Genomic DNA, 57,671 nt, shown 5'->3' on the forward strand with positions numbered 1-57,671 from the left:
ATGAACGCACAACTTATAACTGAACGTCTTAAGAAAGTTGGCTTGGTTTACATAGCCAATCAATTAGATGGCATCCTAGAAGATGCCTCTAAACATAATGTAACATATTCTGAATTTCTAAACACCCTTCTTCAACATGAAATTGAACACAAAGAAGGTGCAGCACTAGAAACTAGAATAAAGAAATCAAAGCTACCGTTTCACAAGACTATCGAAGACTTTGACTTCTCATTTCAACCAAGTGTTAGCGAACGGCGTGTAAAAGAAGTAATAACTGGTCGTTATATTGAGAATGGAGAAAATATCTTATTATTAGGACCGCCAGGTGTTGGTAAAACCCACTTGGCGATAGGTTTCGCTATCGAAGCACTTCGTCAAGGATACACAGCTTACTACACCCGGGCCGATGATTTCATTACTTCCTGCCGCAAGGCAGAACAAAGGGGAACCACTTCTCGCCTGGTCCGATCGTTAAGTAGGTGCGATGTACTCATAATTGATGAAATGGGATACTTTCCGTTTGATGAGTTAAGTGCAGATTTATTCTTTCGTATCATTTCAAAACGTTATGAAAAAGGGTCAATTATTTTAACCTCTAACAAATCGTATATTGAGTGGGGGAAAATATTTGGCGATGACGTCCTAGCAACAGCGGTTTTGGATAGATTGTTGCATTACTCCACAACTTTCAATATCAAAGGACAATCATTTAGACTTCGTGAAAAGCAAAAAGCCGGCATACAACCGGCCGTTAATTAGTAATAGGGAATTTTGGACCGCTGAAATTAGGGAAAATAGAACCGCTGTTGACATCTCAATACTAATTTATCTATTGAAAGTTTTTCTTCAATAGTTAAACCAAAATAATCCTCACAGTGTCTCTTCGGTACTATTAACATATGACCTTTATTTACTGGGAATTTATCATAAAAACATTTAGCTTTATCATTTTCAAATACAACACTTTCAATATGGCCTAGTCACAGGGTTGCTGCTCTAGTCCGTCAGATGATTTACATAAAATGTAATTTCTGCAACCGACTTACTGAGGCAACCCTATAGCGCCTTGTCTAAATACCTATACAGCGTGGTCTTACTGATACCAGTCGCCACTGTAATTTGCTTAATTGTATAGTCTTTACTCTTATACATCTTAACAGCCATTTCCACTTTATCTTCTTTCTTAGTAGGTCTCCCACCTTTCTTTCCTCTTGATCTTGCTGCTTGAAGACCAGACTTTGTTCGTTCAGGGGTCCCGCCAACCAAATGACATAAAACCCACGTTAAGACATTTTTTGGAATTCAAATCCTTGATTTAGGTACGCTAAGGGTTGTAACTAAAATGAATATTTTTGCTATAGACGGCAATATTAGGGTGAGTACCAGCGAAGCTGTCACCATTTGCAATAAGGATACGTTAAGATTACAATAAGTTGTTTAAGTTTAACACTTACAATACGCATATCCACCGTACTGTTTTAGATTGATAATATATATTTTCATACTTAGATTCCATTATTATGTATAATAAAGTTAAAAAAATAATGACGCCACTTATGGAGAGTGTATTATGTCAAAAAATGATTCTACCAATTTCGTTTTACATGCAAAAAGTGACCAATTACCATTATGCCAAACAAAATAAAATTAGAAAAATGGCAGATCCTCATCGGCTACATCGAGAAGCTCGATACTATAAAGAGGAAGTGGATCGATTAGCCAGTGAGAGGGAGCAATATCCAACAGGTATGCGACCTTCAGAAGTGGCCAAACAGTTGGGTTTATCTGTTCAAAGTGTCTATAAATATATCAAGGATGGAACTATTAAAGCTGTGGAGGTACCTTTCGGTGATGAAAGAACGAATTATGTCATCTCAGAAGAAGCGTTCCTGGAGGTAAAAGATTTGTTTCAGTCCTTGGAATCTGAACGTATCCGGAAAAATGAATATTATGATTCTAACTATGACATTGCACTTTTTCAGTATTTCCAATCTCAAGATAGTAGAGTTGCGAGAGTAATGAAAGATGAGGAGTTAAATTGGGGATTTTATCTTCCGTACTATCAAAAATGGGTGGAATTTAATGAAGGAATTGAAAAATATGGGTTGGAACCTTGTTATGAAATCCATAAAGATGCACTAGATTATAAAGGTTACGTTTATATCGAGATTCCAAAAGGGGAGGATATTTTATATCCGTTTATTGATTTTTTATATGAATCTTGGGGAATTGAAAATGTAGGGATTCGGGAACAGGAGCAGGGTGTATATATTTCGATGAAGGCTGGGGAAATATCTCTTCAACATTCTATTTCTTTTAACTTGGACCAGCTTATTCCTTTTATAAAAGAGGGAACGGTTGAGATTGCAGAGGGGTTATTTATTGTTCGAAGTGCTTATCGCAAAACGAATTTAGAGTTGCCAATCAATATGTTGGATGAGGCAAAGCAATTAGCAGAAAAAAAGAATCTTACCATGAGCCAGTGGGTAGAGCAGGTTATTCAACAAGCTCTACAGATGGGAGAATCCTAGAGAGAAAGGATTTGTTACAACTTCTGAAGAATAATATAGGAATACACGATTATGAATTTAAAACAGTTAACATAGAGACATGTTTATAAAAAGTATATAATAGGAAGAAACTCAAATTCCCTATGAGGAGTGAGGCTGTATGTTTGAACAAATTGATCAAAAAAAAGCGCTCTTAGATAGCAAACGCCCATTACCGAGATATACTATAAAAAGTTTACGTGAAAAATTATTACTAGAGTGGACCTATCACTCCAATGCCATTGAAGGGAATACGCTCACCATCAATGAAACGAAAGTGGTTTTGGAAGGAATTACGGTCGGAGGCAAAACACTTCGTGAGCATTTAGAGGTTATTAACCACCGAGAGGCGGTTGCTTATGTAGAAGAAATTGTCCATAAAGGAGAACCTTTATCTGAATGGCAGATTAAGAATTTACATCGATTAGTACTTAAAGGGATTGATGATGCGTATGCAGGCGTCTATCGAGATCAGCAGGTTTTTATCTCAGGTGCTTCACATGTACCACCAGCTCCTTATTTAATTCAGGAACAGATGGAACAAGTGATGACATGGTATCAATCAGAAGCTAAATCCCTTCATCCAGTGGAACATGGAGCAATGTTACATGCTATTTTTGTCGGTATTCATCCATTTATTGATGGAAATGGGCGAACCGCACGTTTATTACTTAATTTAGAACTCATGAAAGATGGATTTCCACCTGTCATTATTAAAGTAGCGAATCGACTAGAATATTATGATGCGCTGGATAAAGCTCATACATCAAAAGATTACCATGACTTTATTCAATTAGTAGCAGCTGAGGTGGAAGATTCACTCAATTTATATTTAAGTGTAATTAGTTAAATTTACTGCTGCAGTAGAGGTTCAATATAGGTAATATAGATTTTAAAAAATAAAGCTGATAAAAATCCTGTATTAGTTTAAGCAGGATTTTTTTGCTCTTGTTGAAATGGTATCCCTTTGTTACTTCATACTTCATTATAGTGTCATATTGTGGAGCAAGTCCTTTTAAAGAAAATTATATCTATATGTTAAATTGTAAAGGAGATTGTGAAATTATATACCTAAGGTAACGGAAGGTTAGTTTAGGAGTGGTGTTTTTAAATCATACAACCTCTTTTGATTAGTTACCATTTGGTTCTAAAAAATACTGGTAAGGAATACCTTGGAGACATTAATAGAATGTATGAATCTAGCAATGAAATAAAGGTTTATATTGAAACTAATGAAAAGTTAAAAACCGTCTCAGAAGAAGTAAAGGATTTTAATATTTATAATGAAGAAGAAAGACTACAAGAAAATTTAGATTTGTCGGAAGGGGGTATGTCCGTTCTTAAACCAAATCAAGAAGGAGACTATACCTTTAATTTTGTTTTTTAAAGAATTCCTCCAGCGAAAGTTTCCATTTAGGCGCTTCTAAATAATGGATTAATAAAATGTTCCCAAATCTTCTACAAAGGAACACAAAATGTCTACTAAAAGTATAGGTCATAAACAATTAATAAGTCTATGAAAAAGTGGTAACTAGGTCGAAGCAAGACCAAGTCCCATTTTTTTTAATTTTGACTCATTGATAGGGTTGGATCTGGTAAGGCAACAGATTAAAACGGTAAAAGATCGATATTACATGAAAGAAATTGTTTTAGGAATTGAAACTACTGGTCACTATTAGGACCTAGTTCTTCTTTGTCAGTTAGAAGGATATCATGTTCGTACGATTATTGCTGTACTACTGTGGAGGAAAGAAAAGCCCTTTTAAACTGGTCAAAAACAGATAATGTGAACCTTATGGCTATTCTACAATCCATGATTAATGGCCGGGGCACCTTTAATGAACTGCCTACAGGGAAGGTTCATGACCTACAAAAATTAATACATGCCCGCAGGGAACTTGTCAATGAAAGGAGCTCCACCGAGAATCTAATTCTTGTATATATGGATCATACATATCTTTCGAAAGTTTCAGAGTAAATCTATATGGAAAGATGGAAAGTGAAAACATGTCCGGCCCTTTTCTAAAAATTTTGGGAAAGCTCCTTGTTATCTCATGCGATATTATCCGCATCCTAGTGACATTCTAGAGCTTGGGGAACAGGAATAACGAGACCTTTCGGTCCGTGAAAACTTAAAGCTAAGGGATTCATGTATTCAACTTCTATTAGATTTTGCCAAGACATCCATTTCTAAGCCTAGAGAAAAGGTAGAAACAGAAATCTTCCTTTTGGCTCAAAAACTAGACCAATTACACTTTTTAAGTGACCAAATTAAAATCTTAAAAAGAAAAATCGAAGGTTTATTTGTTCAAATAAAAGGAGCCTTCATTTTCAGCATTCAAGGTATAGGTGTTGTATCAGGAGCTGAACTCTACGCATAAATGGGGGGACCTTCGATACGCTGTGACGCCCCGAAAAACCTTGTTTCACACTTTGAAGAAATGCGGGGGAAGGTTCTCCGGAACCGTCACAGTGGTCAACCCGAAGTAGTTAAGATTTGCAGTATAAGAGGAAAAGTTTTTTCTTTTCCTCTTATATCAATAGTAATCTAGTTGAGATTATCTAGTAAAAAGGTTAATGCTTGAACTTGCATTTGTAACTAGCCAACCTGCACCAATAACTCCAGCATCATTTCCAAGAGTTGCCCGTAATATTTTCGTATTCGAAGATGATGCTGGAAATGCAAACTTTTGATAATAATTTATTACTGGCTTAATTAATGTTTCACCTGCATTGGAAACTCCACCGCCAATGATAATGGCTTCAGGATTTATAACGGTACTCAAGGTTCCTAGTGCATAACCTAAATAAAAAGAAACCTCATCCACTATTTTTAATGCTAGTTCATCAGCTTGAGCGGCCAAATCAAATACATCTTTGGCAGTTAACTCTTCATCTTTTATTTTTCTTAGTTTCGTTTCTGTTTTACAGGATTTTAACTTTTCTTTGGTTACATGCAAGATTCCATTTGCAGAGACTATCGTTTCTAAGCATCCTGTCTTACCACAGTTACACATTTGGCCGTTTTCTAATTTTACTGTCATATGACCAATTTCACCAGCAGCACCTTTTATTCCTTCTACAATATTTCCTTTTGTGATAACACCACCACCGACACCGGTACCTAATGTGATGCATATTAATTCCTTTAATCCTTCTCCTGCTCCTTTCCACATCTCTCCTAAGGCAGCACAATTTGCATCATTGCCTACAAAGACAGGAATAGATAGGAGATTTTCTAATTGGCTTTTTAACGGGAAATTGGTCCATCCTAAATTAACCGCTTTTGTTATAACTCCCTCATTCATTACAGGACCAGGAGCACCAATCCCTGCACCTATAAATTGTTCTAAGTTCAGATCTAATTCTATTAAAATGTGATAAAAAGCCTCTTTAATATGAGGCAAAATATTTTGACCCTTTTCACTTGTATCCGTTGGAATTTGCCATTTATGCACAAAACCTCCTTCATTCGTTAGAATAGCCAATTTTGTTGATGTTCCACCCAAATCAATTGCAAAGATTAAACCTTCCATTTTCATCATCCTATCGTTGAATATTAATCATAAATACTTAGTTGCTTGCGTCATCTAGGAGCTGGAAAACCCTACTTGGATAGGAAAAGGACTGCGAGAAAAAACCCAGTCCTTTTGTTTTCTGTTTATAAAAATTTTCTAATGAAATTACTTCGCTAACCCTTCTGAAATTAATGCTTGAACATCAGAAGTTAATTTTTCCCCGTTAGACTTGATGATTTCTTTATACCAATAGAAGCTATCCTTTTTTATACGCTCCATTGATGCGTTATCATCAAAATCTCTGTCAATATATACAAATCCATATCGTTTTTGATAACCATTTAACCAGCTGAGTAAATCTGTTAAAGACCAAGGTGTATAGCCAATCACCTCGGAACCATCCGCAATAGCGTTTTGAATCGCCTTCGCATGATCACGCAAATATTTAATTCGATAGTCATCATGAATTCTGCCATCTTCAACCGTATCGAATTCCCCTAATCCATTCTCTGTAATAAGAACCGGAAGATTGTATCGACTTGTAATTCTGGTAATTGCTACTTGTAAACCAGTTGGATCAATGGTCCAGTCCCAATTTGTTGCATCTGTAAACGGATTTTTTACTATTTTGTACAGGCCAGGAATCCCTTTCTCAGGAGTTGTTCCCTTTTCACCCGTGTTATTAAATGCATGGTTCATTTGAACTCCATCAAGTGGATTGGCAACAACTGTTTCTGTCCGGTAGTAGTTTACTCCCATAAAGTCTGGTTTCGCTTTCTCAAGTAACTGCCAATCGCTTTCTTCAATTTCAGGCAGTAAATCATTTTCCTCCAAGTATCGCCACATTCTCTTAGGATATCTGCCAAACGCATAGACATCCATCCAAAAATAATTGTTATAATCATTCGCTTCATCTGCTGCTAATACATTTTCTGGCTTAGAATCTAATGGATAGTATGGCGAGTAAGCAAAACTTGGACCAATCTTTCCATCTGGTACATAATCATGAAATACACTAATAGCAGCTGCGCTAGCAAGATTCGCAATATGGTTAGCCTGATACATTCGTTTTCTGTCCTGTACACCCGGCGGATGGATGCCGGCCTCATATCCGTGACCAATAAAGACATTTTGTTCGTTTAATGTAACCCAATATTTAACCCGGTCTCCATACCGTTTAAATAAGGTAATGGCGAAGTTCTTAAAATCCTCAATGACCCTTCTTGATTCCCATGCTCCATATTCCTCCATTAGAGCTTGAGGGATATCCCAGTGATAGATGGTTAATACAGGTTCAATTTTATTGGCGATTAATTCATTTATAATATCATCGTAAAATTGAAGTCCTTTCTCATTCACTTCACCGTACCCTTTAGGATAAATCCGGCTCCATGCTACAGAGAATCGATACGCTTTCAGACCCATTTCAGCCATTAAACGAATATCTTCTTTATATCTGTGATAATGGTCAACTGCAACATCACCGTTTGTTCCTTTTAGTGTCTTGCCGGGAATATGAGAAAAGACATCCCAAACTGAAGGACCTTTCCCATCCTCATTCCATGCACCTTCTATTTCATAAGCTGCAGAAGCCGCTCCCCATAAAAAGTCTTTAGGAAATGCTTGTTTTTTGATATGTTCCAATTTAATATCCTCCTCTTATGATGCTAATTGGCTTAATACGAAAGTTAATGCCTTTTCAGGATTCCTAGTCAAATCTATATATTCTTTACCACCTGTAGATACCAATTTGATTCCTAAACGATCTGTATCCTTTTTTAGCACTTCATAGTTTGATGCAACCTGTGGAGCTAAAATAACTAAATCATAATCTTTCAAAATATCATTATGTGATCCATAGGCTCCTGCCGCAGCTGAAATAGAAACATTACATTCTTTTGCACCTTTTGTTAAGGCATTAGCTAATAATCCGCTTGTACCACCGCCTGCACAAAGGACTAAAACATTTTTCTCATCTGTTATTATGTCTTGTTTAACTTCAAGTACAACTGTTTCGCTTTTCGGAGCAATTACTTCTTTGACAGGATGATTATTTTCTTCAAGTTCTTCTTGAACCTTTTGCTTGTCGTAAACTTTGAAGAATGGATAATAAATAAGAAAGTCTACCATTAATAATAGAATGGCCAAGAGAAAGGCAAAACCGGCAAATCCAGTACCCATGATGATTCCAAGTGGACCAGGAGTTGTCCAAGGCAAGACATACATGAATGAATTCATACCTAAAACATCAACAAAGAATTTAAAAAGCCAAACGTTTACAATCGGTGCAAGTATAAATGGTACAAAGAAAACGGGATTTAGAACGATCGGTGCACCAAATAATAATGGTTCATTGACACCAAAAAGAACCGGGATGGAAGAAGCTTTACCAACAGCTTTTAGTTGTTTTGACTTTGCTAAGAAAGCGAACATTAAAGTAACAACTAAAGTTGCGCCAGTTCCGCCTAAAGTAGCAACGAATTGTTGAACACCAGGTGTTAAAATATTTACTGCTTGTTCCCCGTTTTGATACATTTGTAGGTTTGCTTCAATATTAACGTAATAAATTGCCGCAACAGCTGGTTCTACAATTGAAGGGCCATGTATGCCGATAAACCAGAATAATGCTATCGCACCATAAACAATCGTGAGACCTAAATAACCATCAGCCGCTGAAAAGAGAGGTTTGAAGAATTCTATAACTGCCTGCGCAAAGTTTATTTCGAAAAAGCTTCTAAATGCCAGGTCAAAAAGCCAGAAGAAGATCGTTGTAACTGCAAATGGAATTAAATCCTTGAACGTTTGGGCAATATTTGGCGGAACTTCTTCAGGTAATTTGATTGTCACGTTATTTTTGATACATACTTTATAAATATTAGCTACAATAAAAGCAATAATAAATGCTGTAAGTAATCCGGTTGATCCCATATATCCACTTGCAAAACCACCGTCAATTGGATTAGCAGCTAACAGCAAAAATCCAACAATAGCCGCTAGCATCGTAGATATATTACTTATCTGATTATTCTTTGGCAATTCCCGATTAAATGAGTCAGTTAAATGTTTTGCTGTAGTAGCCGCGACAACTAAGCCCAATATTCCCATTGAATATGCATACGGTTTCATTAATATTGTTTCAATTTCTTTGCTCCAATAAAAACCAAAAATATTCGGCACGTATGCTACCAGTAAAAAAATACTTGAGAATAAGACAATCGGCATTCCAGAAATGAAGCCATCTCTAACCGCTCTTAAATAGATATTCCGAGAAACCTTTTCGAAAAAAGGTTTCATTTTTTCTATTTGTGCAATTAAGGAATTCATCATGGAGTTCATAAATAATCATCCCTTCGTATAAATCTCAATTAAATGTTCAACAATATCACTTAATAGTAAGGTAGTCATTAAATGATCCTGGGCATGTACCATAATAAAGCCTAACTCAACGGATTCCCCGCCAGCCTCTGCTGCTAGTATTTGGGTTTGGGAATTATGTGCTTCTGCTAAGCTTTCCTTCGCCTCTTTCACTAGTCCTTCTGCAGCATCTAGGTTGCTTTTTTTTGCTTCATTAACAGCTTGTAATAATTTGGAACGTGCTTCACCGGCGAATGCAACAATTTCGAAACCTACCATGCTCACTTCTTCTTTATTCATATCTAATACTCCTTACTGAAAATAATAGAAATGCTTTGTTTTTGTTTGTATTATGTTCTATTATTTTCCTTTTTGTTTATTTTTGTTTACATTTAAACTATAAATCAGCGATTATTTTTTTGTCAACCGTTTTCATTAACTGTTAATATATTATTCGCTAATTGTATCACCACTATTTTTTTGTTTGACATTTATCGTTTCGGGTGATAAATTCTAGGAAAAGGAACAAAATCAAACATTTTAGAACAAATCGAGAAGGGAGTGACAGTGTGCTTAAAGAGCAACGCCTAGAAACCATATTAAAGTTAATTAATACTCATGGAATGGTGCGCGTCTCAGAAATCACTGAATTATTAAATGTAACAGAAATGACTGTTCGACGAGATTTACAGCTGCTTGAGGATTTAGGTCAAGTTGAGAGAATTCATGGGGGAGCAAAAGCTGTCAATGGATTTTCTGATAAAGAGCTGACTCATATTGAGAAGCAAGGCATCAATATAGAAGAAAAACAACAAATTGCTAGAACGATTGCCTCCTTAATCGAAGAAAATGACACAATTTTTCTCGGTCCAGGTACAACGATTGAGTATGTGTATGACTTCTTGACGGTATTTCCTGCAAGAATCGTGACCAATTCCATTCATGTTTTCAACCGTTTTAATAAAAACGAAGGTTATGATCTTATTTTAATTGGTGGAAGCTATCGAGCTCGAACTGGAGCCTTTGTCGGAAGCTTCGCGAATAATACATTAAAAAAGATTAATGTAAAAAAAGCCTTTATAGGCGCAAATGGCGTCCATGGGAATGAAGTTTACACAGCTAATGAAGAGGAAGGAATTACACAGAGCATTATTTTAGATAATGCCCACGAAAAATACATTGTTGCTGATTATAGCAAAATTTGGGGACAGGACTTTTTTAGCTTCTATCATTTGGATGGGGTAACTGCTTTAATAACCGATGATCAAATTCCCGAAGAAAAGAAGCTTAAGCTAGAAGAGTTTGTAAAAGTAATTTATTAAATATGAGGTGAATGGACATGAACATATTATTAGGATCAGATAAAGCTGGGTTAGAGTTGAAAAATCATATAAAAACTTTCTTAGAAGAAAAAAACATCGATGTAATAGATAAAACACTAGATGGAGCCGTTGACTTTGTAGATTCAACTGTTTTAGTCGCAAATGAAGTAAAAGAAGGCAGCGATTCACTTGCTATTCTGATCGATTCCTATGGAGCGGGTTCTTTTATGGCAGCAACCAAAATAAAAGGCATCGTTTGTGCGGAAGTCTCTGATGAACGATCAGCAAGAATGACAAGGGACCATAATAACACTTCTATTATTACGATGGGGGCCGAAGTTGTAGGTAAAGGCTTGGCTGAAAGTATTGTGATGGCCTTTATTAACTCAAAGTACTCAGGGGGACGCCATCAAATCCGAGTAGATATGTTAAACAAAATGATGTAAAACGTATAAACCATTTAGAGAGATTACATTAAAAGAATGAGGGAGAGTATAAGATGATTATTTCATTAGGTTGTGACCATATTGTAACAGATGTAAAAATGGCAGTTTCTGACCATTTAAAATCTAAAGGACATACGGTTGTTGATATGGGGACGTATGATTTTACAAGAACACATTATCCTATCTATGGGAAAAAGGTGGCAGAAGCGGTTACGACCGGAGAAGCTGATTTAGGTGTAGTGATTTGCGGAACAGGTGTAGGAATTACAAATTCAGCCGCTAAAGTACTAGGAGCAAGAGCAGCATTGGTAAGAGACGTTGCCACGGCCAAATATGCTAAAGAAAAACTAAATGCAAATGTCATTGGCGTTGGAGGCAAAATTACTGGAGAACATTTAATCCTAGAGATTGTCGATCACTTTATCGAAGCAAAATATGATGAAACAGAGGAAAACAACCAATTAGTGAAAAAAATTATGTCCCTTGAACCAGAAAATGATCATCAAACAGGAGACATTCACTTTTTTGACGAGTTCCTAGAAAAATGGGATAGGGGCGAATATCACGATTGATGATAAGCAATGAAATGAAAGGCTTTGTTAAACATCCTTGTTGATGCTGCAATTGCCTTCGGGGCATACGTTCAGCCATTTATGCAGAAAAATGCTGATCACATGGCCCAAAGGCAATTTATCAACATTCATCATAAACAGAGCTAAAAAAGAAAAAACACGAGAAAGAGGCAGTGAAATGATTTTATCAGTCACAATGAATCCCTCAGTTGATATTTCTTACCCTCTTAAACAATTTAAATTAAATGAGATTAATAGAATAGAACATGTGAGTAAAACCGCAGGCGGAAAAGGATTAAATGTTACACGGGTTATTTCACAATTAGAAGAAGATGTTCTGGCTACTGGTGTTATTGGCGGCACCCTTGGTGATTTTATCAACCAAGAATTAAAAAAAGCTGGTATTAAAAATGACTTTTTAAAGACTGAAAAAGAATCACGAAATTGTATTGCCATTCTTCACGAAGGAATGCAAACAGAGATCCTCGAATCGGGTCCAACCCTATCCCTAAAAGAAGGCAAAGCATTTTTAGATAAATTTGAAGGTCTATTATCAAAGACCTCATTTGTTACGATTTCAGGAAGTCTGCCAAAAGGGTTACCCGATGATTTCTACCATCAAATGCTAGTCATCAGTCATAAAAAAGACGTTCCTGTGATACTTGACTCCTCGGGAGAATCCTTAAAACAAGTACTTCTTCATAAGGAAAAGCCCTTTGCCATTAAACCAAACCATACTGAATTGTCTCAGCTTATTGGGAAAGAGGTCAATAATGATAGAAATCTCTTAAAAGAAGTATTATCGCATGAATTATTTAACGATATTGAATGCGTGATGGTTTCAATGGGAAGTAAAGGTGCTTTGGTTAAATATAAGGATCGATTCTATAACGCAATTATACCAAAAATTAATGTGGTAAATCCAGTAGGATCAGGTGATGCGACAGTTGCGGGGTTAGCTGTTTCTTTAAATAGAGGGGAATCCATTGAAACCGCCATCAAAACCTCGATGACGGCAGGGATGCTGAACACAATAGAAGCTGGGACCGGAAGCGTTAATCTGAACCACTTTCTGCACTATTTTAATTTAGTTGAGATAAACGAAATCTACTAAAAAGGGAGACTACTACTATGCTATCATTAAAAAAGAATAAATTAGAAGCATTGAAACGATTATCAAATGAAAACGGAGTAATCGGGGCACTTGCGATTGACCAACGTGGATCTCTTAAGAAAATGATTGCTAATGCAAGTGATCAGGAGATTGGAGATGAAGGAATCATTACGTATAAAAAATTGGTATCGGAGGAACTGACACCTTTTGCTTCATCGATCTTACTTGATCCTGAATATGGCTTACCCGCTTCGAAAATAAGACATCAAGATGCCGGACTCATCATGGCTTATGAAAAAACAGGCTATGATGCATCAGAGCCAGGACGCCTGCCTGATTTATTGGAGGAATGGTCTGTTAAACGCCTAAAAGACCTTGGTGCCGATGCTATTAAATTTTTACTCTACTATGATGTAGATGAAGAAGAAAAAATTAATGAGTATAAACATGTATATATGGAGCGAATTGGTTCAGAATGTGAGGCTGAAGAAATCCCCTTCTTTTTAGAAATTGTGACTTATGATGCCAATAACGATGATGTAAAAGGAAAAGAATATGCCAAGGTGAAACCTCATAAAGTGATTGATGCAATGAAGGAATTCTCAAAACCACAATACAAAGTGGACGTCCTGAAAGTCGAAGTTCCTGTTAATATGAAATTCGTAGAAGGATATGGAGATGAAGTTATCCATTCTAGGGAAGAAGCGCTTCAATTATTTAAAGAACAAAGTGATGCTACGACGTTACCATTCATCTTTTTAAGTGCGGGTGTTTCAGCGCAGTTATTCCAAGATACATTAACATTTGCAAAAGAGGCGGGATCTACCTTTAATGGTGTATTATGCGGACGAGCAACCTGGAAGAATGGTGTTAATGTTTTCGGTGAAAAAGGTGAACAAGATGGCCGAGAATGGCTAAGATCAGAAGGCAGACAAAACATCGAAGAACTTAATGCCGTTTTAAAAGAAACAGCAAGTCCATGGTTTGATAAAGTAGAAAATATTTAATTAAAAACTCATTGAGTAAAGCAGAGTATATGATATTACTCTGCTTTTACCATTTTTCAATATGGCTGAAAGAAGTATCTAGACATAATTATATAAGGAGGAATCATTATGGTATTAAAACCTAAGGCTATTTTCTTGGACATGGATGGTACCATATTAAATCACCAAAATAAGGTGAGAATTCAAACAAAGGAAATCATTGATGCATTACGTAATCAAGGAATATACGTTATTCTAGCTACAGGTAGAGATGCGGATGAAATAGAAAGATTAGTCCCAAAAGGTTTTCAAGTTGATGGGTTAATTACCTCAAATGGTGCGACAGGGTATGTAGGGAAAAAAGTTATATTTAAACATTCACTATCACTTAGATTGGTGGAAACTATTATTAACAAAGCTAGAGAAAATAAAGTATATTATGAGCTTTACCCTTATGGAGCATCCCGAGTTATATTAAAACAAGATCAACAATATGTTTTAAATGAAGTAAAAGAACCGAAACCAAACAGTGTCGGTATGAACGAGTGGCTTTCTCGTAAGCATTCCATTAAAGAAGAAATAGCATGGATGGATAAAATAGAAGGAAATGAATTCTCAAAGTTCTACTTCTTTGCTAGAACAAAAAAACAAATAAATAGTTGGAAAAATGAACTTGATAAAATTAAGCAGGTAATGGATTTTACTACCTCTTCATCTACTGAACACAATGTTGAATTAATGGCTGCAAACGTGAATAAAGCAACAGGGATAAAACAGATGCTGCAGCATTTTAGTTTGTCCGGAGGAGAGACTCTCGCTATTGGGGACAGCGATAATGATTTACCAATGTTACAGTTTGTTAGTTATGCTGTCGCTATGAAAAACGCTCCAGAACATATCAAAGAAATCGCGGATGATGTAACGGAATTCACCTGCGATGAAGATGGAGTATACCATTATCTTAAATCTAAAGTACTGTCACTGTGACCGCCCGAAGTTTATTGAGATTTTTAGAATCAAAAAACCGGTCACTGTGACACTCCGAAAAAACTGGTTTTCATGAGAGATTTGTAATATACAAGAAAAGGAGGTTAATCATTTGAGATAATGATTAACCTCCTTTTCTTGTATATTATTATGATGTGTTCGATAATTATAAATAACACATAGCTTGTGATGGAAATTATCGAACGAATTATGTTATTTCAGAAAAGGCATTCCTAGAAGCAAAAGAATTGTTTCAGTCCTTGGAATTTGAGCGTGTTCGAAAAAATGAATATTATGATACTAACCATGATATTGTGCTTTTTCAGTACTTTCAATCTCCAGATAGTACAGCTGCCAGGGTGATGAAAGATGAAGAATTAAACTGGGGATTTTATCTTCCATACTATCAAAAATGGGTAGAATATAATGAAGGGATTGAAAAGTATGGCCTAGAACCTTGTTATGAAATCCATAAAGATATACTAGATTATAAAGGCTACGTTCATATCCAGATTCCTAAAGGGGAGGATATTTTATATCCGTTTATTGACTTTTTGTATGAATCTTGGGGAATTGAAAATGTAGGGATTCGGGAACAGGAGCAGGGTGTGTATATTTCGATGAAAGCAGGGGAAATATCCCTCCATCATTCTGTTCCTTTTAAACTAGACCAGCTTATTCCTTTTATAAAAGAGGGAACGATTGAGATTGCTGAAGGCTTCTTGGTTGTTCGGAGTGCTTATCGTAAAACGAATTTAGAACTACCAATAAAGATGTTGGACACTGTAAAGCAATTAGCCGAACAAGAGAATATCACCATGAGCCAATGGGTAGAACGAACAATTAATCAAGCACTTGAAAGCGTTCACCAAAGAAGAAGAGTTTAAAATGAATACTGTAGCTCTGAAATATCACCGAAAAAATAAATGCGTTTATTTTGCATCGAGTGACCAATTACGCACAAAATAAAAGATAGCTTCGTTTAAATGCGATTCTCAAGCACTGAATAGCCCCTGTTCATATGAATAAGTGGCTATTTTATTTTATTATTAGTTTTTTATTTTTTTATAAAAGTTAACTAGGTTAATATGGTTAATCAATCGATAATATAATATTTAAAAGGTTAATATTTTTTTAAAATGAGATGTTAGTAATGTATTGAGAAAAGGTTAAAGTTTTAGTTTAACAGAAACAATTAAATCTATTCTTCTCGTTTGTAACGATAGATGAAGAGGAATTGGAATGATACAATAAATGAAATAAATATATCTTTTTAGTTAACTTTATTAACCTAGTTAACATAGTAATATAATTGATTTGAATAAGGATTGATATGCTGACCGGAATAGCTAATGAATACCAGTCTTACGTTGATGAAAATAAGAAATTGAAAGAAGAGTTTGCTACTGAGCGAGAAGAGTTAAAGGCGCAGATACAGAAACACTTTTATGAAACGGTTGACATAAAGGAGGAAATTGAAAATTTGAACGATCAAATGGAAGCGTTAAAAGAACATCACATGGTAGAGTTAGAGCGAAAAGATGAAAAAGCACTTAACGAAAAGAATAACGCTTTGCTAGAATTAGAAAGAGAGTATCAAAAAAAATTAACTACTGCTAATGAAGAATATGCAAATCAAATACGCAAGATGAATGAAGCTTATACTAACCAAATACAACAGTTGTATGAACAAATGAATCGACTTCGTGAAAAATAAAAGAACAAGTTAAACGTATTGAAATAAAAAAACCACAAGTTGCATTGTAATGTGCATTGTGGTTTTTTTATTTTAGTTCATTTTGTTGTTCACTTTATAAAATTATCGTGATTTGTAAATGATTAACCTAGTAAACTAGATTAACCTATTGGTATTGATATATTTTAAGGTTAATATATCAAGCGATATTCTTATGAATACACAATTTGGTTATAGGCGTGTCTATCTTCGTCTCTGTAAGCTAAGATGCTTTTGACATTCCCACCATCGTTCCACATTCTACCGGCAATCCCCTCGTTTTCTTCCACATGGATTAATTCAATTTCAAGAGTAGGAAATTTCTCGCAGGCTTCCTGAAACCAGTGTTCATCCGGACTCCAACGAGTCTCAAACAACAAAAAAATTTCTTCTGCTGTTTGACGAATATAAAGAGAGCCATCATAGTTTTTCGGGGCTTTTACCTCTGATACTAAAAAGCTCATTCTTTCCTTTTCATTTCCTTTCACAATAAGAGTATTAGGGGTACAGCCACATGCCCATCAACTTAAGAATTTTCACTACCCCCAAGTGACAAAAAACGTTATTCTTTCTAAAAAGCTAGCTAGAAAGGGTGACATTTTTTATGAATCTTTCGATTCAAGATGAATTACAACTATTTTCTGAAGAACTGTATCGTCATTTAACCCCTTCTCTTTTGGAAGAACTCGCAAAAGAATTAGGTTTTGTAAAAAGAAAACGAAAGTTTTCTGGAAATGAATTAGCTACCATATGTATTTGGGTAAGTCAACGTACAGCGAGTGACTCGCTTGTTCGACTATGCAGTCAATTACATGCGGCCACAGGCACTCTTATGAGTCCAGAAGGACTCAATAAACGCTTTGATAAAAAAGCGGTTGAATTTTTGAAATATATTTTTTCGGCATTATGGAAAAGTAAAATCTGTGAAACATCGGCCATTTCAAGCGCGGCGCTCACGTATTTTCAACGAATTCGTATTTTAGATGCGACGATTTTCCAAGTACCAAAACATTTAGCCCATGTATATCCTGGATCAGGTGGTTGTGCACAAACAGCGGGTATCAAGATTCAATTAGAATATGACTTACATAGCGGACAGTTTCTAAACTTTCAGATAGGTCCAGGAAAAAATAATGATAAGACCTTTGGAACAGAATGCTTAGACACATTACGTCCAAGCGATTTATGTATCCGTGATTTAGGTTATTTTTCATTAGAAGACTTAGATCAAATGGATCAACGAGGTGCTTATTATATATCCAGATTAAAATTAAACCATACCGTGTATGTAAAAAATCCGTTTCCAGAATACTTTCGAAACGGAACCGTAAAAAAGCAATCACAGTATATCCAAGTTGATTTAGAACATATTATGAACAATTTAAAACCCGGTCAAACATACGAAATAAAAGAAGCTTACATTGGAAAGAATCAAAAACTATTCACACGTGTAATTATCTATCGTTTAACAGACAAACAGATACAGGAACGTAGAAAAAAACAAAGTTACACTGAAAGTAAAAAGGGTATTACATTTTCAGAAAAGAGTAAACGATTAACGGGTATCAACATATATGTCTCAAATACGCCTGAAGGAGTTGTTCCGATGGAACAAATACATGACTTTTACTCCCTTCGCTGGCAAATAGAAATTATTTTTAAAACGTGGAAATCCTTATTTCAAATTCATCATTGGCAAACTATCAAAAAAGAGCGATTAGAATGTCATGTGTATGGAAGACTTATTGCCATCTTTATCTGTTCTTCTACGATGTTTAAGATGCGTAAACTTCTTTTGCAAAAGAACAAAAGAGAATTAAGTGAATATAAAGCCATTGGGATGATTCAAGATCATGTATCGCTGTTATATCAAGCGATACAGAGAAACACCCAAAATCTAACAAAGATTTTAATCCGTTTGTTCGACCTCCTACAGAAGAATGGACGGAAATCTCATCGATATGAGAAGAAAACTATCTTTGATATTATGGGTGTTGTCTATGAGTATAATGGGTTTGGAAAACAAAAGAAAGCTGCATAATTTTTAAAATGAAACTCGTTAGAGTTTATTTGGTGTGTGTACTTTTCAATACCAAAAGTACATTACGTGTTTTTTAGTTTGTTTGAACGAAAGTTCATTTTGTTTTCGTTCTTAAGTTGATGGGCATGGGGTACAGCCAGCATTTCGGAAAAAAACCACGCTAAGCAAATTTATATGAAAAAAGAGCCGTATTTTACTCCGTTAAGAGTAAATCGGCTCTTTTATATTCAAAGGGCGTAAGGATTGTAAACTTGTTGCATGTAATCCCTCAAACTTATATTCACCTAAGAAATTGATGTGTTCCCAACCTAAAGGCCATATATACGGCATTAAATCCTCTCGAAATTCGCCTGTATCTTTTAATTCTTCTACGGCTTTTTCCATATAGACCGTATTCCATACACTTATCGCATTAATAATAATATTAAGTGCACTGGCCCGTTGCAATTGATCTTGGAGGGCTCTTTCTCTAAACTCTCCGCTCTTTCCGAAAAATATAGCTCTGGCTAAGGCATTTGTGGCTTCGCCTTTATTTAAGCCTTTTTGTATTTTTCTCCTCACTGATTTACTCGAAATATAATCTAAGGTAAAGATCGTTTTTTCTATTCGACCCATTTCACCAAGGGCGGTCGCTAATTTATTTTGTCTTGCATAAGATCCAAGTTTCCCCATTATAAGTGAGCTAGATACTTTACCTGTTCTTACGGAGTATGCTAACCGTAAAACATCATTGTAATTTTCTTGAATAACCTTTAAATTAATTTTCCCTTTTAATAGTGACTGAACATTTGGATATTCTTGCACACCGTTAATAGTAAAAAGTTTTGTATCCATTAAGTCACGAATACGTGGTGCAAAGCGGAAGCCTAGAAGATGTGTTAATCCGAAAACTTGATCTGTATATCCGGCGGTATCTGTATAATGTTCTTCAATCATGAGGTCTGTTTCATGATGAAGTAAACCGTCAAGGACGTATAGTGCATCTCGGGCATTTGTATTAATTACTATTAAATAGAAGGAAGCAAATTGATCACTTATAAACCTATAGATAGTTGCTCCTCTTCCTGTTCCATAATGCGGGTTTGAATCAGCATGTAAAGAGCGAACGCCAATAGGTACCCGCATTCCATCTGAAGACGATGTATTACCGTCTCCCCAATATGTTGCTAATTGTCGCCTGTGTTGAAAGTTAACTAGAACAGACTGAGCTCGAACCATAGCATCATCATACATTCTCCATTGCGCAGTGTTTGCCATTTGTCTATAAGAGATTCCAGGAGTAGCCTCTGCCATCTTTGTAAGACCAATATTTGTTCCCATTGCCATCAGAGTTGCTAATACTATATTCTTCTCTTCTTGATCAGGAGATTTGTTCGTTGAAGCATGAATAAATTGCTCATGAAATCCAGTCCAGCTAGCTACTTCTAATAGTAAATCTGTGAGTTTTATTCTTGGTAACATATTATGTAGGCGCATACTAAATGCTTTTGCTTCTTCTGGAGTCCCTTTATCTAACCTCTCCACATATAGCTTTCCTTGGCTGATATCAACACCTTCTAATTTTTCACTATTTTTTGATAACCAGTCCAAACGTTGGTTTAGAGAAGTAATCCTTTCTGTTAAGTACTCCTCGACCGTTAAAGGAACTGCCAAGTAATTTTCTGCATTTATTATGTTTCTCCAATCCTCTTCAGATATTAAGTAATCATCAAAAGCCTTATGCTGTCTACTGCCTGAAACAAATATATCTCCTGATCTTATATAATTTCGCAACTCTGTTAATGCTGCAAGTTCGTAATAATGTCGGTTAACATTACCTTCGTCATCATATACATGTTTTTGCCAACGATTTGATACAAAATTCAAAGGTGCACTCATCGGTACTTTTCGCTTTCCGTTTATGTTTAAATCATGTATAGTATGAAGCGCTTGAAGTACTGGATCTGCCGATTTAGTTGATCCAAACTGGAAGACCTTAATAGAGTAGGCGCATACCGCCTAATATAGGAATATCTAGTCTCCAATAAATCTAAATAATCATAACTTACAGGTCTTGATAGCTGTTTGGCTTCCTCAACCGATTCCACCATTTTATCCCACGGCATAACGTCATCTAGAGCTGTAAAAGCATCTTTTCCTACTTCTTTTGCTTCAATAAGTGCTCCACATATCTTGATAAATTGTATAAGTTTTTCATTCAGTTTTTTACCATTTACTTTTTGCATCTCATCTTGTGCTTTTTTTCCTTTTAATTGAAGATTCATCATAATACGATCGTGTATTTCAATTGCATAATCAATTAAATCTTGTGTGATTTCTAACATAAAAGCAACTAAAATACTATATCTTCTTACTTCGTCAAACCTTCTAAAGGCATATGGTTCATATTTTGATCCTAATCTTGCAAGTTGCCGAAGGCGATTAGAATTAATCTTGCTCGTATCAACTACAAGCCCTATATCTTTTACATATTCAAACCGCTCCACAACCTTGAGAAAAGACTCTGGCGATGGTTGAGAAGGAAGCTGTTTCAACCAAGCTAATGGCGAAATTCCATTGTTTGTGGGGAGAAGCAAAGCATCTATTCTTTTCTTTTGTTCAGATGTTAAGTCATCATACAAAATACTGTATATCTTTTGATCTGCTTGCTGTTTGGCTTCCCAAACTATATTTTCAATTACATACATGGCAGGAAGAATAACTTTTGATTTCCGTAACATGGACAGTGCTATTTCAATTAAATGAAGTGAATTGCTGTTTTCCATAGCTTGTTGTGTGAGATGTTTCAACAGATTTTCTTCATGGCTAGAAGAAAAATTAGTGAAATTATACTCCTCACGAATTTCACTAAGATGCTCCCATAATGTGTTATTACGATTGGCATATTTAGAAAACTCTTCTGCAGGAATCTGTAGCTGTCTTGCGATATGCTTGATTACTGACATAGGAATATCGTTATACTCAGTTAAAGCCCATCCAGGATAACGAATTAATGCCAGTTGAAGAGCGAAACCTAAACGATTATATCCTCTACGATGCTTGAAGATTAAATGTAAGTCATGTTTAGAAAAGGTATGAAATGTTACCAAATCCCATTCTGTTAAACGTGATAAATCCATTAATTCATTTCGTTGTGCCTCCGACAGTAATTGTTTAACTCCCATTCTTTCTTTTTTCCTCTCTTTAAGAATTTATTTTTATTTTTTAGTTTAAATTGTTTAAAGTTATGGAGCGCAATGTTGTATATACGGTTAATAAAGATCTCTGCAGATGCTATAAGGGGACATGAGAATAGCCTTTATTATACAAATTATAGCATTTAACTAAGTATAATTTGATTAGTATATATCAAATGTAAAATCCCAGTCTTAATCCATAAAAAAAGAGCCCTATATCCCTTGGGCTCTACCATAAATTCGTATACAATATTAGTCCTTCAAAACTAGTATTGTATGTATATAGTATTAATTTTTTTAAACTGCAGTAGATATAAATACAGAGTATACAGCACTTTGAGTAATTCCTGGAGTTATAAAAAGTGAGATAGCATCTGTCCTTGCAACTGGATTACCAGGTATTGTACTAGTCCATGTAACTGTTGCAGGGGCTACCACTGGATTAGGATTAAATACCTTTACAGGTTGTGCTCCAATATCAGTTGGTTTAATCGAAAACACTATAGTTCCAGTAATATTGGCTGTAAGTGTAAGCGTAATTGTAGAGACTATTTGACCAGCACCCGGTGAAGCTAGATTAGTAGGTACATTATCACATACTCGCAACAAATATACACCTGTACCTAAGTTATTTACATTTATAGAAGCAGAAAACGCAACAACACTACCAGCTCCTGCTGTTACATAAGGGAGCGTTTGTGAATCTGCACCAGGTGATCCTGCTATGCGCTGAAATCCCGCATTAGTACCACCAAAAAGGATAGCCTTTGTAGAAGTTGTTGCTGTAGCGCCAGTAGCTCCGGTAGGTCCTGTAGCTCCGGTAGGTCCTGTAGCTCCGGTAGAACCAGTGGCTCCCGTAGGACCAGTGGCTCCCGTAGGACCAGTAGCTCCCGTAGGTCCTGTAACTCCCGTAGGACCTGTAACTCCGGTAGGTCCTGTAGAACCAGTTGTTCCGGTAGCTCCAGTAGGTCCTGTAATTCCAGTAGGACCTGTAACTCCGGTAGAACCAGTGGCTCCCGTAGGACCAGTGGCTCCCGTAGGACCAGTAGCTCCAGTAGGACCTGTAACTCCAGTAGGACCTGTAACTCCGGTAGAACCAGTGGCTCCTGTAGGACCAGTGGCTCCCGTAGGACCAGTAGCTCCCGTAGGACCTGTAACTCCGGTAGGTCCTGTAGAACCAGTTGTTCCGGTAGCTCCAGTAGGTCCTGTAATTCCAGTAGGACCTGTAACTCCGGTAGAACCAGTGGCTCCCGTAGGACCAGTAGCTCCCGTAGGACCTGTAACTCCGGTAGGTCCTGTAGAACCAGTTGTTCCGGTAGCTCCAGTAGGTCCTGTAATTCCAGTAGGACCTGTAACTCCGGTAGAACCAGTGGCTCCCGTAGGACCAGTGGCTCCCGTAGGACCAGTAGCTCCCGTAGGACCTGTAACTCCAGTAGGTCCTGTAGAACCAGTTGTTCCGGTAGCTCCAGTAGGTCCTGTAATTCCAGTAGGACCTGTAACTCCGGTAGAACCAGTGGCTCCCGTAGGACCAGTAGCTCCCGTAGGACCTGTAACTCCCGTAGGACCTGTAACTCCGGTAGAACCAGTGGCTCCTGTAGGACCAGTGGCTCCCGTAGGACCAGTAGCTCCCGTAGGACCAGTAGCTCCCGTAGGACCTGTAACTCCGGTAGGTCCTGTAATTCCCGTAGGACCTGTATCTCCGGTAGGTCCTGTAGTTCCCGTAGAACCAGTGGCTCCGCTAGGACCGGTGGCTCCCGTAGGACCTGTAACTCCGGTAGAACCAGTGGCTCCCGTAGGACCAGTAGCTCCAGTGGGACCAGTAGCTCCGGTCGGACCGGTCGGTAGTGTAAATGGTGGAGTTGGCGGCAATGTAGGGCCTACAAGACTAGGATCAAACGCTGCAGCAGATATGAAATCAGCTTGGGCTAATTCGTTTGAATACTCTTCTTCATTCTCATCTGACATTATATACCTCCTTTCTCTTTAAAAAATTTATTCAATGTAGGGCTTGTACATACTATAAATTATAAAAAAACAGTCTTTTCTAAAATAATTGAAAATATTCTTTGGATTTTCAAAGATTTATTTATTTATTTATTTATTATTAATCAAGGTTAATCTCATTTGTATTTTATAAAAAAATCCATTAAAAGAACTCTTACCAAAAACCAATATTTTTGTAACATTTCTCATCCTGCTTCTATGTCTATATTTATAAGGTTTTTCAGGTTACAAAAAATAGTTACCAAAAGTATTACCAAATACCTTTACAATAAATGAACCTTCGGTACAATGAAAGTATATGATTGTACAGGAGGAAACAAATGATTATTGGTTATGCACGCGTATCTACTTTCGATCAAAATTTAGATCGTCAAATCCATTCACTTACTGAATACGGATGTGAAAAAGTCATTCAAGAAAACTTCACTGGAACAATCCGAGAAAGACAAGGTCTTATAAATTTGTTTGATGTGATAAGAAAAGGAGATACTGTTGTAGTTGAAAGTATTTCACGTTTAGGACGCAAAACATTAGATATCCTAAGTATTATTCAACAGTTCGAAGAAATAGGAATTCAATTTGTATCATTGAAAGAGAATATGGATACAGGAACTCCTACAGGAAAAGCTATGTTGCAAATGATGTGTGTTATCGCAGAATTAGAAAGAAATTTGATTGCAGAACGAGTAAAAGAAGGATTAGAAGCAAGTAAGAAACGTGGAAAAAGATTAGATAGGCCCAAATTAGAAAAAGAAAAACTCTCAATTGCATTACGCATGTATGACAGTAAAGAATACTCTATTAAAGAAATTGTAGAAGGAACTGGTGTATCACAAGGTTCTCTTTATCGAGCAATTAATCAACGAAAATTAGAAGAAACATAGAATTAATAAACCTCTAAGTTTTTCGATGCTCCCTTTACATATCCAAGAGCCAATTTACTCTTAACGGGGTAAAATACGGCTCTTTTCGCATATACATTTGCTTAGCGTGGTTTTTTTCCAAAATGCTGGCGGTACCCCATGCCCATCAACTTAAGAATTTTCACTACCCCCAAGTGACAAAAAACGTTATTCTTTCTAAAAAGCTAGCTAGAAAGGGTGACATTTTTTATGAATCTTTCGATTCAAGATGAATTACAACTATTTTCTGAAGAACTGTATCGTCATTTAACCCCTTCTCTTTTGGAAGAACTCGCAAAAGAATTAGGTTTTGTAAAAAGAAAACGAAAGTTTTCTGGAAATGAATTAGCTACCATATGTATTTGGGTAAGTCAACGTACAGCGAGTGACTCGCTTGTTCGACTATGCAGTCAATTACATGCGGCCACAGGCACTCTTATGAGTCCAGAAGGACTCAATAAACGCTTTGATAAAAAAGCGGTTGAATTTTTGAAATATATTTTTTCGGCATTATGGAAAAGTAAAATCTGTGAAACATCGGCCATTTCAAGCGCGGCGCTCACGTATTTTCAACGAATTCGTATTTTAGATGCGACGATTTTCCAAGTACCAAAACATTTAGCCCATGTATATCCTGGATCAGGTGGTTGTGCACAAACAGCGGGTATCAAGATTCAATTAGAATATGACTTACATAGCGGACAGTTTCTAAACTTTCAGATAGGTCCAGGAAAAAATAATGATAAGACCTTTGGAACAGAATGCTTAGACACATTACGTCCAAGCGATTTATGTATCCGTGATTTAGGTTATTTTTCATTAGAAGACTTAGATCAAATGGATCAACGAGGTGCTTATTATATATCCAGATTAAAATTAAACCATACCGTGTATGTAAAAAATCCGTTTCCAGAATACTTTCGAAACGGAACCGTAAAAAAGCAATCACAGTATATCCAAGTTGATTTAGAACATATTATGAACAATTTAAAACCCGGTCAAACATACGAAATAAAAGAAGCTTACATTGGAAAGAATCAAAAACTATTCACACGTGTAATTATCTATCGTTTAACAGACAAACAGATACAGGAACGTAGAAAAAAACAAAGTTACACTGAAAGTAAAAAGGGTATTACATTTTCAGAAAAGAGTAAACGATTAACGGGTATCAACATATATGTCTCAAATACGCCTGAAGGAGTTGTTCCGATGGAACAAATACATGACTTTTACTCCCTTCGCTGGCAAATAGAAATTATTTTTAAAACGTGGAAATCCTTATTTCAAATTCATCATTGGCAAACTATCAAAAAAGAGCGATTAGAATGTCATGTGTATGGAAGACTTATTGCCATCTTTATCTGTTCTTCTACGATGTTTAAGATGCGTAAACTTCTTTTGCAAAAGAACAAAAGAGAATTAAGTGAATATAAAGCCATTGGGATGATTCAAGATCATGTATCGCTGTTATATCAAGCGATACAGAGAAACACCCAAAATCTAACAAAGATTTTAATCCGTTTGTTCGACCTCCTACAGAAGAATGGACGGAAATCTCATCGATATGAGAAGAAAACTATCTTTGATATTATGGGTGTTGTCTATGAGTATAATGGGTTTGGAAAACAAAAGAAAGCTGCATAATTTTTAAAATGAAACTCGTTAGAGTTTATTTGGTGTGTGTACTTTTCAATACCAAAAGTACATTACGTGTTTTTTAGTTTGTTTGAACGAAAGTTCATTTTGTTTTCGTTCTTAAGTTGATGGGCATGTGGCGGTACCCCTATATTCCGTAGTCGTTCTTAGCGGCTACTTTTTCGTATTGCTCTTTCACTGCCTCGTCGTTCAATCGGACATATCGCATAGTTGTCGTAATGTCTGCATGTCCCATAATTCGCATTAATGCGTTAACACTTCCACCATTTCGTAAGAAGTTCGTAGCAAAGGTATGACGCAAGCTATGAGGCGACGGGCGGCATTCTTTTAAAAGCCCCGCTAACGTACCATAACGATACATACGCTTACGTAGTAAATCATTATCTATTACTTTGCCTTCCTGCGTTAGAAAGACGTTTGTAACACCTTCAAAGTACTCCCGACTCTCGTCTATAAGCATTCGTAGCTCTTCCGCTACCTTCTTCGTCATAGGTACAGCTCTAGTTTTACGGTTCTTATTCTTAGCGCCTGCTAACATAATCGTAAGGTTATCAAAATCTATATCGTTAGCCTCTAGCTGATTTACTTCGTTTACACGCAACCCGCAGTGCAACATAAGCAGCATGGCGCAGTAATCTCTATAGCCTGCATAGGTCGTCTTATCTACCACACGAAAAATGCGCTTTATCTGATTATGATTTAGCGTAAAAATCGGCGCTTCATCGGTACGTAACTTTACAAAGTCTACAGCGGGATTGCTTTTAATGTAGCCCAGCTCATTCAATCGCTTAAAGACCGACTTCAACGCCGATATGCGAATATTTACAGTGGCAGGTGCTAACTCTCGATTAAGCAGCTTATTAATATACATTTGTACATGTGCCGCCGTAATGATCTCGACTTTCTCAATGTTCAATTCTCGCATGAAATAACGAAAGAGCTTGCTGTAATCATCTATAGTACGCTTTCTAAATCCCTCTGCCCGAAATGCCTGCGCAGCAATCGCTATCGCCGCTTCTGTGTCTAGTGCTTCCGCAGTACCAATAAAATCAACTACTTCTCTTCGTCTTTTTACTACTCGTATACTTTTAGACATAATAAAAAAAGAGCCCCCTATCTGAAACGAATTTCAGACGGAAGCTCTCCGCATATGTACTATCATTATCTTCATTTGGTTACACGTAGCACCTTTTTACTATGCGACAATAATTCGCTAATGCCTACGTAGGACGTTTGCGGTTTGTTCCCGCTCAAGTTAAGCGTTAAAAACTCCGACAAACAGCTTTATACCGCACCCTAAAGCACATTTGGTTTCCTTTGTCATATAAGACGTGGTACCGGAAACCACCGCTCTATCCGACTGAGCTATGGGCGCATGATAATAGAAAACACTTCATTTTCTTCTCATAATAATAGCAATAAAATCCATCTAAATCAATAAAAATATCCCCGTAATCCTTTATGACGCTTAGTTATGAGTATATTAACAAAGCACCCCCTAAATTTTCCAATCATAAATTCACCCCAACTCACAAATTATAATCTTTGAATTGATATTCCAAAGGGGGCTTCATTCAATGACTGTAATTACGAAATTAAAACAAACTGTTTCTGGATTAAAAAGTGCACAAGCTAGCTTAGAGGGATTCGCTCTTGATACGGATAACCAACAAGCTAAGCAACTTTTCCAAACAGCTGCACAGCAAACACAAACGATTATCGATTCTTTAAACCCACGCGTTGAAGAAGTCAAACAAGAAGAACCACAATACTCACAGCAATAACGAATCAGTCTTGCTGTGAAATAGAAAAAGGATGATATGCAGTCATCCTTTTTCTATCACATTACATATTGCAATAGAAATGGAATGATAAATATGCAAAAACTCGGACTCATAACCGTATTATTTGCCCTTCTATTTAGCTCTTTTACCGGATGTGATAATAGTCCTTTAGATAAAAAAGTGAAAGAAGAAGCAAAACGAACGGAGAAAGAGAAAGGTCCAAAGTTAACAAAAACGAGTATGGAATCCTTTAATCAATCTATATCACAAGGAGCCAAGAAAAGAGCTCTCACTATGGATGAAATTATAAAAAGTACAGCAGTAAATTCAAATTTAGATCTCTACATAGCAGTTACACCTGAGCATCACGAAAGATTTGGATTAAAACCTCTCCGTAAGAAGCTCCAAAAGCAGCTAAGTGATGAGCACCCCACTTTCGATGTTCGTGTAAGTACAGATAAAAAAATCTTTATGTTACTTGAAAAGCTTGAAAGAAAAATTAAGGAAAAGAAAGTATCTAAAGATGAAATTAATAAACAATTAAAATTCATTGGTAAAAAAATGGAGTCTAACACTTAACGCTTTTTAAAAGAAAAGGAAGGTTTGCAATGTCTAGTAAAGATAAAAACTTAACCCCTGTGCAACAGGAATATAAAAAATTCGAGCAAGAACGCGAACCGAAGCGTCCTGTCTTAAAAAACTGTATAAAAGCCTTTTTCGTTGGTGGTTTCATTTGCCTAATTGGGCAACTCATTTCTACTTTTTATATTACGTATTTCGATTTCACTGAACGCTCAGCAGGGAATCCAACAGTCGCAACTCTTATTTTCATCTCCATGTTATTAACTGGATTTGGTATATACGATCGGTTTGGTCAATTTGCCGGAGCAGGCACAGCTGTACCTGTCACTGGATTTGGTAACTCCGTTATTGCCGCATGTATCGAACACCGCACAGAAGGTTTTGTACTCGGCGTTGGTGGTAACATGTTTAAATTAGCTGGTTCTGTTATTTTATTTGGTGTATTTTCCGCTTTCGTCATCGCACTTATTAAAACGATTCTCGTTCAATGGGGAGGGCTATAAATGTTACAAGGACACCGAACGTGGGTATTTGAAAACAAACCAGTTATTATTTCGACGGGAGTCGTTGGCGGGCCGTTTGAAGCTAAAGGCAAAATTCCAGAAGACTTCGATACCCTCCATGAAGATTTATGGCTCGGACAAGATTCCTATGAAAAAGCACATAAAATTTTGTTCGAAGAAGCTTGTAGCCGCGCTACTGAAAAGGCAAAACTTCGTAAAGACGATATTCAATTTGTACTCGCAGGCGATTTAATTAATCAAATTACCCCTACAAGCTTTGCTTGCCGTACACTGGGCACTCCTTATCTCGGACTATTCGGCGCTTGTTCTACTTCTATGGAAGGTTTAGCACTTGGAGCAAGTATCGTAAATGCAAAAGGCGCAAAATATTTATTAACTGGTGCATCCAGTCATAATACAGCTGTAGAAAAACAGTTCCGCTATCCTACCGAATATGGTGGGCAAAAACCACCTACCGCGCAGTGGACAGTAACCGGAGCAGGAGCTGCTATTTTAAGCGATACTGGACACGGTCCTAGGGTAACATCTGCCACAATCGGACGAGTGGTTGATATGGGATTAACAGATCCATTTAATATGGGAGGTGCAATGGCTCCAGCTGCCGTTGATACAATTGAAGCCCATTTACGCGAACGACAAATTGATGCCTCTTACTACGATTTAATCGTAACGGGTGACCTCGGACATGTAGGACGCGAAATTGCTTATGACTTATTACATAAACACGGAACGAAAGTAACGAGCGAACAGTTTCAAGATTGCGGGCTGCTCATTTATAGAGAAGGGCAACCTGTCATCGCTGGCGCTAGTGGACCAGGGTGTTCCGCAACGGTCGTATACGGTCACTTATTAAACCGAATGAAAAGAGGAGAGTTTAATAAAATACTTGTCGTTGCGACAGGCGCTTTACTATCTCCACTTACATTCCAACAAGAAGAAACGATTCCGTGTATCGCTCATGCCGTTTCGATTGAATTTGGAGGTGCAACGCAATGATTTTTTTCTGGGCTTTCGTCATTGGCGGACTTATATGTGTAATCGGCCAACTTATGTTTGATGTTGGAAAGCTAACACCAGCTCATACAATGGCAACACTCGTTGTTGCTGGAGCTATATTAGATGGATTCAATTTGTATGAACCATTAATTGATTTCGCTGGAGCTGGGGCAACTGTACCTATTACAAGCTTTGGTAATGCCCTCGTTCACGGTGCAATGGAAGAAGCTGCAAAACATGGCATCGTTGGCGTTATTACCGGCATGTTTAAAGTAACAAGCGCCGGTGTATCCGCAGCTATTATTTTCGGCTTCATCGGAGCATTGCTATTCAAACCGAAAGGATAAGGTGTTCGTATGACAGTTATCGCTAGCGTCAAAACCTGCCTTGCTAGTGTAAGGGGCGCTCAAGCAAGTTTGAGCTCCCTTTCACTACATTCACAGGACGCAGAATCAAAACGTGTATTTCATGAATGTATGTTAGAAATGGAGAGCATCATCGCTGATTTACAAAATAGAGTTTCAGTATTAGAACGTGAAGAACCTCAATATAAAGGGTTTTAAGTAGACTGGAGGAAATGACTATGTCTCACCTGCCGGAATGGACACTTGTCATTCTTCGCTCTGTATTCATATTAATTATTTTATTCGCTATTACGAAATGGTTAGGGAAAAGACAAATCTCTCAGCTCTCCTTTTTTGAATACATAGCCGGAATGACAATCGGTGACATCGCTGCCCAAGTATCTACAGGGCTCGATTCAAAATTTTTTCACGGCGTCTTTGCGATACTCATTTTCGCTGTGGTACCTTTTTTAACAGGAATCCTTTCTTTAAAGAACAAAACAGCTCGGGACTTCTTTGAAGGGAAATCTACCGTATTAATAAAAGATGGAAAGATACTCGAAGACAACTTAAAGAAAGAAAAATATACAAGTGACGAATTACTGGAACTTCTTCGTGGAAAAGATGCCTTCAGCGTAGCTGATGTTGAATTTGCTGTACTAGAACCGAGCGGAGAATTAAATGTATTATTAAAGAAAGATCGCCAACCACTCACAGCAAAAGACATCGGTTTAAAAGTAGCAAACGAAAAAGAACCACAAACTGTTATTATGGATGGCAATGTACTAGATGAACCTCTTTCAGCAAGCGGACATAACCGAGCTTGGTTACATTCTGAGCTCGAAAAACTCGGTGTTGTCATTGAAAACGTCTTTCTCGGTCAAGTGGATTCATATGGACAACTTACTATCGACATTTATAATGACAAACTACAAATGCCTTCTCCTCAAAACAAACCTTTATTATTGGCATCTTTAAAAAAATGTCATGCTGATCTTGAACTATTTTCTTTAGAAACAAAGTCGAAATCAGCAAGCGAAATGTATAGTAAAAACGCGAAACAAATCGAAAAGATTTTAAATAAAGTGACCTATCTTTTAAAAGAATAGATATCGAAAGAACGCTTCAGTAAAAAAGGCGTTCTTTTCTTTTTTTCTACAGTTTTTATAACGTTTAAATTTATGTAATTCGGTTATGATGTTGAAGATACATAAGCAGGGAATTTCAAAAACATAGCGAATATTTCATGGTACAACTACATATTTTTTTGATTTAAAGTGGTTTCGTTTGACCTTTATTGACCATAATTGTATTATAAGACTAAGAAAGCTTTTGAAGGAGGAAATAACAGATGAATTTAATTCCTACAGTAATTGAACAAACAAATCGTGGAGAACGCGCTTACGATATTTACTCTCGACTATTAAAAGACCGCATCATTATGCTTGGTAGCGCAATTGATGACAACGTAGCTAACTCAATCGTTTCCCAGCTTTTATTCTTGGAATCTCAAGATCCAGAAAAAGATATTCACATCTACATCAACAGCCCTGGTGGTTCTATCACAGCAGGTATGGCAATTTACGATACAATGCAGTTTATTAAACCGCAAGTATCAACAATCTGTATCGGTATGGCTGCATCTATGGGTGCATTCTTACTTGCAGCAGGTGAAAAAGGAAAACGTTATGCACTTCCAAACAGTGAAGTAATGATTCACCAACCACTTGGCGGGGCACAAGGTCAAGCGACTGAAATCGAAATCGCTGCTAAACGTATCCTATTCTTACGTGAAAAACTAAACCAAATTCTTGCTGACCGCACAGGTCAACCACTTGAAGTACTACAACGCGACACAGACCGCGACAACTTCATGACAGCAGAAAAAGCTTTAGAATACGGTTTAATCGATAAGATCTTTACAAATCGTTAATAACTAAATTACTGAGGCAACCCTATAGCGCCTTGTCTAAATACCTATACAGCGTGGTCTTACTGATACCAGTCGCCACTGTAATTTGCTTAATTGTATAGTCTTTACTCTTATACATCTTAACAGCCATTTCCACTTTATCTTCTTTCTTAGTAGGTCTCCCACCTTTCTTTCCTCTTGATCTTGCTGCTTGAAGACCAGACTTTGTTCGTTCACTAATAATATCTCTTTCTAGTTCAGCGATGCTTGCCATTGTACGAAAGAAAAACTTTCCCATTGCGGTTGAAGTGTCAATACTGTCAGTAATTGATACAAAATGTACACCCATATCGTTAAATAATTCGCTCAGTTCTATCAAATGTTTTGTGGAACGTGAAATACGGTCAAGTTTATATACAACAATTTTATCGCCACTTCGTAAAACTTTTAAAAGGTCTTCTAATTGAGGCCTATCTCTTCGTGTGCCAGTTAATTTTTCTTTATAAATCTTCTCAACCCCGAATTGTGTTAATGCATCAACTTGCATATCTAGGTTTTGTTCCTCCGTACTCACTCGCGCGTAACCAAAAATCATAATTAATCACCTACTAAAAACTATTTATATGAATATATTAGCACCAAAAACGGTGTTTGTTATTAAAAATGTTACTTTGATTTTGGGAATGAGTTTTGGTACCAAAGATCAGGGTAAATAGAGTGTGTCTTGCTCCAATAAGGACCAGCCCCATAAATGTCCGTTTATGGGGCTAATTTTATTAAACTAACCAGCCGCAGTATGACTGAAGAGAGCTCTTTTATTTTTGTTCCGCAATAGGGCCAGATTGTTGAATAAGGATTGTAGTTAATTATGGTTTTACATACAATTATTGAACTATTGGAAGATAAGTTTAATATCAACCTCGGTGAGCTCTTCATAAGTAAATGAGGTTCTTCACAAGTAATTCGTGAACTAATCAACTGCCCCAGTTCGTTTTATTTCTACCTTAATATTTGGTTTTAAATTTAATGTGGAATACTTTCCTCTCAAATCTTTTTCATTTAAATTGGAATATTTTCTTATACTTTTTATTTTTCTTCCAATGCCAATTGGATCAGTATTTAATTTTCTAAACTCCTCAAGAATATCCCCGAATTCTTTGTTTAGTTCTTCTTCAATTATTAGCTCCATTTTTTTTATTGATTCCTTATTTTTAAGAGTAACAGAAGGCTGTAATTCTATAGTTGAAACTAAAATAGATGCATTTAAATTAACCGACTCTTCCTGAGATAATTCAACATTTCCGCGGTACTTTATTGGGTGAATTGTAATATTAAATTTATCTCCTTTTTGCTTTTCGACTAGTTTTATTCCCTTTTCTTCTAATACCTCTGCAGGAATATTTAAAGTTATATCCCCCAAAAAAGCATTATGATTGGTGAATAATTTTATATACAGGTTTTTTTTCATGGAAATAGAACCAACTATTTTATCATCCCTAAATAATGCAACCCCATCTAAATAGGGTGCTACACCATTCTCATTCGATAGAATAGGTAAGGTAGGATCGATACCAATTTCATATAGTGTGGAAATAAAATCATGCAAGTTGGAGTTGACTAACATTTCTTTCTTTTCGTGTTTATCCAATAGTTGATAGATATAGGATCCCATTTCGGGATATTCTTCATAGTTTTTATTTTTAATCGTCTCCTCAGCATTATCAGTAATGGCCAAAAAGATTAAAGAACTGATACTGCTATCTCGTTGCATAGTATCCAGAAAAGAAGAAATTCCTACTGTTTCTGCCATATTTTTATTAAACAGTATGGTCCTTAATTGACCAGAAGTAAGGTGGTGGCTTGTCTGTTGTTCTAAATTTTGTCTTATTTGTTTGCTTGTAGTTCCGACGGCAGAAATGGTTACACTCGTTTTTTCTTCTTTACGGTCGAATTGTAACAAGCTAATAGTGCCTTTGTATGTATTCTCATCAAGTAAGTCAAAACCAATAATAGTTGAAATTCCTTGCCTTTCTAATATTTTTTCAGGTGGCATACATGCCGTACAGAGAAAGACACAAAGTAGAATAAGCCGTATTTTCATTTTTTCAACTCCTTTTTGAACGTGAAAAGATTTTAGATTTAATGATTGAAATGAAATATAAGAATATTGGATAGATAAACCATAGGTAAAAGCCTACTTGACCAACTTTATCAAACAAAAGGTTATTGTCGACTCTTTTTGTGATAAAAAAACTCGTGATAAAAATGATTATTGAGATTACCCATATTCCATGTTTTAGTTTTAAATGAAATATTTGTTTAACTCCTTTGGAAGAAATGAATAGGATTATACATAAATTTGGAAAAATAACTAATATCCATAATGAAACTGCTATAGATTCAAAGCGCTCAATAAATGGAAAATGGACAGCGCTTATCATACTGACAATAGGCCAGATCTGTTTTTCTAATTCTTTAGGGCTATAAAATAATATGGAAATAACAGTTGCAATTAAAACAAGAAGTGTGGTAAACCAGATTGCTAATTGACTGAATAGAAGTAGTTTTTTTTTCTCCTTTATAAAAGGAAAAATAAAAAATAAAGTCTCAAAACCCAACATTGTATAACTGCTTTTAAAAACTCCTTTCATCATTTCTGACGGAGTTGTCGACATGATGGGTAAAATTCTAGTTAAGTTTATGGAATCAAGTGGTTGATACATCACAAATAGCAGCCATATAGTCATTAAAAAGGATAAGAAGCATATCCCTGCAACTACTCTGAATCCACCTGATACTGCATAAATTGTTATTAATAATAGCGCTAAGGTGCCTACCCATTCATAAACTCCTTCATATCCCCATGTTAGGGACAATTCAACATAACTGATGATGATAGAGTAATGTACAGCAATAAAGTAAATGACAATAAAGGTATTGATAATACTACCTATAAAGCGGCCAAATAAATTTTCGTGTATTTCATAAAGATTACAGTTTTCATGTTTTTTTAGTATGCTAATAATAATCCAAGTGATAATACTAATGAATAGACCGGATAGTAAAACTGAGATCCAAGCATCTTTCTTAGATTCAAGATAAATAATTTTCGGGACTCCAAGTATGCCCATACCAATTTGCGAAGTGTGTATGATAAAGAAAGCCATATAGGCATTTACAAAACTAATATTTGATTTCATTATCCACCTCAAAATTCATCTAAATCTTTTTCTGTTTTTTTAAATCTCCACCTTGTGCGGAATGAATCTTTTGGGCGATTGACAACAGGACGTCTCATATAAAAATGGTGGGGTAGACGTATTAAGAAGTATTTTATATCCTTAATCCTAAAAGGGTATAGAGGTGCAAGATAAGGTTTGTTTAATGATGTCAATTTTAACAAGTGGACCATCATTACACAGACACCGATAATAATCCCATTTAATCCCCAAACACCTGCTAGAATAATGAAAGGAAATCTAGCAATTCTTATAGCAGTGCCCATTTCATAAATAGGAGCCGTAAATGCCCCTAATGCACTAAATGCCACAATAATAATTAAAATGTTGCTAGTTAAACCTGCCTCAACAGTTGCTTGGCCAATAACAATACCTCCAACAATCCCCATTGTTTGCCCTACTTTTGACGGAAGGCGTGCCCCAGCCTCTCTAAGTAATCCAATTAATAATTCGAGTAAAAGTGCTTCTAGCAAAGGTGGAAAAGGAACTTGTGAACGTGATTGCCCAATTATAAGTAACAATTTAGATGGAATTAGTTCAAAGTGAAATGTCATGGTTGCAACATAAAATGCTGTAAGAAATAGTGACCCTACCATAGCAAATAATCGTATAAATCTTATAAAAGTACTTAAGGACCATCTCAAATATATGTCTTCTGTTGATTCAAAAAACGAAAAAAAATTAGCAGGTCCAATAATAGCAATTGGACTTTCATCTATAAGAACACCAATCCGTCCGTTTAAAATAGAGTAGAGGAATCTATCGGGCAACTCTGTTAATATAAACTGTGGAAAAAATGAGTAATGATTATCTTCAAGACATTGTGCCAATACTGAACTGTCACTTATATTATCAGTTTTTATATTTTCAAACTTCTCCTTAAGTGTTTTAAGTGTGTCATCATCCGCTATATCTTTAAGATATATAATTCTTACTTGCTTCTTAACACGTTCTCCTATTTTTAATTCATCTGTACACAAATTAGAATCATTTAGATTTCGTCTTATAATTTTAATGTTAGAAGATAATGATTCTGTAAACGATATTTTAGGACCGTATACCAATGATTCTGTTTCTGCTTTCTCAATAGATCTTTCAATAGGGTTGGCGCAATTTACCATAAATGCTTTACTTTCGTCTGATAAGTAAATATAAGCGAATCCATTTAAGAGGGAAGAGATAATCTCTTGTTCCTTAAGGTTTTTCTTTACTTCGTTCATTGGTATGTTTTTCAATAAATAAGAGTAAGTTATGTATTCTATCGGAAGTTGTTGAATGTATTTAATTACATACTCATTTAGAAACTCTTGTTTAATTAAATTTTTCATGAAAATAACTTCGAGACAATCTCCACCAACTTCAAGTGTTCTACACATTAAGTCTGGTGATTCGTTGAGGATGTATTTAATTTTTTCATAATTAGGGCAGTTATTTTTATTTAGATGGAGTGTCATTTGAATCATATCCTTCAATAGTTTTTTTTTAGTATTTGAAGTAGGAATCATTTTATACTTGTTTTAATAAAGAAGTAAGGATTGAGAGTAATTTTAGGACCTATGGTTCTGAAACGAATATGGAACAAGGAATTTTAGATGGTAACCAACAACATGTTGTAGAAATCAATTGGCCAGAACTAGCTGGTATATATGAGGTTGAATTTAATGAAATGTGGGGCAGTTCTACATTATCTTTTGATAAAGTAAATTCTAACATCAGTACTCGTAAAATCGATAATACAACACATGTTATTGATATTAACGGTAAAACACCGGAGGCGCGTTCGAAGTGTTTGTAAAACAGCAATCTCATAATTGATTCGGTTAACCCTCTCCATTCCCTTACTATCCGTCTCAATAATGATATCCTTCCATTTGGGCTGGATCACTCCTTCAATAGGAATTTCGTCATTAGCTGCAAAAAAACGTTGACCACTATCACCATATTCTCGAATTAGTTGAAGAGCTTCAATGACAGGTTGATGAGATTGATTATTAGATCTGAACGTAAGATTTTTTAAGATATTACAGAAAGCAATCCGATAATGCCCCCGATAGGAAGAATGCATCTTTATATAGATTTTTTCTTTGTATTCTCGGTGATTTCTTGTCATGTCTTTAATAATATCCCGAATTGTTGAAGCGCCTACAATCGGATATAGAGTATCTTGAATAATTCCATCTGGATGATTAACCGTCGCTTTTAATAAGTTGATAATATGTTTATTTTTCCCTTGAACCCTTTCCAACTCTTCTACTGCTTCTTTACGGGTAGTATTCTTGGCCTTATTTCCGAACTTGAGAGTGATTTCATCCAACAGATCAGCTAAATAGTCGATAACTTCAGCATGACGATGCCAAAATAAGATGGCAAGTAAGGTGTAGCGAATGGGTGCTGGATGTGCTCGCAATTCCGTTACAGTCTCAGTAGCTGCACGAAGTCGATATTTCTTTAGTAATTTTGGAGTCATATGATGAAACAAACCATTAGGAATTTGGAGATGTCGTATAGCTAACAGTTTTTTAACCTCCATCTCCATCGCATTTACACTTGGTTTACGAGGAGAAGATAATAGTTGACGAAAAGTTAAAATGTCGGTTTCCTCTCCATCAGAATCCTCATCAGCATGGGACTCAAGTAAAGCATCTAACCGAGTGCACGTCTTAGCAGATAATTGCTGATATGTCATTTTATATAAGCTCTTTTCAAAAGTATCAATGGCAGAGTCAATCATACGCTTTAAGCTCCCAATAGAAGGAGGTTCAACTTTCCATTTACGAAAGAGACTGTATGCTTGGTTTTTTAAATAGTCTGTATCATGTGTAGACTGAACTTGTTCTTCTAACCATTGTCCCAAACGATCATTATCTGTACGTGTAAGCTCCTGAAATCCAAAAAAATCCCTTATATTTTTTCGATGTCGGGTATAAGTCTTTTCTTTTCCACCCCAACTATATTCATCAAATTGATCATGCGAAACATCAAGCTGTTTCGCTATGTACTCGATCACTACTTTTGGGATGTCTTGCTTTTGGCTAGGGAATCTAGCTTTCTGTTGGAAATACTTTAGTAACACGGCAAAGCCCAAACGGTTCGTTTCTGTTTTATTCCCCATAGATAGATGTAGTTCATTTGGCATTAACATAAAGTTTGCTAAAAGCTCTTCTTCATTCCAATTTTTCTTCACTGGTTCTCCCTCTGATCTACATGTTTTTTTAATAGTATAATTTCAAACATAGAGACCATCAAGATAACTAAGAAAAGCAGCAAAGCTAAACCATTTTCCTTTTATTGTAATATATCTGACGGACTAGAGCAGTAACCCTGTGATTAAGCCTGAAAGAATATAGAATGACATTTAAGCACCTACATCAATTGGCTTTGGAAAATGGTGATGCCATTCATCTACTACATGAATGCATAGATTTTCTAAGAAAAAACAAAATCATACTGCCTGCTATCACTACACTTGAAAGAATAGTGTGGGAAGCAAGGGCAATGGCTGAAAAGAAGCTATTTAACACGGTTAGTCAATCCCTAACAAATGAACAAAAAGAAAAACTTGAAGATATTATTACCTTGCAGCATTCGTCAGAATCCAATAAAACGATATTGGGTTGGTTAAAAGAACCACCGGGACATCCTTCACCCGAAACCTTTTTAAAAGTAATAGAACGACTCGAATACATACGAGGAATGGAATTAGAAACGGTGCAAATTAATCATTTGCACCGCAATCGCCTGTTACAGCTGTCTCGCTTGGGTTCAAGATATGAACCTTATGCATTCCGTGATTTTCAGGAAAATAAACGATATTCAATACTAACCGTCTATTTATTACATCTTAATCAAGATTTGACGGATAAAGCTTTTGAAATTCATGACAGACAAATACTTAGTCTCTTATCAAAAGGTCGTAAGGCTCAAGAGGAAATTCAGAAACTGAACGGTAAAAAGCTGAATGAGAAAGTTATACACTTTACGAACATCGGACAAGCTTTGATCAAAGCAAAACAGGAAAAATTAGACGTTTTTGAGGTTTTAGAATCCGTTATTGAATGGAATTCTTTTGTCTCTTCGGTCGAAGAAGCCCAGGAGCTTGCACGTCCTGCTGACTATGATTATTTAGACTTACTGCAAAAACGATTTTATTCACTAAGAAAATATACGCCAACGCTATTAAGGGTGTTGGAATTTCATTCTACAAAGGCAAATGAGCCACTTTTACAAGCTGTAGAGATTATCCGAGGAATGAACGAATCCGGAAAACGAAAAGTACCTGATGACTCACCTGTGGATTTTATTTCAAAACGTTGGAAAAAGCATTTATACGAGAATGATGGTACAACAATCAATCGTCATTACTATGAAATGGCTGTTTTAACAGAACTTCGGGAGCATGTTCGGGCAGGAGATGTTTCCATTGTTGGCAGCAGACAATATAGAGATTTTGAGGAATATTTGTTTTCCGAATTTACATGGAATCAAACGAAAGAGAATACGAGATTATCAGTTAGTTTATCATTCGAAGATTATATAACGGAGAGAACCAGCAGCCTTAATGAAAGGTTAAAGTGGTTAACTGCCAATTCCAACAAGTTAGATGGAGTTTCTCTTGATAAAGGAAAGCTGTCACTTGCACGCTTAGAAAAAGATGTACCAGAAGAAGCAAAAAAGTTTAGTGCAAGCCTTTATCAGATGCTACCAAGAATAAAATTAACCGATTTACTGATGGATATTGCTTATATAACAGGATTTCATGAGCAATTTACTCATGCTTCCAATAATCGAAAACCGGATAAAGAAGAAACGATTATTATTATGGCTGCCCTTTTAGGAATGGGAATGAATATAGGTGTAAGCAAGATGGCTGAAGCAACACCCGGACTTACATATAAGCAATTAGCCAATGTATCTCAATGGCGCATGTATGAAGATGCAATGAATAAAGCCCAAGCCGTATTAGTAAATTTTCATCACAAATTACAATTGTCTTCCTATTGGGGAGACGGTACAACATCCTCATCAGACGGTATGAGAATGCAGTTAGGTGTTTCATCACTACATGCAGATGCAAACCCACATTATGGAACTGGAAAAGGAGCCACCATCTACCGTTTTACTAGTGATCAATTCTCTTCTTACTACACAAAGATTATTCATACTAATTCAAGGGATGCGATTCATGTTTTAGATGGTTTGTTGCACCATGAAACGGATTTAAACATAGAAGAGCATTATACAGACACGGCTGGTTACACAGACCAAATATTCGGACTGACCCATTTATTAGGATTTAAATTTGCTCCAAGAATACGAGATTTATCAGACTCGAAATTATTTACAATAGATAAGGCAAGTGAGTATCCAAAATTAGAAGTCATTTTACGTGGACAAATAAATACAAAGGTCATTAAAGAGAATTATGAGGATGTTTTGCGATTAGCTCATTCTATAAGGGAAGGAACAGTTTCAGCATCCCTTATTATGGGGAAATTAGGTTCTTATTCAAGACAAAACAGCTTGGCTACAGCCTTACGTGAGATGGGCCGAATAGAAAAAACGATCTTTATTTTGAATTATATTTCGGATGAATCATTAAGAAGAAAAATACAAAAAGGATTGAATAAAGGAGAAGCCATAAATGGACTGGCAAGAGCTATTTTCTTCGGAAAACAAGGAGAGCTTAGGGAACGAACCATGCAGCATCAATTGCAAAGAGCCAGTGCTTTAAACATAATCATCAATGCCATCAGTATCTGGAATACTTTACATCTAACAAAGGCAGTTGAATATCAAAAACGGTCAGGTAGTTTTAATGAAGAATTATTGCACCATATGTCACCTCTAGGTTGGGAACATATTAATTTACTTGGAGAATACCATTTTAATTCGGAGAAAATGGTCTCGTTAGATTCTTTAAGACCCTTGAAACTTTCTTAACGTTGTTAAAACTGGGGGAATAGTCGGGGAAATGGGCTTAGCGTTGTAAATCCGCATTTTCCTGACTGTACCCCAAATAAGAACAATTAAGCGATTGATGGGAATGAATAAATAAATCTTATTCAACCAAAGGGTGCTTTACTTGAGAAGGTCACTAGAAGAGTCAAATGATAACTATGAACTGCCCCAATTGCTAGGTTTTGTTTAACAATTGGGGCAGTTCATTTATAGCGCATAGGTAATCAGCTTTTTGTTAATCATGAGGTAGATATTTTTATCTAAAAACCCAACAATGGAAATATATTACAGCTTATGCCCCGTTTTTACACGTATCTCGGCTGAACCCCATCAACCTCTAAATTAATAACTACGCCAAAAGCTGATTTTCTTTAAGATAAGGAAATCAGCTTTTTCTTTGTAAAATATTTTTTAATACAGGAAAACCGGATTTTTATTTTCCATAAAATTTATTAACGTGGGTTTTATGTCATTTGGTTGGCGGGACCCCTTAGAGTAGGAAATTCGGCTCATTTTATGTCGAAATTTACTTAGCGTATATTTTCGTTAATTATCTTAACTAGTCGTTACGTATGACTTTACAGCATTCGATGCAAAGTTATCGGTTTTTTGTATGCAAATTTATGGATTAAGTCATACAATTACGCACTATTTTTAATGAATCGATATTTACTTGTTTCTTCAACTAAGTTCGTCCGAATCTTTTTCTACAAAATCACTAAAGTCATCTCCCCAATCACAGATGGCTGTTACAACATTCTCTAGTTGATGACCAATTTCACTAAGTTCATACTCAACCTTAGGAGGCACTACGGGGTATACACATCGAGTAATTATTTTATCGTCTTCTAATTCTCTTAATTGTCTAATCAACATACGTTGATTAACTTCAGGCAGCTTTTTTTGTATTTCACTTAATCTTAATGGCGAACGTTGTAACAAACACCATATAATTGCTATTTTCCAACGCCCTCCTATCACAGATAAAGCTAAATCTTTTCCAGTGAAAAATTCCTTGTCCTTATAATGAATAACCATAATTTTTGACCTTCCTCTCGCGAAAAAAATGTTTATAGTGACAAATTTGTCAGTATTGTAATTAAAATTATAAAGTGTAATCTTAGTGGTGTAAACAATAAAAAAAGAAAGTAGGGATTCAATTGAAAAGTAGAGCTGCTGTTGCATTTAAGCCAGGGGAGCCACTTCAAATCGTAGAAATCGATGTAGAAGAGCCAAAAGCAAAAGAGGTATTAGTAAAAATACTATATACTTCTGTCTGTCATACAGATGCTTTTACATTATCAGGTGACGACCCAGAAGGAGTATTTCCTGCTGTATTAGGCCATGAAGGTGCTGGTGTTGTCGTTTCAGTAGGTGATGAAGTTACTTCAGTAAAACCTGGGGATCATGTTATTCCACTATATACACCTGAATGTGGAGAATGTAAATTCTGTCGTTCTGGTAAAACAAACCTATGTAGTGCTGTACGAGAAACACAAGGTAAAGGTTTAATGCCTGATGGAACAACTCGCTTCTCTTATAATGGAGAGCCCCTTTATCATTACATGGGAACTAGTACATTCAGTGAATATACAGTTGTTAATGAGATTAACTTAGCGAAAATCGCTGAAAACGCTCCGTTAGATAAAGTTGCTTTATTAGGATGTGGTGTGACTACAGGTATTGGTGCTGTACACAACACTGCAAAAGTTGAAGAAGGAGCTGTAACAGCTGTATTTGGTTTAGGAGCGATTGGATTAGCAGCTATTCAAGGATTGGTTCAAGCAAAAGCAAGCCGAATTATTGCAGTTGACCTGAATCCCCAAAAATGGGAACTCGCTAAAAAAATGGGAGCGACTGATTTTGTGAATCCTGCAGATTATGATCGCCCAATTCAAGAAGTTATAGTCGAAATGACAGATGGTGGCGTGGATTATAGCTTCGAATGTATTGGTAATGTTGAAGTAATGAAATCCGCTCTTGAAGCATGTCATAAAGGTTGGGGCGAAAGTATTATTATCGGAGTAGCTGGTGCTGGTAAAGAAATCCATACTCGTCCATTCCAATTAGTAACGGGCCGAGTATGGCGTGGATCAGCCTTTGGTGGAGTTAAAGGAAGATCTGAACTTCCAGAAATGGTCGAAGATTATATGCATGGTGATATTGATTTAGATTCATTTATTACTCATCATTTAGAATTTAAAGACATCAATGCGGCATTTGACTTATTACACAAAGGTGAATCCATTCGTACGATTTTAACTTACGGAGAGTGAGATAATGAGTCTTAAATGTATTGAACAACATCGTTCTTTCGAAGGAGAGCAACGTAAGTATAGCCATTATTCCGAAGTCTTGCAATGTGATATGAAATTTAGTATCTACTTACCATCAAATAAAGAAAAGAAAAAAATTCCACTTATATGGTGGTTATCTGGTTTAACTTGTACAGATGATAATTTTAGTCAAAAAAGTGGATTTCAACGTTTGGCTGAAAAACATCAAGTTGCAGTGATTATGCCAGATACTTCACCACGTGGAGAATACGTTTCTGATGTTGCAGCATGGGATCTTGGACAAGGGGCAGGTTTTTATTTAAATGCTACCCAGGATCCTTGGGCACAGCATTATAAAATGTATTCGTATATCGTAGATGAATTAACATCCATTGCTTCGACTATAGTACCTAATTTTTCAGGTGAAGAAAGCATAATGGGGCATTCAATGGGAGGACATGGGGCTTTAGTGATCGGTTTGAAAAATGCTAAGAGATTCAAAGCGGTTTCTGCTTTTTCTCCAATCTTAACTCCTAGTCAAGTACCATGGGGAATAAATGCTTTCACCTCTTATTTAGGTGAAGACAAAGATTCTTGGAAAGAATGGGATGCTTCAGAATTAATTAAAGAAGCTACTATTCCACCAATTCTTATTATGCAAGGTAGTCAAGACGAGTTTTATCCGAAACAATTGGAAGAACATATTTTCTTAGAGAACGCTCAAAAAAATAGTCAAATGGTAACTTATAAAAAAATGGAGGGCTATGATCATAGCTACTTCTTTATTTCCACTTTCTTAAATGAGCATTTCTCTTTCCATATGAAGTATTTAAGATGATTCTTATTTACAACAATACCCACTTCCAATGGCATATGAAGTATTTAAGTTTACAGCAAAATATAGTAACAAAAGTATCCGCATGTAGAGATGTGGGTGCTTTTGATTGTTATATTTTGTCATATTATATAGTTTGTAAAAACAAATAAATTGGGAGGAAGAGTTCATGTGGATTAAAAAAATGTTATTTAATTACCGTGTTAAACCATCCTTATTAAAATCTCGTTATGAGATTGAAAAGGAAAATCGACAAGTTGACTTATTTGAAAGTTCAACTGAAACGTCTAAACCGTTTTCGATAAGAGATACAAGATCATATATTCAGCCTAATACTAAAACATTAGAAGACATGATTAATTACTTAGCAGCTATTCGTGAAATCCCTTCTCTTTCCGTGGATAAGAATAAAATGCTTTGGCCATTAATATCCAAATGCTAAATTCAAAAAAATAATGGTTATAATTTTAGCTATTTCTATATCAAATATTTGAGTTGATGGGAGGTACAGTTTGTATGGAAATGAAAAAAATGTTAAACAATGACCGTATTAAACCATATTTATTAAAAGCACGTTTTGGAGTTGAAAAAGAAAGTCAACGAGTTGACCTATCAGGAAGTTTAGCTAAAACGGAACATCCCAAAAGTATTTCAGTAAGAGATGAACATCCTTATATTCAGCGAGATTTCTCTGAAACACAAATGGAATTAATCACACCAGTTACTGAGACACTAGGAGATTTATTTAATTATTTAGCAGCTATCCATGATGTTGCCTATCGTTCTATGGGAAATAACGAAATGCTTTGGCCATTAAGCATGCCACCACAGTTGCCCGAAAAAGAAGAAGATATTGTTATTGCGAAACTTAATAATCATGAAAATGTTTTATATCGTCGATATTTATCTAATTCTTATGGTCGACGAAAACAAATGATTAGTGGTATTCATTACAATTTTGAATTTAGCGATAATTTGATTCAGGCATTATTTGAATTACAATCAGAAATAAAAGATTATCATCAATTTAAAACAGAAATTTATCTGAAAGTCACAAGGAATTATTTACACTATCGATGGTTAATAACTTATTTCTTCGGTGCTTCTCCTAGTAGTGAAAAGAATTTCTTTGAAATAAATCCTTTAAATGACGCCGTAAGAAGCATTAGAAATAGTAAATATGGTTATAGTAATGAAAATGATGTTCAAGTATCCTATAGTAGTTTACAGAACTATATATCTGATCTTTCTTCGCTGGTAAGTAAAGGGGTTTTATTAGAAGAAAAAGAATTTTATGCATCTGTCCGTTTAAGGGGCGGTCCTCAAGTTTCAGATTTAAAAAATCATGGGATTCGTTATATTGAATTAAGAAACCTAGATTTAAATCCTTTTGAAACATATGGAATTAGCCATGAACAAGCAGAATTTCTACATCTTTTCCTCATCTATTTACTCTGGATTGATCAAGACGATAATAATGATGAATGGGTAAAAATCGGTGATTTTCAAAATAATTTAGTGGCTCTTGAACATCCGTTAGAACATACGCAATTTAAAACAGATGCTGAGCGTATTATTGATGAGATGGAACATTTAACAGGGCTGTTAGACATAACTGTTTCGAATACCTTATTTGTTAACTTGAGAGAAATGCTAACAGATCCAAGTAAGACTTTAGCTGGAAGACTTTATAAAGAGATTATAAAAAGTAGTCAAAGTCAGGTAGCTTCCCGTATTGCTAAAGAAAATTATAAAAAAGCATGGGATAAACCATATCAACTATCAGGATTTACTGACATGGAGTTGTCTACACAAATTTTAATGTTTGATGCTATTCAACAAGGATTACAAGTAGACGTTTTAGATCGACAAGATCAATTTTTAAAACTACAGTTAGGAAATCATGTTGAATATGTGAAAAATGGGAATATGACAAGTAAAGATAGTTATATATCACCATTAATTATGGAAAATAAAACAGTAACAAAGAAAATTCTTCAACAGCATGGATTTCGTGTACCAATAGGTGAGGAATTTAGTGATATAGAAAAAGCCTTACGTTCCTATGATATATTTGCAGGAAAGCCTTTTGTCGTTAAACCAAAAACAACAAATTATGGTTTAGGAATATCTATCTTTAAAGAAAACGGAGCAAGTTACGAAGACTATCAAAAAGCACTCACAATAGCATTTAAAGAGGACTCATCAGTATTAATAGAAGAATTTATTAATGGAACAGAATATCGATTTTTTGTGCTAGATGGCAAAGTTTCTGCCGTTTTATTACGAATTCCAGCCAATGTTATAGGAGACGGTTCACATACGATTGAAGAGTTAGTCGCTCAAAAGAACCTGAATTCATTAAGAGGAATGGACCATAGAACACCTTTAGAAAATATACAATTAGGTGAATTAGAGGTCCTAATGCTTAAAGCTCAAGGGTATCGAAAAGATTCTATTCCAACAAGTGATGAAATTGTTTTTCTGCGAGAAAATTCTAATGTCAGTACAGGTGGAGACTCAATTGATATGACAGATCAAATTCCCGATGATTATAAGAAAATTGCCGTAGATGCTGTGTCGGCACTTGGAGCAAATATTAGTGGTATGGATTTGATTATTGAAAATACAGAATTTCCTGCAGCTAATAAAAATGCTTATGGAATTATTGAGGCAAACTTTAATCCATCGATGTATATGCATATATATCCGTATAAAGGCAAATCCAGACGTTTGACCATCTGTATATTACATTATTTATTCCCTGAACTACCAAAAAAATAATTTAGAAGTCTTCGAGATGTTAGAGGGATTAGTATAAAAATTGTAAATGATGTAACAAGAGGAGACATTACTTTTTAATTAATTGGGATCTCTCAGAGGTCCCAATTTAAATTATTATTTTAGAAACAGGCGTATGAGAAATGGGTTATTGGAATGCAAGTTTGAATAAGATAAAATAGGGGAATATCAGAGGGAAATTTAGAAAGGTATTTTGACTTATTTGGTCAATCAAGAGCAAGTCAAAAAGGGATACAGACGAGATATACATGTTATCTATACTTAGGAGTAAAAACCTTAATTTAATAAGAGTTTTACATTGAATACATGTAAACAATTTGTTTGACAACGATCCTTGCAACATCGAAGTCTACAACCGTTCGTTGCCCTCAAGGTAACGGACGCGCCTTAAGGAGCTCTTAAGAGACACGGTTTATCCAAGCAAGGTTATTCGATACCTTCTCATTGCACTACCTTGAATACATTAAATACATAATTTATTGTGGTATAAAATGAAATGTTTAAATATATATTTTCAGCTTATTATTTAACGTTTCTATTTAGATAATGTATAATGGAAATGTTTAATTGATTTTTTTGTACATTTCAATCCAAATGCGGTAGGAGGAGATTTTTTGACTCATCTTCGTCTGAAAATTTTACATGAAATCCATAATTTAGAAAGCACCCATTGTTCAATTTGCCCTCTGAACAACCTATCAGTGAATTGTACAGATGAGCAAGAACAGGCAAAACAGAGAAACTACAAACATTGTAAAGGATGTCCCATTTTTGATTCCATCCGAGAGAAAGGAGAGCAATTGAATTCTTTATCGAAAAAGAGTACATTTAATAAGGTACGAGAACGTTATATGGAAAATCCATTTAAGTACCTGCAGTATAAGGAGTATTCAATCACAGATGTAGTAAAAGAAACAGGTTTAACAAAATATCAACTAAGAAAGTTTAAACAACAGCTAGAATGAAAGTTTCGGATGAGGTGAGAAATGAACTATTTATCTTTAGAAGAGGCATGCGATAGAGTAGGTTTAACCAAAAATCAATTAGGCTATTTAGTTAAGTATAAACACATCGAACCTATTAATTTGGCTACCTGGAAAGCAGATGGTGGATATCGTTTTGAGCAAGAAGATGTAAAAAAGTTAGAGGAGTTATACAAAGACTCTTTAACATTAAAAGAAGCAGCTGAATTTCTAAATAAATCTAAGACTTACGTTCATAATGCAGCTAAAGATGGGATATTGCCCTTTAAAGAGATTGATAAAGGGAAATCTACTGAACGATTATACTTGAAAAAGGATTTGGAAATTTTCAAAGAAAGAATTGAAAATAGATCAAAGGAGAAATTAAAAGAAAAAAAGCAGCATTTAAGCCTATACCTTGATGAAAAAGTTTTAGAAGCAATAAAGAAAAAGGCTGAAAAGAAAGGATATAATGGCTACAAGAAGTTTGCTGAAGACATTTTATCCGCCGAAGTAAAAGAAGACATAGAAGAATAGAATTCCCAAAGAGGATAGACTCCAAAAAAACGAAAAAACGTTACAAGGGGTCTATTTCCGTTTTTAAGAGGTTTTTTAACCGTTGAATATAATTGTATTAACTGATTCGCTATTGATTATTAGAGAGGAATTTGAGAGGTCGTTTTTTACGTCAACTTCTATATAAATTACTAAAATTTCTAAAATAGGTTTTATATAAATGTAAAGTTAATAAAAGGAAATTAAGAGTTGATTTTAAAGGAGGTTTATTTTAGATGAAAAAAGAGTACAAAAAGAAATGAGAAACGCAATTAAAAATGAACCTATTAATAGGTTGAGTACAAAGCTTTATATGAAATTTACAAGATAAAAAAATCAAACATTTAAGTTTACATATTTTAATTATAGTAAACTAATTTCTTGTTAAACTCTTAAACTATAAGATTATGATTAGGCTTCAATTGGACGAATTTGCTATTTTAGAGTGTAGAAGTATGGTAAAATAGAAGTATAACTGTATATCGTGTGAAGGTGGGCTTGTTATTATCCCTTCTTTCCATTCGGAAGGAAAGGGGGTGATATAACATGGAATTTTTGTTTGAACTTTTAAAAGAAATTGCAAGAGCAGTTGTGCGTGAGGTTTCAGCATATGCACTGAAAAAGCAATTTGAAAAAAAAGACAACAAAAAACCCTCGCTTCACCGACCAAAGTTCAAGCGTGGGCCTAAAAGAAAAAGATAATGCATAATAACAACCACCTTGACAGTAGCAGTTATAAGGCGAGATGTTGACAGCATCTCGTCTTTTTTAGTTTATGCAATTCAGTTAAGTACTATACTTTATATATATTGGATATGCATTCAATATATATCTAATCTACAGTAAACATACCATATTTTTATTTTTTGGTCAACGTTTGGTAATATAAGGGGCTAAATAAAGAAGTATATACATTAATTCATAATACAGGCGATAAGAAAAAATAACTGTGGTTTTATAGAGAAGGGGTAGCTTGATCTGCGTACAATGTACAACCAAAATCAGAATAAATTTTAATGTTGTATTTAATATAAAATAAAACATATTTATCACGAAAAACAGCCCATTCCTTATTAGGAACTGGGTCTTTTTTGTAAGGCGAAATATTCTCGCTTTTAGAAATGGATATTTTCAAATGGTAACTATTCATGAAATAATGATATGTTATAATTTTCATAATATACACGAAAAGAAGGGATGGAATGAGCACACAAATTAAAGTAACACCGGAACAATTAGAACAAGCTGCTAAAACCGTAAAAAATACGAAATCATCATTAGAATATTTACATAAAGATTTATACTCTCAAACTGAATATATAGCTTCACAGTGGAGCGGAGCAAGCAGTGATCGTTTCTATCAGATGTTTAATGAAGCAAAGCCAATGATGTTTAACATTTTGCAAGAATTAGATAAAATCGCAATAGAATTAGATCGTGCAGCTGTTAAATTCAGAGAAGCGGATGAATTGTATGGTGGAAATTTAGTTGACTCTGACATTCAAGAAGGAGGCATGTGTGGTAAACTCCCTCCAAAATCAGAAGAGTCATTTTTGAACAAAAAGGATTTAAATGCTGCGTGGACTGGTATTTCTACTGGGTTTGTAGATGGTGCAGTGGATGCCTGGGAAGGACTAATATCCTTAGGTGATAAAGAAACCTGGTTAAATATGCGAGATGCGATTGTAAACTATGATGAAACTATTCCTGCTGCGTTGAATGCTCTATCTGATTCATTTGTAAACAATTTTTGGAATGGAGATATGGAAAGTAGAGAGCATTATGTATCTTATGGTGTAGCAACGCTAGGACTCGGGCTTCTGGGGGATAAGGGTCTTAGTAAAGCAGGACAAGCGGGGAAGGTAGCTGCAATTACAGGTATTAACAAAGGGAAATCACTTGTAATTAATTCTCCTGCTTATAGGAATGCATTGCATATATTAAATAACTATGAGTTCAAAGGTGGTAAATACCTTTCATATGCGGGAATTGGTAGCACACATCAATATTTACAGAAAGCGGCCACCTATACTTATGAAGGTAAAAATGGTCCAAAGACAATTAGGTTAAGAATGGGTGAATTAGCTGGCGATAAACATCCAGTTTCAGGTATACCATATGACTTAAAGGGATTCCCTATTTTCGATGCTTTTGCTGAAGTAAAATTAAAAGAAGTTGACTTTAAAAAATCAAGACCTACTCATGATAGAATATGTAATAAACTGTTATACGAACAGATATTAGAAGATCCCAAACTTGCTGCTAAATTTACTGCAGAGGAAGTTGAATTATTTAAAAATGGTCAGAAACCCAAAACATATACATGGCATCACCATCAGGACACAGGCAGAATGCAGCTTGTAGACGCGAAATTGCATAAGCAGACTGGTCACACGGGTGGGTATAACATCTGGGGTAAAGACGGAGAAAAATAGGGAGGTTTATTAATGCATAACATTGTATGGGTCGGTGTAAGTAAAGAAAAGGTTACAGATTATGAAATCGAACAAGTAGAAAAATATTTAAACATTAAACTACCTAATGATTTTATTGAATGTGTGAAAGAATACGATGGAGGTTACCCTCGGCCTAAAATATTTGATGTACCAGGACAAGATGAAAATGTATTCAATGATTTATTGACCTTCCATATGGAAGATGAGTATTCAATTATTAAAAATTACGAAGATGTAAAAGAAGAATTATTAGATAACATATATCCTTTCGCAAATGACCCTTTTGGGAATTTCTTATGCTTTGACTACCGTAACAATCCCACATCACCAACAATCGTATTTTGGGATCATGAAGAAGAGGACATGGAAAAAGCAATACATCCTGTTTGCTCAACATTTACAGAATTGCTTGCAAGTCTACGTGATTTCGAAGAAGAAAATTGAGGAAACTAAAAAACGGTCTAGAATTCTAGACCGTTTTTTTATGATTTACTAATTTTCCAACCATCATCCGTTTTCTCAAGCTCAATTACGATTACTTTTTTAGGATTACCTTTGTATACAGCATCAACAGTTACTGTAGCAATTTCATTTTTCTCTTCGACTTTTCGAATCTTATAGCTTTTAAGGTCTTCACTAATTGATTTCATTAATTCTGCATTTCCGCCAATAAAACCAACTATTTTTTTTGCTTCTGGAGTGAATAACTCACCAAAATCTTTAACATTTCCTTCTTTTGCATCCTCGAAATACGCTGTAGCAACTTCTTCAGGATCACGATTATTTCCACATGCTGCAAGTGTTGTAACTGATAAAGCCATTACCACTATTAACATGATCATACGCATAAATTTGTTCTTCATTTAAACCGCTCCTTACATATAACTTAATTTCAACTCGCAAAAAGAGCTAAATCACTTGTATAAGTATATAATAATTAAAATTATAAAACTATATATTTATAGATAATGTTTTAATAATATTCAAATCAAAAAAAGCGAATAAGGTGAGGGAAAATCTACCTATTATCATAGTATTGATTTCTATTATATACATCAGTATAATAACGTCAGTGCATGCTCTGATTAGTCAGCGTTATATTGGGTTAAAGAGACGACATTCATTTTTAAAATCATAAAATCCGATTCATTTATCTTTTCTTGAAGATTTACAGCGTATATATGAGCAGAATTGTTGTAGATTTGGAATAAAGTTTGATTATTTTAATGCCCCTTATTTCACTAAAGCCCCATTTAATTTAATAAGAAGAGTATCGCTTCTTCAACAATCGCGCCCGATAATAAAAGAACATGATAGTGACTACTGCCTTTTTCTCGTTAAACTAATGTTTCCCGTTAGCGTGGCATGAATGAAAATAGAAAATTACGCATATTCGTTCTCTTTTCTAAACATCCAATGCCCTGAGTCCAAATTCACAGGAAAGGTAGAAACAATATGCTCTCAAGACAAGAATTACATACCCTCCATGATAAAAGGTAGGGCATCTCAAATCTTATGTATTTTATTGGTGAAAAATGATATAATTTGTAAGAATATTCATTCAATTAGGGAGGTAGAAACATGGTTAGATGTACAGCTCCAGTAAGGGGACATAGCTCAGCGAGTGCCGCAGCCAATTGTCCAGCATGCAGAGGAGGGCGTTATGGCGGCTACAACTCGTATTCATCGTCATCTTACTCCTCGTCCCTGACAAGTGGGGGCAGCCGAAGCAGCGGAGGAAGTTCTGTACGCAGTTCAAAACCGAGCTGGTCAGGAAAAGGTTCACCCATATTGTACACGCTTGAACAAGTTCGGACGCTTACACCAGTCCGCAACAACGTCGAAATCCTGGCAAATCAGCCTGACCTTCGGGATGTCTTCCTCTGCCATGCGTGGGACGACCGGAAAGGGGCAGCCAAGGATCTGCACGATCTACTTGAGTCACATGGTGTCTCCGTCTGGTTCAGCGAGAAAGACGTTGGACTCGGTGTGCCGTTGCTTCGTGCCATCGACAAAGGCTTAGCGAACTCACGAGTTGGGATTGTGCTGGTGACTCCTGCGATGCTACGCCGCCTCCCTACAGAGGGTATTGCCGACAAAGAACTTTCGGCACTCCTCGCAGGTGAGCGGCTCGTTCCGATTGTGCACAATACAACATATGAAGCGCTCCGCGAAGTCAGTCCCTTACTCGGATCACGAAGCGGTCTGAACACTTCAGAAGAGTCAATGGCAGAAGTAGCGGCCAAGCTTGCAGAGCTAGTCGCCCTCTAATATCTATTGGTCTACCGAAATTTGCTTTTTAGATGAGGCTATATTGACTCGGTTACTTGGCGAACGCTTTGTACCAATATTTAAAACCTAATGCAATTGCATTGGGTTTTTTCTTTGTCGGAAATAGAATGAAATTTTCACCAACTGACAGCTACGAACTAAACTCCCCTGTTAGTTGCATAAGAAAGTTTGAATAACAGAATTTCTGATCAAAATTTATTTTAATAACACCAAAAAGTATAAAAGGAAAGAGTAGTTAAGATAAGTGCAAAACTGGTCGTAATTTACATTGATATTTGATTAAAAATATTACAAATGAATAATTCATTATTTTTTTGTGCACTCTAATCGATATTATACAATGAGTTTGGAGTCGATTTTATGTTTAAACGGAAACTGTTAATGGTATTTTGTGGTTTTTTAATACTGGTTTTATTTAAATCTCCAATAGAAGGAAAGGCAGAAAATATACTCAATAAAGATTTTTATGATTCTTATAATACTTTATTAGCTCCTTACGCAAGTAAAACTATCCGAAGTAAACTTGGACCAGATCATCAGTATAGTTTAACGGATGCAAAAATTATAAAGATTGAGCGACCCCAAAAATATACTTTTACCTTTATTGTAGTAGCTAAATATAAAACATATACCAACGCTCACAATCCACCTAATCATGTTGTAACAATTACTTATAATGTTAGTCCAAGCGGGGTAACAGTTATTAATTTTCAACAAGAAAATTAATAACTAGAGTAGCTGATTGGTTGTTTACCGAAATTGACTGCATTATTATAATTACTAGTATTAGATACTCCAAAATAAATATCAAACCAATTGTATGTTATATCCCTTGTGCAATATACATCTCCCATATCTTCCACTACAAATGTGTTCTTTGCAGTACCATTAGGCATAGCTAGTATTGATAATAGTCCCTTTTGGAAATCTAGTCCCAGAGCAAACATTGCCACATGTATATGGATGCACTGCAGCGGTAACATATTGACGTGGTGTTGTACCATGATAAGTTTTCTTACCTGAAGCAGCCACATATGCTGTTACAACCTCATTTTTATAATTAGCAAGTAGCTCCTTCCCTTCTATAGTTACAGTTTCATTACTTTCATTTAGATTAGTTTCTGCCAAGGAGCTAACCGGCAAGGCAAAGAGTGTTACAAGTGAAAAAAAGTAATAATAGATTTTCTCAATTTGATATCCCCCTTAAAAAAACTAATATAACAACGTAATTTGTCACCTCCTTTAATTAATTAACCTGCGTCCTGCCTAGATAGTTACCTGTCACTCCATCTAAAAATATCTCTTCTTCTTTTTGATTTTTACTGCCTATAATTGATAAAAATATATTATTCTCCTCTTTAAAAAGTCTAAAATGATATCCTTTAGCAACCATATTTTGTCCAGGTAGTAATGCAAAATCTTGTATTGCTTTCTCTACTGCTGTGTTACTGTCAATTTTAATTTCTTCATTTTTAATAGTTGGTTCATTTAATTCTTCTATTACAGATGCCTTTTTTAATTTACTTTTCTCTATTGAGACTATTAATCGTTTTTTTCATTTAATAAACCAAGAATCATGTTCCAATTTTCTTTTTTTCCATTTTGACCACTATTTTCTCCATCCTCAATACTTCCGATATATATTAATTCACATGCATCATCTATTTTCCTCGCTTCCTTTAGTCCTAATTGATAAGCTTGAAACATCGTAATCCCATCTTGTTTTCCATAATTATTTTTTGTTACTTTTGTAGAGAAAGGAATATCAGTATGTGTATTATTGAAATGTGAAAGAACAAAAATAGAGGAACTAATAACAATAAATAGTAATAATAAAAACATGATTTTTTTCAAAGAATCACTTCCGTTTTTATAAAGTTATTTCTATCAAAATTCTCCACAGTCCTTCTAATTATTCCAAAAAAACTCAGATATTTTTATATTAGTTTCCTAACAGATGCCTCACCTTAATATAGAAAGAACAACTGATTTCATGTCCACTTCACCTATTACATAATCTAACTAAATTAAACATACTTATGTACTTGTCCTGTTACTAAAATGGAGGGATTAATGTATAGCATTGATAGCCGATGCAGCACAAGTGTTGAAAAAATTCCTAATTATACGATACAATAAAAAGGTACACGTAATTACTAAAAAATAAGTATATTTAATTTACGGAAGGGGAATTAGCATGGGAGGAATCTTTAAACTAGGAAGATTGTTTTCTTTATCAGAAGATATGTTACGACATAAAATTGATTACCAGGTTGTAAATGGAATACGCTATAAAAACAATTTAGAAATATGTGCAATTTTCAAGTATGATTATAAAGATATAAATAATAAGATAAAGTATGATGAAATTACAAATAAAATATATACATTGGGCTTATTTAAAAGAGGAACTAGAGAATTTTTGGAATTACCATTAGAATACGAAATTAAAGGGGAATATAAGTCATTTACATTACCATTAGTAGGACCAAACGCTAGTTTATACAAAGACCTTTGCAAATTCTTAGAAATTGATTATGCAAAAAACGGTCCTTTTAAACCACTAGATTTTTTCAAGGCTCTACATAACGCTATTCCAACAAAAGCTAGTATTAAATTTAAAGATAGATTGGCTTGTTCATATTCATATTCATATCCTACCAGTAAAGATAATGAGCAAGAAAAAATTTATTTTCGCAGTTTCCTTAATAATGATCTAAATGGAAATAAACGGAGTTTAGAAAATAAAGCGAAGACAGAAAAACTTTTACCAGATGCTCATAAGGTTATTGGTACAAGGAATATTTCCGTATGTTTCACGCATACACCAAAAGATGAGCAAAAAGAAAAAGAAGAGATTGCGTCTAAATTTAATGAACTCCAAACTCAAATTTAGTTTAAAAGAACCAGGCATAAATTGCCCGGTTCTTTATATATTTTTTGAAGAATATATTTTATATGTAATTCTCAAATATGGACCAACTGAACATGAAAAAATAACCAACTTTAAAATTTGAGGAACGTTCCTTCAAATGTATATTATATTAAGAACGCAAAAGAGCCACAATCCCCAATGGCTGAGATTATGGCTCTTTCAAGATACAAGAAGAAGACACAAGAGAAAAGTACAGTGACAAGTTATTTATACATAGAAGAGACTTGTCATTGTTATGTTCTCTTTAAAAGTATAGCACAAATGAATTTTAATTAGGAATAGCAACCCAAAAACTAGTTGCGAGATTTATAGTGAATAAATTACAAAAAACCAATTCTTGTATGGTAGAATTGGTTTTTTGTAATAACATAGCCTAAAGGAGATTCGACTCTTTTTCTTAGTATAACCCAAAATAAAAGAAAATTCAAAATAAATAAATTGCAAAATAAATAAATTACAAGAAGTGATTTACTATAAGATATCCATGAAATTATAAATAATATAGGAGTAAAGTATATGAAAATAGATACGAATTCTCTCGACTATGTGAAAATTTATCGATTTGATAACAAAGTTTTTTTTGCAAACCTTATAATTCTGATACATACGATCATGTATTTGAATTTATAGATACTGAAGTAACCGACCTAACTTTATTTAATCAAGATATACTAGAAAAAAACGTCCATACACCTAAATATAATGACAATATGTGGTCAGGCTGTTTTTGTTTTTTAAGTGAATACGAAAAAAATATTACTGACGACGATGGCCCTTTAAAAATGAGGAAAGGTCATAAACTTAATATAGCGTTATTACCTAAAAACACAAAAATTTGGGTTAGAAACTGCAGT

Annotated in this window: 51 protein-coding genes and 5 pseudogenes; 36 read left to right on the forward strand and 20 right to left on the reverse strand. The window is 35.3% G+C overall.

Going from position 1 to position 57,671, the window contains the following annotated elements; translation table 11 throughout:
* A partial coding sequence (gene istB, locus MKY00_RS27645; protein ID WP_000993737.1) for an IS21-like element ISBce16 family helper ATPase IstB occupies positions 1–759 on the forward strand: 759 nt, incomplete at its 5' end.
* A gap of 26 nt (positions 760–785) precedes the next feature.
* Here istB and MKY00_RS30275 read toward each other — a convergent pair.
* Positions 786–971 carry an HIT family protein gene (locus MKY00_RS30275; RefSeq protein WP_078214948.1) on the reverse strand — a complete coding sequence of 62 codons (186 nt, stop codon included), beginning with the start codon at positions 969–971 and terminating at the stop codon, positions 786–788.
* Between the two features lie 85 nt (positions 972–1,056).
* Positions 1,057–1,248: pseudogene (locus MKY00_RS27650) on the reverse strand (helix-turn-helix domain-containing protein); the annotation flags it as partial.
* 308 nt (positions 1,249–1,556) lie between these two features.
* Between MKY00_RS27650 and MKY00_RS27655 the strand changes: the two are divergent.
* The 3 genes from MKY00_RS27655 (at position 1,557) to MKY00_RS27665 (ending at position 3,936) form a co-directional block, all read left to right on the forward strand.
* Positions 1,557–2,531, forward strand: a complete 975-nt coding sequence (locus MKY00_RS27655) for a helix-turn-helix domain-containing protein (protein WP_227599717.1) — start codon at positions 1,557–1,559, stop codon at positions 2,529–2,531.
* 139 nt (positions 2,532–2,670) lie between these two features.
* On the forward strand, positions 2,671–3,399 hold the full coding sequence (locus MKY00_RS27660; RefSeq protein WP_000462861.1) for a Fic family protein: 729 nt from the start codon (positions 2,671–2,673) through the stop codon (positions 3,397–3,399).
* Between the two features lie 339 nt (positions 3,400–3,738).
* Positions 3,739–3,936 carry a hypothetical protein gene (locus MKY00_RS27665; RefSeq protein WP_000273339.1) on the forward strand — a complete coding sequence of 66 codons (198 nt, stop codon included), beginning with the start codon at positions 3,739–3,741 and terminating at the stop codon, positions 3,934–3,936.
* Between the two features lie 1,171 nt (positions 3,937–5,107).
* Here the strand turns inward: MKY00_RS27665 and MKY00_RS27670 are convergent.
* The 4 genes from MKY00_RS27670 to MKY00_RS27685 all read right to left on the reverse strand — a co-directional run bounded on the left by MKY00_RS27670 (position 5,108) and on the right by MKY00_RS27685 (position 9,721).
* Positions 5,108–6,085: an ROK family glucokinase gene (locus tag MKY00_RS27670; protein WP_000398674.1), complete on the reverse strand. Its 978-nt coding sequence runs from the start codon at positions 6,083–6,085 to the stop codon at positions 5,108–5,110.
* Between the two features lie 147 nt (positions 6,086–6,232).
* On the reverse strand, positions 6,233–7,711 hold the full coding sequence (locus tag MKY00_RS27675; RefSeq protein WP_000400079.1) for a glycoside hydrolase family 1 protein: 1,479 nt from the start codon (positions 7,709–7,711) through the stop codon (positions 6,233–6,235).
* A gap of 15 nt (positions 7,712–7,726) precedes the next feature.
* The gene (locus tag MKY00_RS27680; protein WP_033674580.1) at positions 7,727–9,391 is read right to left on the reverse strand and encodes a lactose-specific PTS transporter subunit EIIC; all 1,665 of its coding nucleotides are present in this window, start codon (positions 9,389–9,391) and stop codon (positions 7,727–7,729) included.
* A gap of 18 nt (positions 9,392–9,409) precedes the next feature.
* Positions 9,410–9,721, reverse strand: coding sequence for a PTS lactose/cellobiose transporter subunit IIA (locus MKY00_RS27685; protein ID WP_001030967.1), 312 nt, complete (start codon positions 9,719–9,721; stop codon positions 9,410–9,412).
* 269 nt (positions 9,722–9,990) lie between these two features.
* Here MKY00_RS27685 and MKY00_RS27690 point away from each other — a divergent pair, with 269 nt between their 5' ends.
* The 8 genes from MKY00_RS27690 (at position 9,991) to MKY00_RS27725 (ending at position 16,565) form a co-directional block, all read left to right on the forward strand.
* A complete protein-coding gene (locus tag MKY00_RS27690) occupies positions 9,991–10,743 on the forward strand; it encodes a DeoR/GlpR family DNA-binding transcription regulator (RefSeq protein ID WP_000910758.1) in 753 nt (250 codons plus the stop codon).
* A gap of 17 nt (positions 10,744–10,760) precedes the next feature.
* Positions 10,761–11,189: a galactose-6-phosphate isomerase subunit LacA gene (gene lacA, locus MKY00_RS27695; RefSeq protein ID WP_001023673.1), complete on the forward strand. Its 429-nt coding sequence runs from the start codon at positions 10,761–10,763 to the stop codon at positions 11,187–11,189.
* A gap of 53 nt (positions 11,190–11,242) precedes the next feature.
* A complete protein-coding gene (lacB, locus tag MKY00_RS27700) occupies positions 11,243–11,761 on the forward strand; it encodes a galactose-6-phosphate isomerase subunit LacB (RefSeq protein WP_000587219.1) in 519 nt (172 codons plus the stop codon).
* 178 nt (positions 11,762–11,939) lie between these two features.
* Positions 11,940–12,875, forward strand: coding sequence for a hexose kinase (locus MKY00_RS27705; RefSeq protein WP_000603954.1), 936 nt, complete (start codon positions 11,940–11,942; stop codon positions 12,873–12,875).
* Positions 12,876–12,892: 17 nt separating this feature from the next.
* The gene (gene lacD / locus MKY00_RS27710; protein WP_000949804.1) at positions 12,893–13,882 is read left to right on the forward strand and encodes a tagatose-bisphosphate aldolase; all 990 of its coding nucleotides are present in this window, start codon (positions 12,893–12,895) and stop codon (positions 13,880–13,882) included.
* Positions 13,883–13,990: 108 nt separating this feature from the next.
* The gene (locus tag MKY00_RS27715; protein ID WP_000243342.1) at positions 13,991–14,848 is read left to right on the forward strand and encodes an HAD family hydrolase; all 858 of its coding nucleotides are present in this window, start codon (positions 13,991–13,993) and stop codon (positions 14,846–14,848) included.
* Between the two features lie 362 nt (positions 14,849–15,210).
* A complete protein-coding gene (locus tag MKY00_RS27720) occupies positions 15,211–15,735 on the forward strand; it encodes a hypothetical protein (protein ID WP_227585696.1) in 525 nt (174 codons plus the stop codon).
* A 446-nt stretch (positions 15,736–16,181) separates the two neighbouring features.
* Complete coding sequence (locus tag MKY00_RS27725) at positions 16,182–16,565, forward strand: hypothetical protein (protein ID WP_000955217.1); 384 nt, start codon at positions 16,182–16,184, stop codon at positions 16,563–16,565.
* A 191-nt stretch (positions 16,566–16,756) separates the two neighbouring features.
* Here MKY00_RS27725 and MKY00_RS27730 read toward each other — a convergent pair whose 3' ends face one another.
* Positions 16,757–17,047, reverse strand: a complete 291-nt coding sequence (locus MKY00_RS27730) for a DUF1281 family ferredoxin-like fold protein (RefSeq protein ID WP_000009206.1) — start codon at positions 17,045–17,047, stop codon at positions 16,757–16,759.
* 140 nt (positions 17,048–17,187) lie between these two features.
* Here MKY00_RS27730 and MKY00_RS27735 point away from each other — a divergent pair, with 140 nt between their 5' ends.
* Positions 17,188–18,624, forward strand: a complete 1,437-nt coding sequence (locus tag MKY00_RS27735; protein ID WP_001053964.1) for an IS4 family transposase — start codon at positions 17,188–17,190, stop codon at positions 18,622–18,624.
* A 201-nt stretch (positions 18,625–18,825) separates the two neighbouring features.
* On the opposite strand, the pseudogene MKY00_RS27740 reads toward MKY00_RS27735, so the two are convergent.
* From MKY00_RS27740 to MKY00_RS30280, 3 genes and pseudogenes are all read right to left on the reverse strand, one after another.
* A pseudogene (locus MKY00_RS27740) lies at positions 18,826–21,788 on the reverse strand (Tn3 family transposase).
* 309 nt (positions 21,789–22,097) lie between these two features.
* Positions 22,098–23,282: a collagen-like protein gene (locus MKY00_RS27745; protein ID WP_445662401.1), complete on the reverse strand. Its 1,185-nt coding sequence runs from the start codon at positions 23,280–23,282 to the stop codon at positions 22,098–22,100.
* 354 nt (positions 23,283–23,636) lie between these two features.
* A pseudogene (locus tag MKY00_RS30280) lies at positions 23,637–23,765 on the reverse strand (exosporium leader peptide-containing protein); the annotation flags it as partial.
* Positions 23,766–24,124: 359 nt separating this feature from the next.
* On the opposite strand from MKY00_RS30280, the gene MKY00_RS27750 reads away from it, so the two are divergent.
* Together MKY00_RS27750 and MKY00_RS27755 are read left to right on the forward strand one after the other, a co-directional pair.
* Entirely contained in the window at positions 24,125–24,688 is a 564-nt protein-coding gene (locus tag MKY00_RS27750) for a recombinase family protein (protein WP_000583540.1), read from the forward strand.
* Positions 24,689–24,916: 228 nt separating this feature from the next.
* Positions 24,917–26,353: an IS4 family transposase gene (locus tag MKY00_RS27755; protein WP_001053964.1), complete on the forward strand. Its 1,437-nt coding sequence runs from the start codon at positions 24,917–24,919 to the stop codon at positions 26,351–26,353.
* Positions 26,354–26,492: 139 nt separating this feature from the next.
* Here MKY00_RS27755 and MKY00_RS27760 read toward each other — a convergent pair whose 3' ends face one another.
* Complete coding sequence (locus MKY00_RS27760) at positions 26,493–27,461, reverse strand: tyrosine-type recombinase/integrase (RefSeq protein ID WP_000045532.1); 969 nt, start codon at positions 27,459–27,461, stop codon at positions 26,493–26,495.
* 481 nt (positions 27,462–27,942) lie between these two features.
* Between MKY00_RS27760 and MKY00_RS27765 the strand changes: the two genes are divergently transcribed.
* From MKY00_RS27765 to clpP, 8 genes are all read left to right on the forward strand, one after another.
* Positions 27,943–28,149, forward strand: coding sequence for a DUF1657 domain-containing protein (locus tag MKY00_RS27765; RefSeq protein ID WP_000216164.1), 207 nt, complete (start codon positions 27,943–27,945; stop codon positions 28,147–28,149).
* A 93-nt stretch (positions 28,150–28,242) separates the two neighbouring features.
* Complete coding sequence (locus tag MKY00_RS27770) at positions 28,243–28,728, forward strand: YhcN/YlaJ family sporulation lipoprotein (protein ID WP_001170598.1); 486 nt, start codon at positions 28,243–28,245, stop codon at positions 28,726–28,728.
* Positions 28,729–28,757: 29 nt separating this feature from the next.
* Entirely contained in the window at positions 28,758–29,234 is a 477-nt protein-coding gene (spoVAC, locus tag MKY00_RS27775; protein ID WP_000095403.1) for a stage V sporulation protein AC, read from the forward strand.
* Positions 29,235–30,251 (forward strand): stage V sporulation protein AD, encoded by a 1,017-nt coding sequence (gene spoVAD, locus MKY00_RS27780; protein WP_000938965.1) that lies wholly within the window; start codon positions 29,235–29,237, stop codon positions 30,249–30,251.
* On the forward strand, positions 30,248–30,598 hold the full coding sequence (spoVAE, locus tag MKY00_RS27785; protein WP_000575919.1) for a stage V sporulation protein AE: 351 nt from the start codon (positions 30,248–30,250) through the stop codon (positions 30,596–30,598). The genes spoVAD and spoVAE overlap by 4 nt, the downstream gene beginning before the upstream one ends.
* 9 nt (positions 30,599–30,607) lie before the next feature.
* Positions 30,608–30,814, forward strand: coding sequence for a DUF1657 domain-containing protein (locus MKY00_RS27790; RefSeq protein ID WP_000215901.1), 207 nt, complete (start codon positions 30,608–30,610; stop codon positions 30,812–30,814).
* Positions 30,815–30,834: 20 nt separating this feature from the next.
* Positions 30,835–31,704, forward strand: a complete 870-nt coding sequence (locus MKY00_RS27795; protein WP_012552713.1) for a DUF421 domain-containing protein — start codon at positions 30,835–30,837, stop codon at positions 31,702–31,704.
* A 242-nt stretch (positions 31,705–31,946) separates the two neighbouring features.
* The gene (clpP, locus tag MKY00_RS27800) at positions 31,947–32,528 is read left to right on the forward strand and encodes an ATP-dependent Clp endopeptidase proteolytic subunit ClpP (protein ID WP_001049162.1); all 582 of its coding nucleotides are present in this window, start codon (positions 31,947–31,949) and stop codon (positions 32,526–32,528) included.
* A gap of 22 nt (positions 32,529–32,550) precedes the next feature.
* On the opposite strand, the gene MKY00_RS27805 is transcribed toward clpP, so the two are convergent.
* From MKY00_RS27805 to MKY00_RS27825, 5 genes and pseudogenes are all read right to left on the reverse strand, one after another.
* Entirely contained in the window at positions 32,551–33,102 is a 552-nt protein-coding gene (locus MKY00_RS27805) for a recombinase family protein (RefSeq protein WP_000576162.1), read from the reverse strand.
* Positions 33,103–33,477: 375 nt separating this feature from the next.
* Positions 33,478–34,608, reverse strand: a complete 1,131-nt coding sequence (locus MKY00_RS27810) for a Ger(x)C family spore germination protein (protein WP_000702268.1) — start codon at positions 34,606–34,608, stop codon at positions 33,478–33,480.
* A gap of 4 nt (positions 34,609–34,612) precedes the next feature.
* Positions 34,613–35,707, reverse strand: coding sequence for a GerAB/ArcD/ProY family transporter (locus MKY00_RS27815; protein WP_061530840.1), 1,095 nt, complete (start codon positions 35,705–35,707; stop codon positions 34,613–34,615).
* A gap of 8 nt (positions 35,708–35,715) precedes the next feature.
* Positions 35,716–37,200 (reverse strand): spore germination protein, encoded by a 1,485-nt coding sequence (locus MKY00_RS27820; RefSeq protein ID WP_341035492.1) that lies wholly within the window; start codon positions 37,198–37,200, stop codon positions 35,716–35,718.
* A gap of 311 nt (positions 37,201–37,511) precedes the next feature.
* Positions 37,512–38,930 (reverse strand): annotated as a pseudogene (locus MKY00_RS27825) (DUF4158 domain-containing protein); the annotation flags it as partial.
* Positions 38,931–39,076: 146 nt separating this feature from the next.
* Here MKY00_RS27825 and MKY00_RS27830 point away from each other — a divergent pair.
* Positions 39,077–41,686 (forward strand): annotated as a pseudogene (locus tag MKY00_RS27830) (Tn3 family transposase); the annotation flags it as partial.
* A gap of 699 nt (positions 41,687–42,385) precedes the next feature.
* Here MKY00_RS27830 and MKY00_RS27835 read toward each other — a convergent pair.
* Positions 42,386–42,742, reverse strand: coding sequence for a winged helix-turn-helix transcriptional regulator (locus MKY00_RS27835; RefSeq protein ID WP_000234699.1), 357 nt, complete (start codon positions 42,740–42,742; stop codon positions 42,386–42,388).
* A gap of 122 nt (positions 42,743–42,864) precedes the next feature.
* On the opposite strand from MKY00_RS27835, the gene MKY00_RS27840 reads away from it, so the two are divergent.
* From MKY00_RS27840 to MKY00_RS27880, 9 genes are all read left to right on the forward strand, one after another.
* Positions 42,865–43,980: an S-(hydroxymethyl)glutathione dehydrogenase/class III alcohol dehydrogenase gene (locus MKY00_RS27840; RefSeq protein WP_341035494.1), complete on the forward strand. Its 1,116-nt coding sequence runs from the start codon at positions 42,865–42,867 to the stop codon at positions 43,978–43,980.
* Positions 43,981–43,984: 4 nt separating this feature from the next.
* Positions 43,985–44,818: an S-formylglutathione hydrolase gene (fghA, locus tag MKY00_RS27845; RefSeq protein ID WP_000053341.1), complete on the forward strand. Its 834-nt coding sequence runs from the start codon at positions 43,985–43,987 to the stop codon at positions 44,816–44,818.
* Between the two features lie 166 nt (positions 44,819–44,984).
* On the forward strand, positions 44,985–45,257 hold the full coding sequence (locus tag MKY00_RS27850; protein ID WP_000264853.1) for a hypothetical protein: 273 nt from the start codon (positions 44,985–44,987) through the stop codon (positions 45,255–45,257).
* 74 nt (positions 45,258–45,331) lie between these two features.
* Positions 45,332–47,599: a bifunctional glutamate--cysteine ligase GshA/glutathione synthetase GshB gene (gene gshAB / locus MKY00_RS27855; RefSeq protein WP_000425292.1), complete on the forward strand. Its 2,268-nt coding sequence runs from the start codon at positions 45,332–45,334 to the stop codon at positions 47,597–47,599.
* A gap of 632 nt (positions 47,600–48,231) precedes the next feature.
* Positions 48,232–48,582, forward strand: coding sequence for a hypothetical protein (locus MKY00_RS27860; protein WP_000149387.1), 351 nt, complete (start codon positions 48,232–48,234; stop codon positions 48,580–48,582).
* A gap of 21 nt (positions 48,583–48,603) precedes the next feature.
* Positions 48,604–49,116, forward strand: coding sequence for a helix-turn-helix domain-containing protein (locus MKY00_RS27865; protein ID WP_001108536.1), 513 nt, complete (start codon positions 48,604–48,606; stop codon positions 49,114–49,116).
* Between the two features lie 564 nt (positions 49,117–49,680).
* Complete coding sequence (locus tag MKY00_RS27870) at positions 49,681–49,836, forward strand: hypothetical protein (protein ID WP_000394774.1); 156 nt, start codon at positions 49,681–49,683, stop codon at positions 49,834–49,836.
* A 500-nt stretch (positions 49,837–50,336) separates the two neighbouring features.
* Complete coding sequence (locus MKY00_RS27875; protein WP_000107149.1) at positions 50,337–51,569, forward strand: WXG100 family type VII secretion target; 1,233 nt, start codon at positions 50,337–50,339, stop codon at positions 51,567–51,569.
* A gap of 12 nt (positions 51,570–51,581) precedes the next feature.
* Positions 51,582–52,034, forward strand: a complete 453-nt coding sequence (locus MKY00_RS27880; RefSeq protein ID WP_000551584.1) for an SMI1/KNR4 family protein — start codon at positions 51,582–51,584, stop codon at positions 52,032–52,034.
* 38 nt (positions 52,035–52,072) lie between these two features.
* Here the strand turns inward: MKY00_RS27880 and MKY00_RS27885 are convergent, their stop codons facing one another.
* Positions 52,073–52,453, reverse strand: coding sequence for a DUF4878 domain-containing protein (locus MKY00_RS27885; protein ID WP_000790787.1), 381 nt, complete (start codon positions 52,451–52,453; stop codon positions 52,073–52,075).
* Positions 52,454–53,381: 928 nt separating this feature from the next.
* Between MKY00_RS27885 and MKY00_RS27890 the strand changes: the two genes are divergently transcribed.
* Together MKY00_RS27890 and MKY00_RS27895 are read left to right on the forward strand one after the other, a co-directional pair.
* Positions 53,382–53,861 (forward strand): toll/interleukin-1 receptor domain-containing protein, encoded by a 480-nt coding sequence (locus MKY00_RS27890; RefSeq protein ID WP_227599714.1) that lies wholly within the window; start codon positions 53,382–53,384, stop codon positions 53,859–53,861.
* Between the two features lie 381 nt (positions 53,862–54,242).
* Positions 54,243–54,608, forward strand: a complete 366-nt coding sequence (locus tag MKY00_RS27895; RefSeq protein WP_000476435.1) for a DUF3888 domain-containing protein — start codon at positions 54,243–54,245, stop codon at positions 54,606–54,608.
* Here the strand turns inward: MKY00_RS27895 and MKY00_RS27900 are convergent.
* Together MKY00_RS27900 and MKY00_RS27905 are read right to left on the reverse strand one after the other, a co-directional pair.
* Positions 54,605–54,916: a hypothetical protein gene (locus MKY00_RS27900; RefSeq protein ID WP_000266556.1), complete on the reverse strand. Its 312-nt coding sequence runs from the start codon at positions 54,914–54,916 to the stop codon at positions 54,605–54,607. The genes MKY00_RS27895 and MKY00_RS27900 overlap by 4 nt on opposite strands.
* Positions 54,917–55,424: 508 nt before the next feature.
* On the reverse strand, positions 55,425–55,736 hold the full coding sequence (locus MKY00_RS27905) for a hypothetical protein (protein ID WP_016117881.1): 312 nt from the start codon (positions 55,734–55,736) through the stop codon (positions 55,425–55,427).
* 343 nt (positions 55,737–56,079) lie between these two features.
* On the opposite strand from MKY00_RS27905, the gene MKY00_RS27910 reads away from it, so the two are divergent.
* Positions 56,080–56,778: a DUF6037 family protein gene (locus tag MKY00_RS27910; RefSeq protein WP_016117882.1), complete on the forward strand. Its 699-nt coding sequence runs from the start codon at positions 56,080–56,082 to the stop codon at positions 56,776–56,778.
* Positions 56,779–57,671: the final 893 nt, after the last annotated feature.

Origin of the sequence: Bacillus sp. FSL R9-9834, from assembly GCF_038006905.1 — a bacterium.
GTDB lineage: Bacteria > Bacillota > Bacilli > Bacillales > Bacillaceae_G > Bacillus_A > Bacillus_A pacificus.

Bases quoted from the DNA above. Each gene is read 5' to 3' on its own strand.
- MKY00_RS27655 (WP_227599717.1), top strand. From the start codon at position 1,557: ATGGAGAGTGTATTATGTCAAAAAATGATTCTACCAATTTCGTTTTAC.
- MKY00_RS27660 (WP_000462861.1), top strand. From the start codon at position 2,671: ATGTTTGAACAAATTGATCAAAAAAAAGCGCTCTTAGATAGCAAACGC.
- MKY00_RS27665 (WP_000273339.1), top strand. From the start codon at position 3,739: ATGTATGAATCTAGCAATGAAATAAAGGTTTATATTGAAACTAATGAA.
- MKY00_RS27670 (WP_000398674.1), bottom strand. From the start codon at position 6,085: ATGGAAGGTTTAATCTTTGCAATTGATTTGGGTGGAACATCAACAAAA.
- MKY00_RS27680 (WP_033674580.1), bottom strand. From the start codon at position 9,391: ATGAATTCCTTAATTGCACAAATAGAAAAAATGAAACCTTTTTTCGAA.
- MKY00_RS27685 (WP_001030967.1), bottom strand. From the start codon at position 9,721: ATGAATAAAGAAGAAGTGAGCATGGTAGGTTTCGAAATTGTTGCATTC.
- lacA (WP_001023673.1), top strand. From the start codon at position 10,761: ATGAACATATTATTAGGATCAGATAAAGCTGGGTTAGAGTTGAAAAAT.
- lacB (WP_000587219.1), top strand. From the start codon at position 11,243: ATGATTATTTCATTAGGTTGTGACCATATTGTAACAGATGTAAAAATG.
- MKY00_RS27705 (WP_000603954.1), top strand. From the start codon at position 11,940: ATGATTTTATCAGTCACAATGAATCCCTCAGTTGATATTTCTTACCCT.
- lacD (WP_000949804.1), top strand. From the start codon at position 12,893: ATGCTATCATTAAAAAAGAATAAATTAGAAGCATTGAAACGATTATCA.
- MKY00_RS27715 (WP_000243342.1), top strand. From the start codon at position 13,991: ATGGTATTAAAACCTAAGGCTATTTTCTTGGACATGGATGGTACCATA.
- MKY00_RS27720 (WP_227585696.1), top strand. From the start codon at position 15,211: ATGAAAGATGAAGAATTAAACTGGGGATTTTATCTTCCATACTATCAA.
- MKY00_RS27725 (WP_000955217.1), top strand. From the start codon at position 16,182: ATGCTGACCGGAATAGCTAATGAATACCAGTCTTACGTTGATGAAAAT.
- MKY00_RS27730 (WP_000009206.1), bottom strand. From the start codon at position 17,047: ATGAGCTTTTTAGTATCAGAGGTAAAAGCCCCGAAAAACTATGATGGC.
- MKY00_RS27735 (WP_001053964.1), top strand. From the start codon at position 17,188: ATGAATCTTTCGATTCAAGATGAATTACAACTATTTTCTGAAGAACTG.
- MKY00_RS27750 (WP_000583540.1), top strand. From the start codon at position 24,125: ATGATTATTGGTTATGCACGCGTATCTACTTTCGATCAAAATTTAGAT.
- MKY00_RS27755 (WP_001053964.1), top strand. From the start codon at position 24,917: ATGAATCTTTCGATTCAAGATGAATTACAACTATTTTCTGAAGAACTG.
- MKY00_RS27760 (WP_000045532.1), bottom strand. From the start codon at position 27,461: ATGTCTAAAAGTATACGAGTAGTAAAAAGACGAAGAGAAGTAGTTGAT.
- MKY00_RS27765 (WP_000216164.1), top strand. From the start codon at position 27,943: ATGACTGTAATTACGAAATTAAAACAAACTGTTTCTGGATTAAAAAGT.
- MKY00_RS27770 (WP_001170598.1), top strand. From the start codon at position 28,243: ATGCAAAAACTCGGACTCATAACCGTATTATTTGCCCTTCTATTTAGC.
- spoVAC (WP_000095403.1), top strand. From the start codon at position 28,758: ATGTCTAGTAAAGATAAAAACTTAACCCCTGTGCAACAGGAATATAAA.
- spoVAD (WP_000938965.1), top strand. From the start codon at position 29,235: ATGTTACAAGGACACCGAACGTGGGTATTTGAAAACAAACCAGTTATT.
- spoVAE (WP_000575919.1), top strand. From the start codon at position 30,248: ATGATTTTTTTCTGGGCTTTCGTCATTGGCGGACTTATATGTGTAATC.
- MKY00_RS27790 (WP_000215901.1), top strand. From the start codon at position 30,608: ATGACAGTTATCGCTAGCGTCAAAACCTGCCTTGCTAGTGTAAGGGGC.
- MKY00_RS27795 (WP_012552713.1), top strand. From the start codon at position 30,835: ATGTCTCACCTGCCGGAATGGACACTTGTCATTCTTCGCTCTGTATTC.
- clpP (WP_001049162.1), top strand. From the start codon at position 31,947: ATGAATTTAATTCCTACAGTAATTGAACAAACAAATCGTGGAGAACGC.
- MKY00_RS27805 (WP_000576162.1), bottom strand. From the start codon at position 33,102: ATGATTTTTGGTTACGCGCGAGTGAGTACGGAGGAACAAAACCTAGAT.
- MKY00_RS27810 (WP_000702268.1), bottom strand. From the start codon at position 34,608: ATGAAAATACGGCTTATTCTACTTTGTGTCTTTCTCTGTACGGCATGT.
- MKY00_RS27815 (WP_061530840.1), bottom strand. From the start codon at position 35,707: ATGAAATCAAATATTAGTTTTGTAAATGCCTATATGGCTTTCTTTATC.
- MKY00_RS27820 (WP_341035492.1), bottom strand. From the start codon at position 37,200: ATGACACTCCATCTAAATAAAAATAACTGCCCTAATTATGAAAAAATT.
- MKY00_RS27835 (WP_000234699.1), bottom strand. From the start codon at position 42,742: ATGGTTATTCATTATAAGGACAAGGAATTTTTCACTGGAAAAGATTTA.
- fghA (WP_000053341.1), top strand. From the start codon at position 43,985: ATGAGTCTTAAATGTATTGAACAACATCGTTCTTTCGAAGGAGAGCAA.
- MKY00_RS27850 (WP_000264853.1), top strand. From the start codon at position 44,985: ATGTGGATTAAAAAAATGTTATTTAATTACCGTGTTAAACCATCCTTA.
- gshAB (WP_000425292.1), top strand. From the start codon at position 45,332: ATGGAAATGAAAAAAATGTTAAACAATGACCGTATTAAACCATATTTA.
- MKY00_RS27865 (WP_001108536.1), top strand. From the start codon at position 48,604: ATGAACTATTTATCTTTAGAAGAGGCATGCGATAGAGTAGGTTTAACC.
- MKY00_RS27870 (WP_000394774.1), top strand. From the start codon at position 49,681: ATGGAATTTTTGTTTGAACTTTTAAAAGAAATTGCAAGAGCAGTTGTG.
- MKY00_RS27875 (WP_000107149.1), top strand. From the start codon at position 50,337: ATGAGCACACAAATTAAAGTAACACCGGAACAATTAGAACAAGCTGCT.
- MKY00_RS27880 (WP_000551584.1), top strand. From the start codon at position 51,582: ATGCATAACATTGTATGGGTCGGTGTAAGTAAAGAAAAGGTTACAGAT.
- MKY00_RS27885 (WP_000790787.1), bottom strand. From the start codon at position 52,453: ATGAAGAACAAATTTATGCGTATGATCATGTTAATAGTGGTAATGGCT.
- MKY00_RS27895 (WP_000476435.1), top strand. From the start codon at position 54,243: ATGTTTAAACGGAAACTGTTAATGGTATTTTGTGGTTTTTTAATACTG.
- MKY00_RS27900 (WP_000266556.1), bottom strand. From the start codon at position 54,916: ATGTGGCTGCTTCAGGTAAGAAAACTTATCATGGTACAACACCACGTC.
- MKY00_RS27910 (WP_016117882.1), top strand. From the start codon at position 56,080: ATGGGAGGAATCTTTAAACTAGGAAGATTGTTTTCTTTATCAGAAGAT.